This window comes from Cytophaga aurantiaca DSM 3654, from assembly GCF_000379725.1.
GTDB lineage: Bacteria > Bacteroidota > Bacteroidia > Cytophagales > Cytophagaceae > Cytophaga > Cytophaga aurantiaca.
Genome location: NZ_KB903666.1, coordinates 57,672 through 115,342 on the forward strand (window position 1 = coordinate 57,672; position 57,671 = coordinate 115,342).

The following is a 57,671-nucleotide window of genomic DNA, read 5'->3' on the forward strand; positions in this document are numbered from 1 at the left end:
TCCAATGGAAAAACTTGGTGAAACGTTGCAGCAGCGGAAGCGATGGATCACCGGAGCATTCCGCTTGCCTAAGTCACTGGTAATTTTCCTTGCTTTACAATCCATCTTTTTTCCAGTACTGGTACTTGCATTTATATTCTTACCATGGATTTGGGTGCTGATGTTTTGGTTGACAATAATTAATTTGCACCATTCATTTATTGATGTTGTTGCTTATAAAATGCAGGTAGGGCGTTTACGAAGAAACGTACTATTATTTGAACTGAACAGATATTTCTTTCCGTTGCTATTGTTTCTGTATAGCCTGCTGCCATTGGGCGTAGAATGGAAAGGAAGAACATATAAAGGAAAAGAAATACAACCGTAATAATTATGAATTATAAATTATGAATGTATAACTTCTCTATACTATGACTTGTGGCACAGGCCACGAAGACGAATTAATTCATAATTTATAACTCATAATTCATAATTATCAACATGGGCATTATAGAGACACATATTCATTTATATTCGGAAGAATACAAAGCAGATCGAAATGCATTGATCCAGCAGGCGATTGATATTGGTGTTGAAGCGTTTTACATGCCGAATGTAGACATTCATTCCATTGAACCGATGTATGCGGTTGAGAAAGAATTTCCTGCACATTGTTTTGCCATGATGGGCTTGCATCCCTGTTATGTAAAAGAAGATTATAAAGAACAGCTGGCGGTTATTGAGCAGCATCTGGCAAGCCGTAAATTTATTGCTTTGGGTGAAGTTGGTATTGATCTGTATTGGGACAAAAGTTTTTTAACGCAGCAGCAGGATGCCTTGAACATACAGGCAGAGTGGGCACTAAAATATAATTTACCTATTGTGATACACAGTCGTGAAGCAAATGCAGAATCGCTGGAAGTACTGAAGCCATATATGCATCGAGGTTTGCGTGGTGTGTTCCATTGCTTTTCGGGTTCACTGGCTGAAGTTACGGTGTTGAAGACTTATGGCTGGATGATTGGTATTGGTGGAGTAGTAACGTATAAAAAAGCAGGACTGGATACTTTGATCGAAGAGATCGGGTTGGGACAGGTGGTACTTGAAACAGATGGTCCGTATCTGGCGCCGGTGCCGCACAGAGGCAAGCGCAACGAGCCTGCATACATTGATCTGGTTGCACAAAAAATAGGTGACGTGCTGCAGATGTCGAAAGAGAAGGTGGTGGAACAGACCACGGCTAACAGTCGACTGTTATTTGGTAGATAGTTTCCAGTTGCTAGGTACTAGTTTCTAGATAAAAGTACAGAGTACTTAGTACAAAGACAACGGAATTTAGTAGTTAGTAAGCATTTAGTAATCAGAAATGTATCTGTTTAGTTGAATAGAAATCCTGTTATCCGTTTTAATCCTTTAATCCTGTTTTGTTTTTGCCCTAATAAAAGCGTTTATTTGTAACCCGATTCAGAATATAGTAGCATTTCTTTTTTGTTATTTGTCTTTTGAGATTTGGAATTTGAATCATAGAGAGGTGTCCGAGTGGTTGAAGGAGCACGCCTGGAAAGCGTGTGTACGGGTAACCGTACCGAGGGTTCGAATCCCTTCCTCTCTACGTCTTAAAAAGCTCTTCCAAATCGGAAGGGCTTTTTTGTTTTATAGAGAATCAATAGTCAGTGTCCGCGGCGGCGGGCTAAATACCAGACAAGGCGGAGACCTAATTGAATATTTTTTTGATTTTATTTTTCACAAAAAAATATTATTTATATAATTTCGCAAAATCACAAACAACAGGTTTTACATAAATCAACAGATGACTAAAAAGATGTTTAAGTCATGGCTATAACCTATTGATTTATTAAATCTGAAATTAAAAACACAAAGAACCTACATTAGTTTACGTTAATTTAAATGAGTTATGGCATTTATTGATGAAGTACTGCAAAGACCCTCCTACGGTTGGGCGGATGAAAATGGTAATCTTGTAAAGCCGACAGGCAAGCAATTGTTTACTGAACTTTGTTCCAGAATTAATATTTTTAAATCACGAAAGAACTGGATTGCATTAGCAGGATGGTTTTGGGTACTATGTTTATTACCCTTTGTGTATTTATTTCTGACAAAATATTTTCAATGGAAGCTATTATTGCTCTGCATCTTCTACAGCATGGTAGTAATGGGCACTCATGGTACAATTTGGTATCACCGATATGGTACACATCGTGCTTTTGTTTTTCGTAATTCGTTCTGGCGTTTCATTACACAAAACTTAGTAGTTAAATTAATACCTGAAGAGATATACATTGTTTCACATCATGTACATCATTCTAAATCTGATGCGCCTGGAGATCCTTATAATGCATCCGCAGGCTTCTTATATTGTTTTTTAGCCGACACGAACCACCAGCTCATTTCAAAAGATCTCGATGAAAAGAATTATGCACGTGCAGCGGTTCTTGTAAAACATACAGGAATAAAAATCAATTCTTATGATCAATATCAAATATGGGGTTCAATTGCTGATCCATTCCGTACAGCTGCGCTTTGGATAGCAAACTGGACATTCTGGTACGGAGCATTTTATCTGATAGGAGGACATGCCCTAGCCTGTACACTTTTTACTGGAGCATTGATATGGGTGATAGGTGTGCGCACGTTTAACTATAATGGACATGGCAAAGGAGAAGAGAGACATAGAGAAGGCTTGGATTTTAATCGCAAAGACATGTCAGTAAACCAGTATCGACCGGGATTACTTGCAGGAGAGTGGCATAATAATCACCATATGTATCCTGGTAGCGCACGCTCCGGATTTCTGCCTTATCAACTCGACTTTGCATGGTATTATATTTATTTGTTATATAAGGTTGGCGCTGTAACTTCTTATCATGATTCTAAAAAACAGTTTTATGAGTACCATTATACTCCTTATATAAAGGCCAAGAAGGATTCAATTAGAGAACTTGTTGATTAATTGATCATGAAATGTCAATTCACAATTGATTGAAATTTTAACAGGTTTATTAATAAAAAGTTCGAAATTCGGCTCCTCCTCTCTACAAAGCCCTTGAGCAATCAAGGGCTTTTATTTTTTATTCCATGTTTGCGCCAGAAAATTTCAATCCCATTTATTCCCGAATACAACGTACAGAATATCCCTTATGATTATAAGGCCCATAAAAACTTACAAATACTGAAAGCTCATCAGAATCGCGAAGAAGTGCATATTCATGTTGTTTATAATTATCGTCAGGATAACTCCACCAGACAGTCCATGATCCCAGATTTGAAAAGTGACTATTTAGCATCCCTGCCGGAGAAGCACTAAAGCCACTTTCATTCGTATTGTCCTTTTCCTTTTCCTTTCCCCAGAGTTCTGGTATTTTCATTTTTTTTCCGGATTCTCTTCTTCCAAGATATTCGTATAATGTTTGCCATTCTTCATTGGAAGGAATTTTCCAACCTTCCGGTGCTAAGTGTCTTGGATCTGTTACCGCATATAAGTTATAGAGTTTGCCAAAAAGTCTTTCATTTTCAGGGTTGTTGTTGTAATAACACCAGGCAGGCTGTTTGTTTTTGATTGCTTTATTCCATTCATCTAGTGTCTTTGCTTCTGGTATGGAATCTCCATTTCTAAATACAGCTACATCAAGATTCGATTTTGTCCAGACTTGTGTTCCTATCGTCACTTCATCTTTGTTGGAACAGGAAAAAAAGATAACTAAAGTAAGTGCGGTTAATTTAAAAATCGCTTTCATTTTTTTATTTCTGTAAATGTTAATATGAAATTGTTTTAGCAATATAATTAAATGTTGATTAATTACCCTCACTAGTATAAGTACCAGACTTTGGCAACGAAGGGGATTGCTTAATTCTATCCTTGATGAATTTTTATTCGCTTCGTAATAGTCTGATATTTTTTAGATACTGTTATCTAATCTGTCCTGAAGTAATTTTACGATCAAAAAACTCAAACAAGGCTGTGTTTAAAACCAGCATCAGCATTCCGTAAAAGATATCCTCTACAGGTATTGTTCCAAGACGGATTCCAAGATTCTGTGTATTGTCGTACCATACGATCGGTGCGTCAAGGCCTGTACCTGTAAGGATTCCGTTGACAATGAAAAATGGCAATAATATAATCAGGTATGAGAAATAAAAATTCGGTATCCACCGGAAATTAAATACAAATGTAAGCAGTACAAGAGTTATGGCCAGTAAAATACATGTAAGGCTGGTGTATATGTTCGTAAGATGCAGTGCACCTACAAATAAAAGCACTATGGCCATGATAATTGTTATTTCTTCATAGGGAATCTTATTCCTGTCAGGATAAAATAACTTGAGGCAATGATAGGTATATATACTGGAGAAAGGGATGCAGATAAAGAATAAAATTTCTTCGATAGGCAAATTGCCAATATAGATTCCTGTTAAATACGTAGGATTAAACCCCCATACACCAAGGTGTGTATAGTACATATCCCATATGATAAACAAGGTACATACAATCAGATTAGATAATCCAAAGGCAGCCCATTTTGTGTAGAATCCAAATTTAGAATGAAAGCTAAAGATCAACGGGATGATCAACGAACCCAGGTCAATTGCCAGATACGTATAATTAGTGTCCATTTTTCCTTGCTTCTTTGAAATATTTAAAAGGAACCAATAGCATACCGAAGCATTCTCCGTCTTCTTTACCTAAATGTTTGTGATGTATTTTATGTGCTTTTCTGATTGCTCTGAAATAAACAGAATCTGCATTTCGTAAAACTTTAATACGCTGGTGTATGAACAGATCATGAATAAAGAAATAGGCAGCACCATAAGTGGTAATGCCTACTGCAATCCAGAAGGGCAGCGAAAAATCTTTAATACCAATAATGAATAAAATGATTGCAGGTGTAGCAAAAATAAGAAAGAAGAAATCATTGTGTTCAACCGGTGTTTCCGGGTTAGGCTGGTGATGGTCCTTATGCAGTTTCCAGAGCAGTCCGTGCATAATGTATTTGTGTGCAAGCCAGGCAACAAATTCCATTGTTAAAAATGTTACGATGATTACTGCCGTACTAGCGATCCAATTATCCATATGTAGTTGAAGATCTAATTAAATAAATTTTTTTCCTGTTCCGTACACAAGCCGGATTGTAGCATAAAATCCTTAATTCGTTTTTTTAAATCTGCATCATTCACCAAGGAGTATTTTTGTAGAATAAATGTTTTATCTGTAGTAATCTGATTGCTGTAGCCTAAGAATGAAGGTGCACTTGTTTGTACACAAATTCTTAGATATCGAAGTTCAATGTTGTTTGGTTCAATGTTGATTGAATTTTCAAGTAATACTTTTCCTTTATTGAAATAGCTGAGCTTAGTATATGGATTATATACGTATTTTGCTTCAATCATGTGGGAAACTGCAATATATCCTTTAATACTTTCAGTTGGATTTTGAATCGATGTTACTGTAGTTTTAAACGTTTCGGAATCTTCTTTTGATAATGAAGCTTTGTAATACAAATTCCGGATGGTAATCATATTCCATTCTTCACCCTGTGTACATACAGGTAATAGAAAGAGTAGAACATAAGGAATAATGCGCATTATAATATGTTCAATTGATTTCGCAAATAACATTGAAAGAGTAATCCAAATTTATTGAGATTGGGTATACGAATGCGTTCTTTTAAAATACGCTCAGCCGGAACAGATTTTATTTTATTGAATAAATGCTGGTAATAAATATATGCAAGATATACGCCAAGTCTTGCTTCTGACGGAAGCTCCTTAATGCCGATAAGTGCATGCTGGAAATCTTTTTCAATATCCGATTCAATACTTTTTTTAATTTTCTGATCAAAATTTTTCATGCTTACATCAGGAAAATACGTTCTGCCTAAAGAATCAAAATCTTCTTTTGCATCCCTGAGGAAATTTACTTTCTGAAAAGCTGAACCTAGACTCATTGCATACGGTTTTTGTTTCTCATACATAGTTGCATCTCCTTTAACAAAAACATGTAGACACATTAGTCCTACTACTTCTGCAGAACCTACAATGTATTCTTTATACGATTCCTGATCATGAGCAGATTGTTCAAGATCCATTTCCATACTTTTTAAAAACGTATCGATCAGTTCCCATTCAATATTATAATCGTGTACGACCTTTTGAAAAGAATTTAGGATGGGGTTGAGGCTTATTTTATCTTCCAGTGCAGTAACCGTATCGTTTCTAAACTGTTGCATGAGACGTTTTTTATCATATCCATGAAAAGAATCAACAATTTCATCAGCAAACCTCACAAAACCATAGATTGCATAAATAGGGTCGTGAATTTTTTTATGCAGAAAATAGATCCCTAATGAAAAGCTGGTGCTGTATTCTTTTGTCGTTAATTTACTACACTTGGCAGAAACGTTGTCAAATAAGTGCTTCATATATTCACTTTCAGGGTTTTCAATAATTCATTTGCAGCTACCTGTCCCGATACAATAGATGGTGGTACACCCGGCCCCGGTACGGTTAGCTGTCCGCAATAATAAAAATTTGGAATGTTCTTGTTTTTTATTTTGGGCTTAAGGTTCGCTGTCTGCATGAGTGTGTTGGCTAGTCCGTAGGCATTTCCCTTGTACGAATTATAGTCTTCTATAAAATCGTTCACACAATAACTTTTTACATACTCAATATTTTCGCGAACGGAAACGCCTGTATACTTTTCCAATCGTGTTAATAACAGATCGTAATACGAATCTCGTATTGATTTTTCATCTGCAATGCCAGGTGCTATGGGCATCAGGATGAAGAGATTTTCTTTATCCTTTGGTGCTACAGAAGGATCTGTTTTGGAAGGGCAGCAAACATAGAAGAGGGGATTGCTGGGCCATTTCGGATCTTCATAAATTTCAATTGCATGCTTAGGGAAATCCGCATCAAAAAAAAGATTGTGATGTTCCAGTTTATCCAACTTTTTATTTACACCGATGTAAAAGATCAGCGAAGACGGTGCAAATACTTTTTTGTCCCAATAATTTTCTGAATAATTCCGATCGTTGGATTGTAATAGTTTGCTCTCAACATGATGATAGTCGGCAGATGCGATCAAGCCATCTACGTTTATTGTCCGACTGGTTGTGCTTAAGCTAATCTTTGAATCATGTAACTTTTTTATTCCTGTTATACCTTCAGAAAGATTAAATTCTACGCCATGTTCACGTGATATTTGAACCATGGCATCGATTACTTTTTTAAAGCCACCCATTGGATAATACGTACCTTGCTTCAAGCCTGCATAATTCATAAGGCTGTATAGAGCAGGAGTATTTTTAGGCATGGCTCCTAAAAATAATACCGGAAATTCCATTAACGCAATCAGCTTTTCATTTTTAAAATAGCTGCGTACATGTTTACTGAATGAAGAAAAAACCTGCAGACGGAACACACCGCTGATTGTATCTGCATTTATCAGTTCCAATAAAGATAGGCCAGGTTGATAGATGAGCTTTTTTACACCCACATCATATTTGTATTGCGCTTCACGCATGAATGCGACAAGTTTATCCGCTGAGCCGGTTTCTATTTGTTCAAAGAGTTCTAATAATTCTTCCCAGTCAGCGGGAATTTTTAATGTGTCTCCATCTGAAGTAATGATCTGAAAACCCGGGTCCAGTTTTTTCAATTCATAAAAGTCGCTGCTGGTATGACCAAACTGATTGTAAAAGCGTTCGAATACATCCGGCATCCAATACCAGCTTGGGCCCATGTCAAAGGTGAAGCCATTTGCTTCAAATTGGCGCATACGTCCTCCGAGCTGATCGTTTTTTTCAAACACCACAACTTTTTGTCCCTTCAGCGCTAACACAGAAGCAGCACTTAAGCCACTCACTCCGGATCCTATGATTCCAATTGTTTTCAATAGTGTATGTTGATTTTAAAAATTAGTTATTTAATAGTTGAATGAATGTATTCATGTCAGAGATCTGCACATGATCTTTGGGCAATTTTATTTCTTCGAATAAATAGGATGCACCGCAGACATATTTTTTTATTCCCGGAAAATCCTTTTTCATATTGTTGATGAATGTTTGCAGCCATTCAGCAGAGTGGTAGCGCACGATAAAGTATTGCAGGCATTCCGGTTCTACATCTTTTATTACGGCTTTTAAATTGTAATACGGTACACGTTGACCCAGATAAATCACGCGTCTGTTGGATGAACGTATCAAAAAGTTAGCAATAAGCAACCCTATTTCATGATCTTCTTCTTCAGGCAAAAAAAGCAACCAGGTTTCGGCCGTTGAAGGCGGTATAGGTAGCTGTTCAATGGCATGATGTAGTTTCTGTTTTAAGATGTTTGAAATAAAATGTTCCTGTGCTGGTATAATTTCACTCTTGCCCCACAATATACCTATTTTAACAAGTATTGGATAAATAACTTTCTGATAGCAAACAACCAATCCATATTTTTGAGTTGCTTGTTTAAACACCTTGTTAAATTCATGTTCATTGTAATCGATTCCGGCTGCAATTAATTTATGTATGTATACTGAGATTTTAGAATCTTCATCTTCAGCATGCTGAATAGAGCGCTCGAGCAACTCGTTTATTTCTGAATCTGTAAGCTGAATTATTCTGGAGATTTTAATTCCCAGTTTAATGAGCGTAGAAACGTTTAATAAGCGCCGAACCTGATCGTCGTTGTAACTGCGTATGTTTCCATCGGATCTTAGCGGAGTAAGAAGATTGTAGCGCTGCTCCCAAATACGGATCGTATGGGCTTTAATTCCGCTTAATTTTTCCAGATCTGAAATAGAATACTGAGACATATTTTGTTTAATTGATGTTGAAAATAGTTAAACAAAATAGGAAAAGCAAATTTATCATAATAGAAGGTTATTATGTGTGTAAGTTTCTATTATGAGAAGGGGAAATGGGTAATTGAAGAATGAAAATTGCATCTTTTACAGAGGTTGTTGAATGCAAAACAGTTACTTCAGAAAGAGATAAATCAACCGGGATATATAACCTTTGAATTCAATTTCATAACTTGAAAAGTTGTGTTAGAAAACGAATAAAGGCAATTTGTAGAAATCGCTAATTTAAATAAACCTAATTTACCTATATCATGCAAAAGCAACTTGCGCTTATTATTATCCATTTTTTGATTTTTATATCTGTTTTTACATTATTCAAAAACGAAAAAATATACCATGCTACTTTGGGTAAAGTATCCATGACCTATGAAAGATCAGGAACCTGGGAGAATCCAGAGATCAAGCTGGTAAAAAAGCCTTTTATTGCTATTACCAATGAGAATCTTGAACAATGGGATGCCTCCATTTATAAGTGCATCGAAGAATATAGTTATTCTTTGGAAGGTGACTGCTATAACAAAGTTAAATTTGCCTTCTTCCCTCTATTTCCTTTACTATGGAAAACGACTCATTTGAGTACCATTGGAGTTTGTATGTTAAATTATTTACTTTTTGCAGTAAGTATTTTAATTCTCATTAATATTCTAACTCATTCTCTGCCTACCCGTGAAAAAATAATACTTCAGTTGATATGCTTCACGATACCGTCTATCGTTATTTATTATATTCCTTATTCAGAAGCCATCTTTATGATGACAATGACACTTGTTGTCTTTGGAATTCTCCGGAATAAATACGGGTTATATTTTATTGGGTGTTTCCTTGCAGCTACTTCGAGGCCTGCTACGGGGTTTATTGTTTTTGCAATTTTACTAACGGAATTATATTTATTTTATAATTATAAAGACTTACGCACGCTCATTAAAAATGTAGCTATGAGAGTAAGCCCCTTTTTGTTAGGATATTTCTGTGTGTTATCAATGGAATATTTTTATACAGGTTCTTGGGATGCTATTGCTGAAGCCCGAAAATACTGGAGTGAAGAATCGCTAGGATTTCGTTTGCCTGAACAGATTAGCGATTGGTCAGTAGAAGGCTTTGGAATGTCGTCTTTTGTTTTATTTTTTGTTATTGTTCCCTCTTTTATTTTCCTGATACGTTTATTGTTAAAACCGCCTATTAAAAATGTATCATCGGGATATACTGCAGAACCAAAAGATTATCTTGTCATGGTTTCTTTATCCTATGTGTGTTTATTTTTTATATATTTTCTCTTTTTTCGAGGGGGAAGTATGAACAGTTTTACCAGATACATAATAAATTCACCTTTGTTTTATTCTCTGTTGATCATATTGTTTGAAAAAAAGATCAAATCTTCATGGGGAGTTCTGAATAATAGCCTATTCTTTTTTATCTCATTGATTTTGCTTTGTACCTTTTTGTCCTTTGTGGAATATGGAGGTGGACGTTTTCGTTTTGAATATGCCGGAATGTATATTTTTATTTTGCTGGCTTTTTATTTCAGCTATAACAATTATTTCAATTATTATATTCGTACTCTTTGCATTATTGGTCTATGGTTATTGAATATAGTATGGAGCACGTATTTGCTTGATATGTTTATTTGCAATGGATGGATCTATGCTTAATAAATTAATTCTTTTCGAAAACATAGAACAGATTTATCATAACACTACCATTAAACGGATTTCCTAATCTTTCTGTATACGCAATACATAGATGCCACAAACTAGTAAAATAATCAACCTCTGGATCATCATAGGTATTACCATATTAAATGCAGTCGGCATGACCATTGTACTTCCGCTCTTTCCATTTCTGTTAGAAAAATACGTTCCTGCTAAAGATGTTGCTCTTGTAATGAGTGCACTTGTATCTGTATTTGCTGTGAGTACATTCTTTGCAGCTCCTGTATTCGGAGCACTTAGTGATCGTTACGGACGCAAACCGATTTTGATCGTAAGTCTGTTGGGTTCTGTAGTAGGATATATACTGCTTGGAGTGGGCGGGGCACTTTGGATTCTTTTTCTTGGAAGAATCATTGATGGACTTACTGCAGGAAATCAAAGCGCCTTATTTGCATACATTACCGACAGTACAGAACCTGAAGAAAGAGGGAAGTGGTTTGGGTACCTTGGCGGTGCCATTGGTATTGGCTTTATGATCGGACCTGCTATCGGCGGCTTGTTCGGCTCCGAATCCATTACCTTGCCTTTCTTTATTACAGCGGGCATCACGATGGTATCAACCTTGTGTATCGCACAGTTTGTACCTGAATCACTTCCTGTAGAAAAACGTACCACACATCTTACGTTGCAAAACTTCAATACCTTTTCTCACTTCAAAGATGTTTTTTCTTTGAAAGAAGCCCGTGCATTGCTTGTTATGGGTGCGTTCTTCTATATTGGACTTAACATCTGGCAATTCAATGCAAGTATTTTTTTTAAAGATGTATTTCTATGGGGCCCATCCTATATTGGAGGTGTCTTTGTACTGGTTGGTATCTGTGATATTTTATCCCGTGTAGTTTTATTGCCTCAGTTGCTTAAGAAATGGAGTGAACATACCATTGGCATTGTTGGCCTTTGCGGACTTTTCATAGGACTGGGACTTATATTTTTGAGTTCCTATATTCCATCGATGTATCTTATCATTGCAGCAGTTGCATTCATTGTGTTGGGTGAAGGCTTGTTTGATCCTTCCTATAATGCACGTTTATCTATGAGTGTGGATGACACTATGCAGGGGCAGTTGCAAGGAACCAATCAAAGTCTGCAGGCTTTGTATCATGTAATTGTTCCGTTGGGAGCAGCAGCTATATATACATACAGCCACGGTGCTGTATTTGCTGTGGCAGCGGTGTTAATGGTTGGTGGTTTGGTATTATTTGCGAAATTAAAAACGAAGAATGCATAAACGATAAAAGTCCGGAATAGATTTTTATATATTCAACAAACAATACAGATATGGAAGATTCAAAAAAACAATCGGATAAAGCAGGTGATGTAACACCGAAGATCACTGGCATTGGCGGGGTTTTCTTTTTTTCTGATAATCCGAAAGAAATGAAAGAATGGTACGTTAAAAATTTAGGACTTGAAATCAATGAGTGGGGTTCTTCTAGTTTTGAATCCAGAAATATGAATAAGCCGGAAGAAATAGAATCTCTTCAATGGAGTCCATTCAAAAAAGGAGATGAATATTTTTCTCCATCAAAAAAAGAATTTATGATCAATTACCGTGTTCAGAACCTGGAAGGACTTGTAATTAAACTCAAGGGAAATGGGGTAACCGTACTTGATGATATTGTCACATACGACTTTGGAAAGTTTGTACACATCATGGATGCAGAGGGCAATAAAATCGAGCTCTGGGAACCTGCCTGATAGGTGTCTGCAGGACTATTCTTCCTCTACACAAGGTACTTTTTTGTTTACCGGCATGTTTGTTCTGCCCCACAAAGACATTACATCAATAATCGGTAACAGCGTTTGTCCAAACTCGGTAATGCTGTATTCAACCCGCGGCGGTATTTCCGGGTAGATGATGCGTTTCAACACGCCATCCATTTCAAGCTCTCTGAGTTGATTGGTTAAACTTTGTTTACTGATCTCAGGCATGTTTTTAAGAATGGAACTATACCGATTGACATCATTCCGGATATGATAAATAATGCTTGGTTTCCATTTTCCACCAAGAAAATTCATGCAATGTACTACAGGGCAATTCCCCGGATTGAACTCTTTTGTCTTTCTTTTTAACGAATTTTCCAATAGTCTATAATTTTAGCCTATATACAAGTTAATAGTCTATGAACCGTATACTGACAAAGTTAATAGCTTTGTCCATTATTTAAAGATAAGAGGATGAAAAGAATAATTGTGGTGACGACTAAACCGGTAAATAATACTACAGAGGCAGATTTTGAAGCATTAAAAGCGAAAGAAATGGCATTTATAGAGAGCTGGAAAGCTTCAGGAGTTTTAGAGAATTTCTATATAAGAGCTGAAAAAAACGGGGCGGTACTTATTTTTAAAGGTTTAGAGACAGAAGAGGTGATCAAGAATATTGAAGGTTTACCATTCTTTCCCTACATGAAAAAAATCGAATACATGATTTTCGATAAAATATTTTAGATCTATCCTGATAATTCCTATAGTTATTCTAATACTATTCATTTACAATAGGAATTAGGTCAATTAAAAACTGTTTTTCAGTACGACCTCAGAGGGGTCGCACGTTTATAGCACAAATATCATAATAGTTTTTTGCGCACAATACCGAAGGAATTTTATTTGAAAGAATACCTTCGGTATTGTGCGTATTTTGTTTGAATCTGATAATTCTATAAACATATGACCCCGCTGGGGTCAGAGCGTATTATCTACTGCAGTATGTGTTTTGCAAACTAATTTGTATGAAAGCGTCTGACCCCAAAAAAAGGATTCACGATAGATGTGACGAATGCTTCTCATTTTGGAACATAACATATCGTATTGAAGCCCCAAATTCGTTGATCTAAAAGAAAATTTTATTTTTTGTAATACTGTCGCAGTAAAAATATTTCTATAAGATCATCCTAAGGGAAAAGGTAAACCCAATCTTCATTGGTTTTTTTTTACGAGTTACAATTTAGTAGATATCTACAGCTAATTCAATTTTCTATGTACATGTTCATCCGAATTCCATTATATTTAAGGGTGGATTGAAATAGGAATAAAAGACTAATTTTCGAATTCCGCACCATACATAAACCATTTCAAAATGATTTTAAGCAGGTTTTGGCTCGCAATATTTATTTCTTCGGTGTTATTTATTTTGGTCTCATTATTCACCGGATCTTTTTATAGTTTAGAATATACCTTAACCGGAAAAAAAGATGATCCGAAAATCATCTCTGAAAAATATCTTACTCAACTTCCGGTAGCTGTTCAGGATACGTTGAAAGCCAGTCCAACACATGCGGTGGTTATTAACGATACCAGTTATGTGTACGAAAAATCTGTTGTAAAAATATACCACAGCAAACAGCAGGCAGATGGATTGCTTACAACCTGTAAAAATACCATCACCGATATCGTCATTCCCTTGATCGCCTATCTGGCATTCTTCTGCGGACTATTGCAATTGCTTATAGACTCAGGCGCATCCGGTAAACTGGCTACCGTAATCAGTCCGGTGTTTGTAAAGATTTTTCCTGAGATCCCGAAGAATCATCCGTCCATTTCTTATATGACGTTGAATTTTGCAGCAAATTTCCTGGGACTTGATTCTGCTGCTACACCTTTTGGTTTAAAGGCTATGGAGAGTTTGCAGGAACTGAATAAAGACAAAGAAACAGCAAGTAATTCGCAGATCATGTTTATGTGTCTGCATGCAGCCGGACTAACATTGATCCCAACATCCATCATCGGATACAGAGCCGCGCAGAATGCCGCCAACGCTGCAGATGTAATGATTCCGTGTATCATCACTTCCTTTATTGGTACCCTTGCGGCCTTGCTGATTGTGGGGATTCGTCAGAAGATCAATTTCAAAAGTGCTGCACTCATACTTTCTATTGGTACACTGGCAGCTGTAATTGTGAGTTTGTTGCTCTTTATCAATTCACTTGATCTGATCTCGAAAAATCATTTCACCGGAAATTTATCCAACGTACTGATGTTTGGCATCATTCTTTTTATTCTGGTGTATGCCGTTCTAAAAGAAAAAGTATTTGACGCACAGGGAAAAAATGTATTCTCTTCTTTTGTGGAAGGAGCTACATCCGGTGCTAAAACAGGGTTTACGGTGTTTCCATATGTTTTGGGAATGTTGGTTGCAATATCCTTGTTCCGCAACAGCGGCTTATTCGAAATGATCACTTCGAAGATGGCAGATTTCTTTTTGATGTTCAATATTAACCGGTCTATTGTAGATGCACTTCCGGTTGCCTTGCTGAGACCATTCAGTTCGGGCGGTTCCAGAGGCTTTATGATCGATGCAATGAACACGTACGGAGTAGATTCGTTAACGGGTCGTTTGTCCTGCATTTTCCAATGTGCTGCGGAAACTACCTTCTATGTGGTTGCTGTTTATTTCGGAAGCATCAATGTTAAAAATACACGATATGCATTGAGTACCATGCTTTGGGTTGACCTTGTATGCGTACTTGCAGCGATTGGTGTGAGTGTGTTGTTCTTTGGCCTGAGCTAGTTGTCAGTGGACAGTAAACAGTGGTCAGTCAAGTGATATCATGTCATAAATTGTCTGGCTTAAGTGTTTGCTTGTGCCTAATGTTCTAAAGTAAAAGTCCCTCGATAGTTATCGGGGGACTTTTTAAATTGAATTCATAAATTCTTTGTCTTTATCAGTTTCTATGCAGCGGCAAAATTTAATACCGAAAGGGCACCATTCACTATCGTAGTGGCACAATTCAAGATGTGTGATCCCTGAATCCATTGCAATAATTTTTTGCTTTAAAGTGTTTATTAGCAATGTATATTTTAAAGCCGCAGGTAAGTTGTCCGGCAAGTCAATCGATACATTCCAACTTTCTAAGCATTCAAGATATGCATCTGAAACTGTATTGAGTTGCTTTTCGGTTAAACGGTTAGCAGGAGGAAAACATTCTTCCTTCATGCCCAGGATGTCTCCGATTGGTTCTTCTCCCTCGCCATTTAAGTAACGCTCTACTTCTGCAATATAGTCTTCGAAGCTTTCATGTGTTGGGCTTTGGTTTAGTGACTGCTTTTTATTTTGAGCTGCTGTTAGATCTTCGATAAGTTGATTGATGTAGATTTGCATATAGCTAGTGGGTTAGTGAAAAGTGAAAATTATTTTCTTCGTGTCTTTGCGAGTATATTACATTTCTTTAAAAAGTTCATGCAATTTTTTCTGAAGTAGATGTTTATTGGGTAATTGCATTTTATATTCTGCAACCAAAGTAGGAGAAAGGTTTCTACTGAGCGCATACTCTACAACTTCATTGTCCTTGTCTTTACACAATAGCAAACCAATACTTGGGTTTTCATTGTCCTTTTTTACATCTCTGTCTAAGGCTTCTAAATAAAAATTGAGTTGACCTAAATACTCTGGTCTAAATTTGTCGGATTTCAATTCAAAGGCAATCAAACATTGTAAGCCTCGGTGGTAAAATAGCAAGTCAATATAAAAATCACTATTACCTACGTGTAACTTATATTCTTCTGCTACGAATAGAAATTCTTTACCTAGTTCTAATACAAAAGATTTCATCTGATTTATTAGAGCTCTTTGCAGATCACTTTCCTTTAGAGGTTCTTTTAAATCTAAAAATTCGAATATATAATTGTCTTTAAAAATGTTGGCAATTTCAGAGTGACGTTGCTTTAAAGACGGAGAAATCTGTAAGTTTGAAATGGATCGTTCATAAACTCCGCTAGTGATTTGTCGTTCCAATTCACGAACACTGTATTTTTCTTTAATAGCTAAACGAATATAAAATTCCCGTTCTTCATTTGTCTTGCAACGAGAAATAAGGATGAGCTGATGCGTCCAACTTATTTTTGTAAGTAAGCAGTTTTTTTGATTGGACAAATCTAGTTTTAATATAATTGTCCTTATCGATTTATTGTTTTGATTTTCAGTGGTTTGTAATTGTGTCATCAGTGATGACACAATTAGCGATTTAGAATAAATCTCATAAAACTGTTTCATCCGGTAAAGACCGCGTCGATCGAATCCTTTAATTTCAGGATGATTACTTTTGATAAAAGTAGCCAGTTCATTTATTGTATTATCTCCCCAATGCGCTTGTTTAACTTGTATAGAAATAAAGGCACCAATTTTCCAGTATAGATTAATCAACTCGGTATTCACTGCACTGATCGCTTTATTGCGAGAAGACTGAATGAGTTGTATTATTTCAGTGAATTGATTTTGCATGATTGAGATGGAAAAAAAGTTAGTAAATAAAAATGTGCTACAAGTGTAAGCGTTTTTGAGGACGGGAAAAAGAAATAAAGGAGATTGAATGATGTTTTTTTACAAACGATAACTTATCGAGTACTTATTGATGGGAGTTATGTTTTTATATTTGAAAAGAGTTATCTATAGAACAATCTTTTTTCATTAACTTCAATCTTAAATCAAAACGATTTCCATGGAACCCGAAAAAAGAAAAGCAAACCCAACTGATTATTTAGCAAACGAACGTACGTTCCTTGCCTGGGTGCGCACCAGCATTGGTATCATGGCATTTGGTTTTGTGGTGGTGAAGTTTTCGATGTTTGTAAAGCAGCTCTCACTTATGCTGGAGTTGGATAATACGCCGGAAATGGCCGCAACACATGCACATTATTCAGCTATCATCGGGATTGTATTGGTGGTCTTGGGCGTGGTAACAATTATTATGTCGTACTTAAGTTACCGCAATACAGACAAGCAATTGTCGGCAGGTGTGTATCAACATTCTACTTTGTATATAAGTCTGCTTACAGCATTGATATTTTTGTTGAGTGTACTGCTAGTGTTTTATTTGATAAAGACTGCATAGCTGAACTAAATTCCAAAGAACAAATCCAAACTGTTCTTCAAGTGCAAATTCGGTTGTGCCTTATGATTCTTAGAAAGATCGAATACTGGATAAATAAAAAGCTCACTTTATACAGTGAGCTTTTTATTTAAAATATCATAGGGAAGATGTATTAGACCCAACACGTTAAAATGGATGATACAACAAGTAATGAAAGCAAATTGTATCCTGCATCAATGCCAAACAGCACCCACGATCTGTTCTCCCAGGCAGTGGCACCTAGTAAGCCTGGAAAATAAAATCCCAGAAAGGTGAAGATCGCAGAGCTCAGGATATTTGGTACGTTACCCATTTCTTTTATTCCGGGTACAAATTGCCATGCAGCAATATTATGCGCAAGTACCCAGGCAAAAAGAAAATTTCCGATCACCATAAACACCATTCCTTTTATCATGACTTTACTTTCTGCTTTTACGTTTGGATCATAACCCATTTCTTTTCCCCATAATTTCCCAAACAGCACCGTATACCAGATAAAGCCGAGTATGAAGTTTACAAAAACTGCTACAAGAATGGCTGCGATATTAATTTTCAATTCCATAATATTTTTTTTAGTGTAAATTCTCTACTCTTATGGATTTTTGATGACTCCCGTTTGTATGGTTGCTGCTCCATGTGGATGATTTTAAAGAAGTGTTTGAAATACAATATATTTATTTTCATTTAAAAAGAATATTAAATAAGGTATTCCGTGAATTGTAGAGCAACGACTGCTATATCATTGCATTCATAATTTATAACTTATAATTTTAAATTATCTTTAGACGTTCTTCTTCGAGATCTATCTGGTACAATTGTTCCCTGATGATTTCTTCACTGATCTTCGGATCTTTATTGAGTTCCACTAAGTATTGACGCTGACTTTCGAGCATCTCGGCAAAAATGGTTTTTGTTTTTTCATTCATCCAGATATCTTCAGCACTTTTTGTACGTTCTTCCCAAAGTTTCATATACTTTTCCATGCCGGCATGAACGTTCAATTCGTTTTCATATTTATTTTTCATAAACTGATGGATGTGCAATTTTAAGCCAAGTTTCATTTGCTTCCTGTTCTCTTCGTGCGCTTCATTTTCTATAATATGATCAAACAGCTTCGAACGTTTTATGAAATAAGGCAATGTAAGTCCCTGTATTACGAGCGTAAGCAGAATGGCTACAAAGGTGATGAACAGAATCAGATTCCGATGAGGAAACGCCGTACCATTATCCAATGTAATGGGAATTGCTAATGCAGCTGCAAGCGAAACCACACCGCGCATGCCCGACCAGCCCAATATAAGCGGCATCAGCAGCATGTTGGTTCTGCGTCTTGGTGCTACACCTGGTCTGAAAAGAAAGGTTGCGATCATGGCTGCATACGAACTGATGATACGTGCGATGATCAGCACAACAGTGATCAATACACCATAACCGATGGCGGTACTAAGCGGTATACCTTGCATGCGGAGGCCTTCTACAATTTCAGGCAGTTCCAGTCCGATAATGAGAAAGACTACACCATTCAATATAAATACAAAACTTGACCAGACGCTAAACCCCTGTATACGGCTGGCACTGTTCAGGAACGTAAGTTGTCTTGTGGACATATATAAACCTCCGACAACAACAGCCAATACACCTGAACAGTGAAGCTGCTCTGCTGCCCAATACATAAAATACGGTTCGATAAGCGTGAGTGCGATATCTGAAGATGCATCCGTAGGCAAACGTTTGTGTGCTTGTACGAAGGCCCATGCAAGCATCAAACCAACAGCAGCTCCGCCGATCACCATCCATACAAAAGTTGCTGCAGCCTGATACCAGATGAATTGTCCGGTGCCGACTGCAACCAGTGCAAAGCGGAAGATAATAAGCGAGGATGCATCGTTCAACAGGCTTTCACCTTCCAGAATCGCAGATGTAGATCGGGGGATTTTTACAAACTTTGTGATCGCACCGGTACTGATGGCATCCGGTGGTGCAACAATTCCTCCAAGCAGAAATCCTAACGCAATGGTAAAGCCCGGTATAAAATGATTGGCTACAAGTGCTACCGATAGGGCGGTGAAGAAGACAACAAGAAAAGCAAAGCTTCCGATGATGCGCCACCATTTTTTCATTTCTTTGAATGAGATCGACCAGGCTGCCTCAAACAACAAAGGAGGTAAGAAGATGAAAAAGATCAGATCGGGATGAATGCGGACGGCGGGTAACCCTGGAATGAAGCTGATCACCAGACCTGCAATGACCAGTAAAATAGGGTAGGCAATTTTTAATTTATCTGCCCACATTTCCAGCAGTACAACCGCTGCGATCATCGCTAATAAAAAGGGTAAGATACTATGCATGTGATTTTTTATTTCAAGTTACGTATTTTATTTTTTTAGAAATGCATCGATACTGAATGGATATGCATTTTGCACTGCCAATAGAAAAGAGGCTGCACTTCCTACCCAAACCGAATAATCCAGTGTTGCTTTTATGCCAATAGATCCAACCATAGATAATGCAAACACTAGTAACAATGTACCTGTAAGATAAGCCGTGATCTTTGTTTTATATCCGATCAGCAACAGAATACCGAAGATGCCTTCTGCAGCTGTTGCAGCGATTGCTGCTGCTTCGGTTAAAGATGCCGGAAGATAAAAGGTGAGTGTTCCGGTGTATTGTACAAAATTTTGCCAGTTACCCCAGACAGATTGTGTACCCCAATATCCAAAACGGTCGGCCACAGCAGATAACAACGTAAGGGATAATGCAGCTCTAAAAAAAAGAGAAATATATGATTGCTGTTTTGTCATAATGTTTTCAAATTAAATCATTCTATTCATAATTCATAATAGAATGATCATGCAATAACGTATTTCATTCAGTATACATTACGTATCTTTGTGCATAATCATGCAACAGCAACGCAAACTTAATACATGTGTTTTCTGTTCTCCGAATTCAATACCTTATTCATGCGACATACACAAAATAGAAATCTCATTACATTAATTTTAGGAATGCTGGCAACCGTTACGCCTTTTGCCATTGATCTGTATCTTCCTTCTTTCTCTAAAATTGCAACGCACTTAGGAACCACTACTGCAAAGGTTTCGCTTTCTGTTTCCAGTTATTTTATCGGAATGGCGTTGGGACAATTAATATACGGCCCACTGCTGGATCGCTTTGGAAGAAAGACACCCCTTTATATTGGTTTATTTATTTTTATACTGGCAAGCATTGCCTGTACATTTTCTACAAGTGTAGAAGTTCTCATTACGGTTCGATTTATACAGGCATTAGGTGGCAGTGTTGCTGGTGTAGCAGCTATTGCAATGGTAAAAGATTTCTTCCCTCCGGAACAGGGAGCGAAGATTTTTGCGATGTTGATCTTAACGATTGGCTTATCACCGTTGCTTGCACCAACTATTGGCGGCTATGTGGCTACCGTTATGGATTGGAAAGCAGTCTTCTTTCTATTGGCATTGATTGCAGTATTCGCCATAACAATTGTATTTCTGTTTTTACCTGAAGGACAAGAACCGGATAAAACCGTTTCGTTGCGTTTTATGCCAATGATGAAAACCTATTTCTCCATTCTTTCAGATCCACAGTTTTTTACCTATACGCTTTCAGGTTCGTTTGCGTTTGCTACCTTATTCATATATGTAGCAGGTTCTCCGATTGTATTCATGGAACTCTTTCATGTGAGTCCGCAGGTGTATGGTATGATCTTCGCATTTCTTTCCGTAGGCTTTATCGGAGCAAGTCAGTTGAATATATTTCTGGTTAAGAAATTCTCCAGTCATAATATATTTCGCTTTGCATTGATTGTGCAGGTGATCGCAGGTATTGTATTTCTTTTTGCTGCGTGGAGTGGTTGGATGAATTTGTATTCTACGATTGTGATGCTTTTTATTTTCTTAAGCTGCGTAGGGTTGATCAATCCGAATGCATCTGTCTTAGCTCTTGCTCCCTTTACTAAAAATGTAGGCAGTGCAGCTGCTATGATGGGTTGTTCTCAGATCGGTATTGCCGCACTTGCATCTATTGGTGTGGGTATGTTTGATACGGTCAGCATTCTCCCAATGATTGTATTGATGTCTGGTACGGCGGTTATTGCCTTGATTTTATTTATAGTAGGTGAGAAGAAAATGAGTGGGAAGATTGTTATTACGGAGAGTAGTAATACAACTGTGATGCACTAGTATGTAGAAATTTCAAATAGCAAAAGACAAATTTCAAACGGATAAGATCATATGTATCTGGTCTGTTGGTTTGCCGCCGTGAATTTTGAATATGCTATAAATCCTACAATATTTTTTAAAAATCATGTAATGGTTTTGCTGAGTCGTATGTAGATCTTTGTGTGGTAAGATGCTTATCCATTGGGTAAGTATACATTTAAACGATCGTTCACCCAAATCAACTACGGTTATGAAAACCATTCTATTTGTAATCTTTTCTTCCTTTATCTTATTCTTTGCAGGTATAGGAGCGAATGCACAGAATTATAAAGCTCAGCTTCCTGTTCAGATCGACAGTTCAGGAGTCATGAAAAATGAGGCAGGAACCATTTTTGCTACCATTTCAAAAGACAGTATTATTAAAGATCATAAAGGGGAGAAGGTTGCTTTTATTGATCGCAACGGAAATCTTATCGATAAAAATGGAAAAATTTTAGGTAAAACTGCTAAGAACGGAGACTTTCATAATGCGAAAAATGAAGTTGAATATACGGTACAGCCTTCCACAAAAGGTGATACCTATGATGTATACGATAACACAGGGAAACGTGTATTGATTGTTCCTGCAAATTACAAAGCTCAGGCAGGCATTATGGCTTATGTACATAAAAACATGTTGATCAGTAGATAGTCAGTCGTGATCAAACATAGAAAGGCAACGGAGTAATCGGTTGCCTTTTTTTATGTTATCGTAATTAGAATCATCGTATACTCTATATATTCTGAATCTATTCGATTATTATTAAAAACTTAATTTTGCAAATCTGTATTTTTGTTTTGATTCTGGTTATCTTGAATAATCCTATTCTGCAGATCATACTACCTTTCAATTTTAATAAGCACAAACAATTATGGAAACAGTACAAAACGAAGGTGTTATTTTTCCAAAAGGGGAAAAGACGTCAGCAGATTATTTTACCGGAACGGCATGGTTAACGGTGTTGGTTCCAAAGGATGAAACAGGAAACTACACAGTAGGGAATGTAGTATTTGAACCGGGTTGCAGAAACAATTGGCATACACATCCCGCGGGACAAATTCTTTTGGTAACTGAAGGAAATGGCTGGTATCAGGAAAGAAGTAAGACTGCACGTGCTCTTAAAAAAGGAGATGTAGTTGTTATTGCATCTGCCATAGAACACTGGCACGGAGCTACAAAAGACAGTAGGTTCACACACATTGCGATAAGCAATATTACAGAGAAGGGACCTGTTGAATGGCTGACTCCGGTTACAGATGAAGAGTATGATAGCGTGCATTGAAAAATTATGAATTCATTTTTTAGAGAATGTCTCGTTCTGTTGAGATACTTTCCCTTCTTATTACTTAAAACATAAAACTTATTACTTAAAAAAATATGATACAGACCAAAGGTTACGCCGCTCAAAACGAAAAATCAGATCTTGCACCCTGGAATTTTGAACGCAGAGAAGTTGGACCGCACGACGTACAATTTGATATTTCATTTTGTGGTGTATGTCACTCGGATCTACATCAGATTCGCAACGATTGGTTTCCTGGTATCTTCCCGATGGTACCCGGACATGAGATCGTTGGAAAGATTGTAAAAGTTGGTGCACATGTAACGAAATTTAAAGTAGGTGATCTTGCAGGTACGGGCTGTCTGGTTGACTCCTGCAGAACGTGTGACAATTGCAAAGAAGGATTGGAGCAATATTGTTCAACAGGTCCGACAGGAACGTATAATAGTTTGGGACAGGATAAAAAGACACCAACGTATGGTGGGTATTCAAATACCATTGTCGTACACGAAGATTTTGTGTTACACATCAGCGACAAGTTGGATCTTGCAGCAGCAGCACCGTTGTTGTGTGCGGGTATCACTACATATTCTCCATTAAGACACTGGAAAATTGGTAAAGGGCATAAACTTGCTGTGCTGGGTCTTGGAGGTTTAGGTCACATGGCGGTGAAGTTTGGAGTAGCTTTTGGTGCAGAGGTAACTGTATTGAGTACCTCTCCAAATAAAGAGGTAGATGCGAAAAAATTAGGTGCGCATAACTTTGTCGTTACCACTGATCCTACACAAATCAAAGCAGCTAAAGCTTCGTTCGATTTTATTCTGGATACGGTATCGGCGCCGCATGATATCAATATGTATATGTCGTTATTAAGAACCAATGGCGTACATATTTGTGTGGGTGTTCCTCCAACACCTTATCAGATAAATGCATTCAGTATTATCGGAGGAAGAAAGAGCTTAGCAGGTTCGTCTATCGGAGGGTTACCTGAAACGCAGGAGATGCTTGACTTCTGTGCGAAACACAACATCGTTTCGGATATAGAATTGATCGATATTAAAAATATCCATGCTTCGTATGATCGTATGATCAAAGGCGATGTGCGTTATCGATTTGTGATTGATATGGCGACTTTATAAAAGAATTTAACCGCAAAGGGCGCAAATTTTTTTCGCAAAGAACGCAAAGGAAAAATATGGTAGACCGTATTTTATAAAATGACTTATTACGTTCTTTGCGGTTTTATCTTCGCGCCCTTTGCGGTTAATTTTGTTAGTTTTTATTTAAACCATATGAAATTTCGATACCATTCCTACCAATGCAGCAGCAAGGATCACAAAAGGTTCAGGAACTTTGTACTTGAATAAAATGATTGCTGTTACAATTGCAATAAGTACAGTAGGGATATCTGTTAAATTTCTTTTTGCCAGAATCAATACTGCACCAGCTATGGCGCCAATTGCAGCGGCTGTTACTCCATCTACAAATGCTTTTATTGCAGGATGTTTTCCATATTTTTTGAAATAAGGTGCAGGCAAAACGGTGAAAATATAACAGGGTATAAATGTTGCAAGTGCAGCCACGCAGGCACCCGAAACACCGCCAACAAGATAACCGATAAAGCCAACGGTGATAACAACCGGTCCGGGTGTGATCATCGCTACAGCAACTGCATCAACAAATTGCTGTTCGTTTAACCATTGATATTCTTTTACAACACCGCCATATAAAAACGGTACAATCGCAATACCGCTGCCGAATACAAAAGCACCAGCCTTTGTAAAGAACCAGGCAATCTGCCACAGCTTCCCATTTGTGCCTGCTGTTACAGGAACCTGTAGCAATACTGGCCAGAATAACATTTTCAAAGAGGCTTTGTTAAATTTGGGTGGACTTTTTACAAACCAGATCAGAATTCCGGAAGCTAGGATCAGCCAGATGTTTTCTTCTTCTGTAATGAATGTGAAACATAAGAGTACCACAAAGATTCCCCACAACCAATAGTCTTTACCAATGCTCTTTGTTGTAAGTTTATAGCTGCTGATGGCGATGATGCCTATTACTGCAGAACCTACACCATAAAAGATTGCCTGCATCCAGGGCAGTCCGCCAAAGGCTACATACGCCCAGCCGATACATAAGACCATTAAAAAAGAAGGAAGTACAAAGGCGATTCCCACCAGTGTGGCACCGATAATTTTGTAATGCACATAGCCGATGTAAATACTTAGCTGTGCAGCTAACGGGCCAGGAGCAAGCTGCGAAAGCGCCATGCCTTCTTTGTAATCTTCTTCGCTGATCCATTTTTTATTTTCAACCAGGTCGCGGTGGATGTAACCGACCAAAGCAACCGGTCCGCCGAAGCCCCAGGTACCTAGCTTTAAAAAATAAATGATCAGTTCTTTAAGAGAATAGGGAATGGTATTGATACTCATAAGGATTTTAAAATCTATTATATAATAATGAATAAAAAATGAAATTTATTATTTAGGTTTAACATACCAAATGTGTTTAGTATAAATCTTACTCTTTTTCGGGTATCGTACCACTAAAACAATTAAAGATTATAAATGGTATAAAGATTTCTTTATAGATCATCTTTACATCGTTTTCGATAAAATATACAATATGAATGAAACGACATTGGAACTTAGAACAGTAAACGTTACGCGGTATGTTACACCACTGCGTGAAGGTGGTTCTATGCCGGCAATAGTTGAAGCCGATGATGGTTTTTTGTACGTAATTAAATTCCGTGGGGCCGGACAAGGTACGAATGCCTTGATTGCGGATCTGATAGGTGGTGAACTGGCACGTGCCTTAGGTTTGAAAGTTCCGGAGCTCGTATTTATTCATCTGGACGAAGGGTTTGGCAGAAGTGAAGCCGACGAAGAAATTCAGGATCTGTTAAAATTCAGTGTAGGCTTGAATTTGGGTTTACATTATTTATCCGGTGCCATTACCTTTGATTCAACCGTAACAAAACTAGATCCACTGCTGGCTTCAAAGATCCTTTGGCTGGATTGTCTCTTAACCAATATAGATCGTACATGTCGCAATACCAATATGCTGATCTGGAACAAGGAGCTTTGGCTGATTGATCCGGGTGCGTCCTTGTATTTTCATCATAACTGGAGCAATTGGAAAGAGCATATTAAGAGTCCGTTTGCCTTGGTGAAAAATCATGTGTTATTAAAAGATGCAGCGCAATTGAAAGAAGCGGATCTATTCTGCAAAAAGATCTTAACGAAAGAAGTGATTGAATCGATCGTGTCGCTGATTCCAACGGATTGGTTAAAAGATGAACCGTTATTTGAAAGTAAAGAAGAACAACGAAATGCCTATGCGGAGTTTTTGCTTACGCGTATGCAATATTCAGAACTATTTGTAAACGAAGCTCAACATGCACGAGAAGCACTTATTTGATTATGCTGTGATCCGTGTTGTACCTAGGGTAGAGCGCGAAGAATTTGTAAATGTGGGTGTGATTTTATTTTGCAAGGAAGAAAAATTTCTCCGGGTTAAATATATATTGGATGCCAATCGGTTGCTTGCTTTTTCTCCGGAATTGGATCTGGGTGCGATTGAAAATAATTTACAGGCAATGCAGCATATTTGTCTGGGGAATAAAGAAGGAGGCAGCATAGGAGAGTTGGATATTGCATCCCGCTTCCGGTGGATCACTGCAACCCGAAGCACGGTGATTCAGGCATCTAAGGTACATCCCGGATATACGGAGAATGCTGCAGAGACGCTGGAAAAATTATTTATTGAACTGGTTATTTGAAAAATATAAATGCTCTATCCGTAGAGTCAACGCAGCGCTCTACGGATCTTCTTATTAAATAGAGTCTTTGACTCGGTTTATGTCTCTCTAAGTTTTTTAATCGAGTCAAAGACTCTCAATTATTAAACATCCGTAGAGCGCTGCGCTAACTCTACGGATAGCTCACCATACCACTCTCCATGGCCTGTGAGTCACAGGCCATGGAGAGTGGTTAAATAGTTACATATTAATGCGCATGACCTTCTTCACTGGAGTTATTCATTTTTGAAAGTAAGGCATACGTTCCCTTAATAACAACTACTGCATTTTTTGAATCAAAACCAGATGGAAGAATAATTTCTGTATACCCAAGTTGTGTAAGCCCTATATTTACTTCAATTGCTCTGAAAATATATTCTTCTTCATGTTGAATGATTTCGGTCGTATCAACACGTTCTCCTTTAATATTTTCATTGTGAATGTGTTTATGAACAACTTCTTTAATAAAAATATAATTTTTATCACCTACATGTGCAATTGCTTTTTCAGGAACGACTACTTTTTTATTATCATCTCCAATTTCAATGAATGCCTTCAAATACATATTTGGCATGAGTGAGGGATCAGCATCGAAATGTGCGTGTACACGAATTGTTCTATCGGCAGATATTTGATGATTGATTAAGTATACCGTTGCTGTCCGTTCTTTAGAACTTTCGTTCACCAAATAAAACGTTATTTTTTGTCCCACTTTTATTTTAGAAATGTCTTTTTCAAACACCGTTAATTCAGCATGCAAGTGTTCGGTGTTTACGATCTCGCAAATGATATCCTGCGGAGCTACGTATTTTCCAATGTTCACATTTACGGTTGTGACATACCCATTAATAGGTGAGTAGATAGAAACAACACTACGGATATTTGATTTTGTCAATGTAGATGGATTGATATTTAGTATTTTTAGTTCTTCTGTTAATCCGCCAATGGTAGCTTGTAAACTATTGTATTCAGAACTCACCTGTTGAAATGTTTTGGCCGCTGCTACATTTTCACGGGCAAGTTCTTCCTGTCTTTTATATTCAAGTTCCAGGTATTTTAATTTTTGAATATTTTCTAAGTATTGTGTTTGAATTAAAATGAAGCTTGGGTTTTGTAATGTTAACAGTACGTCTCCTTTTTTCACTTTCATGCCTTGAAGTAAATCGGTAGATTTTACAAATCCGCCCATAAGTGCAGATACCGATACCATATTTTGTGGGGGCACGTCAAGCATACCATTTACTTCAATAGTAGCATGCAGATCTTTCATCTCTATTTTACCATATTGTATTTCTGCACTTTTATATTGCGTTTCTGTTAATTCTACAATGCCTTCTTCATCGTGATGTTCTTCTGCTGTAGATTCCGTACTTGTACTTTTGCACGAAGCAAGGATAGAACAGATAAGTAAGGTATAAGCTATGTTATATAATGTTGCTTTCATATTATTCGTTGTTACCAATTAAGAATTCAATTGTAATAATGGATTGATTGTATTGCTGCAGCACAGCAAGATAATTTGTCTGGACTGCCAGTGTTCTACTTAAGCCTTGGGATAACTCTATGTATCCAATGTTTCCGCTGTAATAGTTTTTTAATGCGTTCTGCATAATGATATCAGCTATAGGCAATGCATTTTTTTCATAATACTCCAGACTGTTCCTGTATTTCAAATAGGTTTGAAATGCCTGATTGTATTGGCCTTCAAGATTTTTTTGATAAAGATCGTATTCACTTTGCGCCATGTTTATGAATGTTTCACTTGCTTTTATTTTTGAAAGCTGAGGTTTTATCCAAAGTGGGAACGAGACACCTACGGAGACACCTTGAAAACGTGTGCTGGCATCTGCAGATGCCGAAGGATTACGGTAATCGGGAGAGCCATAAAGCGATTGATTGAAATAACCAATATTTAAATCGGGTAGCAACTGCGCCTGTTCAAGCTTTTTACTTGCTTCGCTGACTTTAATCTGCTGACCGAAATAACGAAGTGCGGGATTATTTTGTATCGCTGCTGAGTCACTTGTAAGTGTTAGTGATCTTTTATCTATAAGGAATCCTTTGCTTGTAATACTCTCGCTGGTATTCAGCAACGTTTGCAATTGATTTTCATAAATGCGTATATCGGCATTGTTCTGTTCGATCAAGGCGCGTATTTCATACAACTGACTTTCAGCTGTTGCTTTTTCCAAAACATTTGTTTCACCTGTTTTTAAACGCAGCTCTGCAGATTTTAATACAAGTACATACACGCTATCCTGCTTTTTCAGAAATACATCTTTTGCCTTTGCATATTGAAGTGCATAATAGGAGGATTTGATCTGCATGCGTAATTCATTTTCCGTTGCCTGCTTCGTAAGTTCAGCTCGCTTTATGGTTTCGTTATAATACTGTGCCTGGCGGTGTATGTTTGTTGGAAATGGAATGCTTTGTGTAATGGTAAAGTTATTATCGTTGTAATAACTGTTGTACTGTCCATACATCAAGCTTGCATTTGTTTTTCCAATGGAACTTGCGGTACCTTTTAGATTTGTATTGTAATCAATACCATACTGTGCCGCCTTGATGGCATTGTTGTTTTCTATTCCCATAGTTATTGCTTCTTCCAGACTCAGTTCTCTGCCTTGTTGTGCTTTTGAAGAGAGGGGCATGGCAAGCATGACCATAAATGGAAGCAATGCCATTACTGCTTTGGGAGTTTTAAATTTGAACCCATTTTCAGAGAGCATGTATAAAATTGGCAATACCAATAATGTTAGGAGTGTTGCTGATAAGAGTCCACCAATAACAACGGTTGCCAATGGCTTTTGTACCTCAGCACCGGAACCATGTGATAATGCCATCGGTAAAAAACCGAGTGATGCAACGGTAGCTGTCATGAGTACAGGTCTAAGCCGTGTTTCTGTTCCTTTCATAATAATGTCTTTAAGATTTGTAAGACCACTCTTTTTTAAACTATTGAATTCACCAATTAATACAATACCGTTTAATACAGCTACACCAAATAAAGCAATAAATCCAACACCTGCTGAAATACTGAATGGCATATCGCGCAACCATAAAGCTATGATACCGCCTATTGCAGATAAAGGAATTGCAGTAAATATTAATATACTTTGTTTGATTGAATTGAAGGTGAAGTAAAGTAAGATGAAAATCAATATCATTGCGATGGGTACTGCAACAGACAAACGTGCTTTTGCTTCAACCAGATTTTTAAACTGACCGCCATAGGTTACATAGTAGCCAGTTGGTAAAATTAATTGCGCATCAACTTTTGATTGAATTTCAGTAACAATACTTTCTACATCGCGGCCTCGTACGTTGAAGGCTACTGTAATTCTTCGTTTGGTGTCATCCCGTTGAATTTGATTCGGACCGTTTTTGAATTCTATAGTTGCAACCTGACTAAGTGGTATTTGCTTTCCCTTTGAAGTAGTAACAAATACATTTTGTATATCCTGTATAGATTGTCTGCTGTTTTCATTTAAGCGCACAACCAGATCAAATCGTTTTTCGCCTTCAAAGATTAAACCAGCTGTTTGACCTGCAAACGCTGAACTTACAACCGTATTCATTTCTTCTACATTCAATCCGAATTGAGCAACTTTATCTCTATCAAAGGCAATAACAATTTGTGGTAAACCTGTTACTTCTTCGATGTATAAATCCTTTACACCATCTACAGACTGAGTGATTGTTCCCAATTGTTTGGATAGCCGTGTAAGTTCATCCAAATCTTCTCCATAAATTTTTATGGCAACATCCTGTTTGGCACCTGTCATCAGTTCGTTGAAACGCATTTGTATGGGTTGTTGAAAACCAAAACTCACACCCGGAATTGCTTCTAAAGCCTGTTGCATTTTATTTGCGAGTTCATCTTTATTTGAAGCCTTCGTCCATTGATCTTTATCTTTTAATATTACCATTAAGTCACAGGCTTCAATTGGCATCGGATCTGTTGGGATTTCTCCTGATCCGATCTTGGCTACAACCTGCTGTACTTCATTGGGAAATTGCTGCGTTAATATTGCGCCTGCTTTCAATGAAGCATTTACAGTTTCCATCATAGAACTACCTGTGAGTACACGCGTTTCAACAGCAAAGTCGCCTTCATCTAAGGATGGTATAAACTCTCCCCCCATATTGATGAATAGAAAAAAACTCACTATAAATAAGGAAACTGAAATTACAAGCACTGCTAATTTTCTTTTGATTGCAAAGTTCAGGGCCGGTGAATAGATCTTGTAACAGAAATCCATTAAGCGGTCGGAAATATTTTTTTTATGAAAAGGATTTTTACTTAGGAACAATGCCGATATCATTGGCACATAGGTAAGCGATAAAATGAATGCTCCCAGTATAGCAAATACAACTGTTTGCGCCATTGGTTTAAACATTTTTCCTTCAACGCCTACTAATGCAAGAATAGGAAGGTATACGATTAGAATAATAATTTCTCCAAATGCAGCAGAGTTCCGGATCTTCGAAGCAGACTCATATACTTCGTCATCCAATTCTGTCTGAGAAAGTTTGTGCGTATACTTTTTCCCAACGATATGGTGCAACGTTGCTTCAACTATAATGACAGCTCCGTCTACTATTAAGCCGAAGTCGATTGCTCCCAATGACATTAAGTTTCCGGACACACCGAATAAATTCATCATGGAGATTGCAAACAGCATCGCCAATGGTATGACAGATGCCACGACCAAACCTGCACGTAAATTCCCAAGAAATACAACCAATACAAAAATTACGATGAGCGCACCTTCAATTAAGTTTTTAGAAACAGTCGTTATAGCTCGATTAACTAAATGTGTGCGGTCTAAAAATGCTTCCAGTTCAACACCTTCAGGTAGGGTTTTCTTTATTTGTTCAATACGCTCCTTTACATTTGTAATAACTTCGTTTGAATTTTCGCCTTTGAGCATCATAACTACTGCACCTACCACTTCGCCTTCATTGTTACGCGTCATAGCACCGTAACGCACCGCATGTCCGTATGTTACGGTTGCTACATTTTTAATCAGGACAGGTGTTCCGTTGCTGGTATTTTTGACAACTATTTTTTCGATATCCGCAATGCTTGTAGCCAATCCCTCTGTTCGTATAAACCAGGCATTTGGTTGTTTATCAATATATGCACCACCGGTATTCTGATTGTTTTTTTCGATCGCTGTAAATACCTCTGCAATACTAATATTCATACTTCGAAGCATGTCGGGATTGATAGCAATTTCATATTGCTTTACATAGCCACCCATACTGCTGATATCGGCAACACCTTTTGTCCCCAGCAATTGACGGCGTACGATCCAGTCCTGAATGGTACGTAATTCCATTGCATCGTATTTATCTTCATAGCCTTTTTTAGGGTGGAGCACATATTGGTAAATTTCTCCTAAGCCAGAACTTACGGGTCCCATTGAAGGAATTCCCACACCTTTCGGTATTTGGCTTAGGGCTACTTGTAGTCGCTCATTCACTTGCTGGCGTGCCCAGTAAATATCTGTTTCGTCTGTAAAAACTACAGTAACAACCGACAAACCAAAGCGTGAAATGGAACGCACTTCAATTAATCCAGGTATGTTGGCCATGGTAATTTCAACAGGGAAGGTTATGAGACGTTCTACCTCTTGAGCCGCTAGCGACGGACTTGTTGTGATTACCTGTACCTGATTGTTTGTAATGTCAGGTACAGCATCGATTGGCAGCTTTGTTGCAGACCATACACCCCAGAAGATTAAGGCAATGGTGAAAACTCCAATAATTAGTTTATTCTTTATTGAGAAATAAATAATCTTATCAAGCATGATTTTATTATTAATAAGTTGAATGGCGCAGACATGAATATGTATTGCGCCGATAAGCTGATTCTTTCAATATGCCAATTAAACAAACATTCCTGATAATCATGAACTAACATGATTTATCTTGAATCGTACATAGTAGACACAATATGCACGACAATGTTGAGTTTAATACAATTTGGGTATTAACAAGAATGTGAAAGGAAGAGGGGAATTAAATTTTAGGCGGTTGCCAAAAAGTGTAATAGTACGTAGATATGAATTCGGAATTGTAGGTAGAAGCTAAAACAGGAGTAGTTGCTTTTTTAGTTCGTATAAAAAATAATTTTGGACTTGAGAATATTACTCCGGAAACACCGCAGCATGCACAAACACAGAAAGGCGAACAGGAGTCCGCTTCATCTTCACGATGATTATGCTGATGTGTGGCTGTTTGTTCTTTCGTATGTATATCTTTTTCGCATGTAACAGCATCCGTGCATGGCATCATGGACAACACGATAATGTAGATACTGAATATGGCTATGAAAATTCTCACTATACAAATATAGAATTAATTGCGGCTCCTGCAAATATATGAACTTGTTTTTAAAGTATCAAACCGTTGGATATGAATAAATTATATAATAGTCTTTAATATTCGATCAACATTTTTTTATAAAATATTCATTCTGCTGTTTACTTTTTGCGGACTGGTTCGTAGCATATTCGGAAAATCAAATTCGTATGAATGGCATTCGGGTGTGTCATTTATACTGAATATACTGATATTGTTGAACATACATCCTAGACAATCATCTAACTAATTTTCCATACTGTTTGGTAAAGGCATGCGTTTAACGTATGCCTTTTTTATTAGTAGACAGTAAATAGTGGTCAGTTGTCAATAGAAAATTTTATTATGCATTAAATTTCCATATTACTTTCTATTCCTCATTTCTCTTCTATTTTTTCTAGCTTTGTAGCTTATCAGTACCATTCGTTCATGGAGCATTTATCTACCAAACAAATTTCCAATACATTTACAGAAACCTTTCCCGGTGATCTGTCGATGAATAATACAAGACGACAAACGCCTGGTGTTTTGTATTGTAGTGTATTGCCGACTCCTGTAGCACAACCCGTATTGATTTCATGGTCAGATGAGATGGCCGAAGTATTGGAGCTTAGTAAACCTTCGCCGGAAGATATTTTGATCTTAGGCGGGAATGCAATAAATCCAATGATGAAGCCGTATGCTTCCTGTTATGCAGGTCATCAGTTTGGTAACTGGGCCGGACAGTTAGGAGACGGTCGTGCAATATCATTGGGTTTTTGTAGTGGTAAAGACGGTGTGGATTATGAACTGCAATTAAAAGGAGCGGGGCCAACTCCGTATTCCCGAAATGCAGATGGTAGAGCCGTGTTGCGTTCTTCGGTTCGCGAATATATAATGAGTGAGGCCATGCATTATCTGGGAGTGCCGACAACACGTGCCTTAAGCCTTGTAGCTACAAGTGATCCGGTGCTGAGGGATATGTTTTATAATGGACATGCTGAATACGAACCCGGTGCAATTGTATTGCGTGTTGCTCCGTCCTTTATACGATTCGGTAATTTTGAAATACTTGCAGAACGCGGTAATGGTTTATTGAGCAAGCAATTATGTGATTGGGTTATTGCTCGCTATTATCCTGAAATTGATATAGAGCACGAAGATCGTGTAGTACATTTATTTCAGGCAGTTGCAGAACGCACAGCAGATACGATTGTAGAATGGTTGCGTGTAGGATTTGTACATGGTGTTATGAATACCGATAACATGTCGATCCTTGGATTGACAATTGATTATGGACCGTATTCATTTGTTGATGACTACGATCTCAGCTTTACGCCGAATACAACCGACTTGCCTGGCAGGAGATATGCCTTCGGAAATCAGGCATCTGTTGCATACTGGAATTTAAGCCGCCTGGCAAATGCCTTGGCTTTCTTAGTTCCTGAAACAGATAAACTGGTTGCGGTATTGAAAAACTATCAGGATGTATACGAAAGAAAGTATTATGTGATGATGGCAAAGAAATTAGGCATTGATGAACTTCGTGAAGAAGATCGTTTGCTGATTGATTCGTTTGAAGAAATGTTGCAAACACTTAAACCGGATATGACCTTGTTCTATCAATTGTTGATTGATCTGCCTGATGCGATCGGATCGTCAGCAGATGTAAAGAACTTCTTTCAGGAAACGTTTTATACTGAACCCGATGAAACGATATTGTATGCGTCAATGTTAACCTATCGTGCACGGATTGAAACAAATAGTTGTTCTGTTGAAACATCAAAGCAGATGATGCGTGCCGCGAATCCACGTTTCATCGTTCGTAATTACATGCTGCATGAAGCAATAGAAAAACTTGAAAAAGGAGATGATAGCTTATTGAAAAAGCTAGAAGAATATATGAAAGATCCTTATTCAAAAAAAGGAGATGAATATTTTGTAAAGCGCCCTGCCTGGGCTGAACAGAAGGCGGGCTGCTCTATGTTATCCTGCAGTTCTTAATAAAAGGAATATGAAAACAGGGCCGCGTTATATAGGGAGTGTAAATTATGCTTCTATCGTTGCACACATAGAAAAATTAAGCATTACAGATTTATATAAAATTAAAATGAATCCGGTCGATTTTGAAAAGCTTGTATCAGAATACCAAGAGCTTTTTAAAAAAGATTTTACATCTGTAATGCATATTGCAGGTATTCCTGTAGAACAATTTCCAACTACGCCTCTAAACCGAATCTGTGTAGTTGATAATACAGATGAAGATTCTTGTTCTATTTAATATTGTACAGCATAAAAAAAAGTGCTTAGCGATCGATCGCTAAGCACTTTTTTTATGCTGTATTTTTTATTGTTTTATTATCTTTCGAATCGCTTTATAATCATCCCATGTTACGATCAATTGATACATGCCTGATGCAAAAGGCATTTCAAGATCAATAGGCGTTCCTGAATACGTAATCGTTTTATTAAGAACAATGTTTCCGATTGCATCAATAAGTATATAAGAAACTTCTGTTGACGTTGATTCAGTCAGTTCTATTGTGATCTTATCAGAACAAGGAATAGGATACACTTTAATGATATTTTCTGTAGATGGAACCAGAATCGCAGTTGGTGTACCTACAGTTACAGCTAGTGTAATTGTGGAAGTTTGTCCAGCAGGATTTGTTTCAACCAGTTTTACATTGCCGCTAGTTGTGCCAAAATGTACAACAATTGAATTTGTACCTTGTCCGCTTGTAATAGTGGCTCCAGCCGGAACAGACCAAGTGTACGTCATGCCTGGTTTATTCGTTACAGAATAAGTGACTCCAGTTTGATTTGAAGTAACAGAAGTTGGTCCTGAAACATTGGAGTCAAATGCAGGGCTTGCATTTACTGTCATTGTAATCGAATTAGAAGTTGCTTGAGTTGTAGTTACGCAACTTGCATTTGATGTCATTGTTACACTTATTACATTACCATTTGTTAATGTGGTTGTAGTATAGGTTGAATTTGTTGCTCCCGAAATTGCTGTTCCTCCTTTTTTCCATTGGAAGGTGGGAGTAGAACCTCCATTAGAATACGTAGCGGTGAATGTAACCGATTGTCCACTATAGATGGTTGTTGCAGAAGAACCAGCCGTTACGGATGGAGTAACCTTTGCATTTACAGTAACACTTTTTGACGCAATTGTTCCGCTTCCGCATGCATTTATAGGAGTTACCGTTACTGTTCCACTAGCTGTTCCCATTGTAACAGTAATGCTATTGGTACCAGAACCTGCAGTAATGCTTGCTCCTGTTGGTATAGTCCATGTATAGCTGGTTGCATTACTTACCGCAGCTATGCTATAGGTCACAGATGTTGTACCCGCACAAACCGATGTTGATCCTGTAATTGCTCCAGCTGCTGATGGCAATGTACAAGAAGAACCTAATAAAATAGCTGTTCCAGCATAGGACGGATTTGTCCAAGCTTGATCTGCACTTGCAAACCACGACATTTTCCCATCTCGTGTACCGCCATCGTCATCGTCATCAACTTCTACATCAAAGCCAACCAATTGATTGATAGAAGGAGTGTTGTTTAGTGTAGACCATGGAATTCTGATTTCAGTAATGTAGCCACCTGTCTTCGTTACATGAGCAAATGTAATTCCTGTTACAGATTTGTTGTTTGCCTCCGTTACTGTTGCATCGTTCCAACGGAACATGTATTGGAAATAATTGCTGCCCACAGTTGTTGCTTTTGTATTTCCTATATCAAAAAACACTTCGATGTTGTCATCATCGTATTTATTTGTTCCGCTATCATTTATTAATGCATTATCTGTTACATCAACTAAAACATACACATAGGTATTATCCCATAAGGCTTTGAAGGTTCCTGATAAATCTGATGTATTGGAAACTGTTCCGGAAATAACCGTATTTAAATTTCCTGAATTGTTTGTAGTCCAGATAGCATCTATTGTTCCATCAATTGTTGGAACGGTAGTGGTTTGATTTATTGCTTTATATACATTCAATGCTACAGGTGAACTTGTAGCTGTTGCGGAACTTGAATTGTAAGCTATTGCAGTGATAGATAAATTTCCTGAAGTAGGGATTGTCCAGGACAACGTATATGGTGATGTTGTTGAAGAGCCAATCAGTGTTGTACCATAATAGTATTCTACTTTGGAAATTGTACCGCTTGTAGTTGTTGCCGTTGCTTTTAGTGTAACGGCTGTTCCTTCTGTATAATTTCCAGCTGTTGGGGATGTTAAACTTGCTGTTACGGCATTTCCTGTTATGGCACTTGGATTCCAGAAATTACCTGTTTGGACGAATAATGATATTACTCTTAGTGTGTTTCCAAAATATCCAGATCCATCTACAGTGTTTACTGTTTTAGTATACATGCTGTTCATGATTGTTTGGTAGGTAGAGGTCGCCCCACAAATACCAGCTGCAAATGTTGATACAAAAGTTGCATTAACCGTTCCATTTCCTCCTGATTGAGCAACAGGTCCACCTGCATTTCCAGCACCTTTACCATTTATATAAGATGCTATAGGTACACAGAAATTTGTTTGTGCAGTACTGTTGCCTGTCCATAAAACTTCTACTGCCATTCTCCATGGATTGCGGCAGGCATCGTATCCATATTCATTTGATCCATTACAATTATTAGGAGAGCCGTTTTGATCTGACCAGTTACTAACCAATCCCGTTGTTGAATTTCTATTTGCATTTAGTAAAGTATATGCAGCTGTTACTGCACTGTTCCAGGTGCTTGCCTGTGAAGTGACTTGTGTTGCAAATTGTCTGTAATAAGCAGGAGATTGATAGCTTGGGTTTCTACACGTAGAATTCATGCCCCAACCATCGCCATTGATTGCTTGAAAAGATGTTGTTTGGATTTCATATGTTTTAATCGCAGTGATTAACGTGTTCGCTTCAGTACTATATGTATATGGACTTGTAGCTGATGGCCATTGCTTCGATGCTACAATCAATGCCATTGCTGCATCTAAATCTGCATCTGTAGCACCATTAGAGCCTGAAGCTCCTGTACAGCCACCAATCTTCCAATTCATCAAACCATTGTTATTCGAATTGGTTTTATAATATGCCCATAAGCCATCAAACAATGCTTTATCTGCTGCGTAGGCTGCCAATAACATGCCATAGCCAATGCCTTCTGAAACGGTTGAAGAGTTGTCATCAAATAAAACTCTGTACTGTGTCCCGCACGCTCGGACATAGGTTGTTTTCCATGTATTGTAAGCCGTGTAGGCATCTTGCGATTTGCCATATAAATTACTAGCCGGAGTATACGCACCCGTTGGAAGCGTAGCTGGTATGATCCCATACCCATAAGGGTTTGCTGAAGCAGCAATTTTAGAGCCGAACGGCACTGTTGCTGTACTCGGTGTGTTGATCTGAGTATAGGCGAATGGGATAAAAACAAATATAATGACTAGGGTAAGTAACCAATTTTTACTTCTGCAGAGTGTCTTCATAATAATATTAAACGGATTGGTTATGAAAATAGTCTATTTTTTTATTGAAAATGTTATAAAAATAGCTTAAAAATTACATTGTCAATAAATAGACTTACTTCTTGGTTCATTTTCAAATGGTTTGCGAAATGCTCTAACTAGATTTTTAGTAAATATTAAAGCAATCGAAAAAATAAACACCCATTTTATAAATATATTGAGTCATAATAATGGATGTCATTAAACGGTCGTATTATTAATTATTTCTTAAAAGGGAAGTAGACACTTACTCAAACAGATACCCGCTATATGCCAGTCCCTTTGCTACGCTGATAAAGTTATCATCTGATTTGATCGCAATGTGCGGAAATTTAGTTTTGAAAAGCTCCTGAATGGCATATACCAATGAGGTTCCTCCGGTTAAAAATAGGGTGTCAATCGTATTCACTTCGATCGTATTCTTTTCTAAAAACAGATCCAGATACTTTTTTATTTTAGTAATATCCCGTTCTATGATTTTATTGTATTCTTCTAATTCTATTGTTTCTTCTATATCAATACTCAGATTATGATATGCAAACGTTGAACGTTTTTGGTTAGACAATTCAACTTTTGTTTTTTCTATCGATTGAAATACAGAATAACCCAGATTATTTTCTGTTAGGGTAATGAGGTTTTTTATTTTCTCATTCTGTTTGGTGTAGCTGTAATATTGACGTAGGTCATTTTGTACTTTCGATCCATTAAAGAAGTTCATTTTTTCCCAGGAACAGATGTTGCTGAAAAAACTTGGTGGTACATCAACCTGCTTGCCAGGCATGGATTCATATGTTACACCTCTTCCGAAATAAGGCGTTCCTTTATCCCACATAAATGCAGAATCAAAACTATCGCCTCCGATATAAATACCTCCGGTGGCTTTGATATCATTGCGACGATCTTTCTCAAATGTGCGTGAAGGATCAAGTGTAATGTAAGTGAAGTCGGTTGTGCCGCCGCCCAGATCGGCCACAAGAACATTTTCTTTTTTTGAAATATTCTTTTCGTATGCAAAGGCTGCACCAATCGGTTCAAATTGAAAACGTATGTTTGTTAAGCCGGCTTGCTGCGCTGCACTTAAAAGGCGTTTCTGCGCAAGGTCGTCGTTGATGCTGCTGTCGTCATCAAAGTATACAGGTCTTCCAATCACGGCTTTGTTGCAATCGTAGCCAATGATGGCATCTGCTTTTTGTTTTAATTCCTTTAAGATTAAAGTAATTAAACCTGAGGCGTTAAAGGATTTAGTATGAATGCGGGTCTCCACAAAACTGCTTCTTGGCAATACACGTTTTATGGATTTCATAAACCGACCTTTCATGCCATCTTTGATATAACGATGAATAGCGTTGTCTCCTACAGAGTATTCAAGAGGTTTTGCAGGATCAAACGTATCTGGAAAATAAAGAATGGAAGGAATCGTAATTGTTTCAATGATCTCTTTTTTTTCTTCGTCGTATATGGATAATACTGAATTCGTAGTTCCAAAATCTATTCCGTAAAGATGCTTATTCATGACGTATTGTAGTGACAGCATTGAGGCTCAATGGCCCCGAATCATTTTTTTGTATCAACAAAGATACAGATAACATATTATATTATAATGAACCTATCAAAATCCATTTTATTAAACAATTGTTGTTAACTTCTGGTACGCTGGGCTTTTAGCAGGTACAATTATATGTATCGTGCATGCTATTTGGTTTTATTTTGTTATTTTAGTTTAAAGCAAACAAGGCTTTCAATTCAGTATGAAAATTAAGTTGATTATTTTTTCAGGATGTTTTTTATTGTTCATGAATATCCGATGTAATGCCCAAGGTGTTACGTTAGATGCAAATAAAAAAATTGAAGCTTCCGTACTTGGCGGATGGTTTTTTACCGGAAATAATTCCTATCCTAAAATTAAAAATGCTCCGCTTTATAGTTTGTCTGCAGCATATTGTAAAAATCCTCAGCTTATGTATGAGTTAAACATCAATTCCTGTTTTTCAAAGATGCTGTATAATTCGTCTCAAGGAAATGGCGATACTTCCGTACGCTATACACAGACATACATCATGCTGGGAATTGTGCGGATGTTTAAAACAGAAATACCGAATTTTATGCCGTATATGTCCGCAAATATTGGTGTTTCTTCGATGTCTGTACATGCACCTGGTGCTGTATCACAGATGAAGTTGGCTGCAGGCGTCCTGGGAGGGATTAAAGTAGCTCTTAACAAGCGTTTGGGATTAAAATTTCAGGTTCGGGTTCAGGCGCCGTTAAATGGATTGGGTCTATCCGTTGGAATTAGTACAGGCGGTCCGGGAGTTGGTATTGGTAGTTATTCCAGTGCAGTACAATTTGATGTTTCCACAGGCTTATTTTTTCGTTTATAAAAAAGTTTAATTCATATCTTTACGAATATGTTTGCAGAAGTTCATAAGCCTGAAAAATTATCCGGAGAAGAATTGGATCATTATCTAAGTGAAGGATGGTTTAGAAATGGGCAACGTATTTTTACTACAAATTTTTTAAATTTTAACAATCAGTTATATAGCGCTATCTGGTTGCGCATTCAGTTGAAAAACAGCAATGAAGATTCTGCGTTTAAAAAGCTCTCTAAGCTCAATAATCGATTCACTATTACCATTCAGCCTGCAAGTATTACTTCTGAAAAGGAAGCTCTTTTTCAGGAATACCGGTCGGGTATGTCCTTTGTTGCTTCACAAACCTTACACACCTTACTGTTTGGCGATTCGGCCTTCGATATCTTTAATACCTATGAAGTATTGCTGCATGATCAGAATGTATTGATTGGTGCTGGTTATTTTGATATCGGAAATAACTCTGCAGCCGGGATTATTTCATTTTATGATCTTGCCTATAAAAAACACAGCTTAGGAAAATATTTAATTTTATTGAAAGTAAATTATTGTAAAGAATTAGAACTTGATTTTTTTTATCCGGGTTATTTTGCACCCAATTATGCAGCCTTCGATTATAAATTGTCGATCGGGAAGAAGAACCTATCTTTTCTGCAATTAAGCTCCCAAAGCTGGTTGCCGATTGATCTTTTTGATTCAGCGAATGATCCATATCAACTTATGATCGGTAAATTGAAAGAAGCACAGAAGCTTTTGATGTTATCCGGAGTCTCTTGCAAATTATATAATTACACATTTTTTGAAGCGAACATTATACCGAATCTGATAGGGTTGAATTTGTTTGATTTTCCGGTTTTTGTAACCTGTTTTGATGAAGTAGAAGATGTTGTAAATCCGATGATTGTGTACGATATACCCAATCAGTGTTTTCATTTAGTGGTTTGCAAAAGTGTATGGAAAGCAGATCAATCCTTGGAAGAAGAAGGATTTTATTCGACACATTTATTGAAAATGAAAAAGCATATTTGTTCCGTTGAAAATGCAGAAGAAATAGTGAAAATAATTTCAAATGTTACCACTGCAAATTCCAATTTGAATACGTGATAGGTATTTGAATTAGATTCAGTATTTTTGATGGATCTTATATCTACATGCACAGCACTCAACAATTGCAATCCGGTGAATTAGCCGGAGCGAAGCACATAAAAATCTCTGAGAACTTAACAGATATTCCTCAAGCGCTTTATCAATATGCCGATACGCTTGAAGTACTGGATTTGTCTGGTAATGAATTAACTGCACTGCCCAACGATTTTGCTCGCTTTAAAAACTTACGCACCTTATTTTTGTCGAATAATAAATTTGAAGTTTTTCCGGAAGTATTAAGTCATCTGACACATCTTGATATTGTTGGGTTTAAAGCAAATCAGATAAAAGAAATTCCGGAACATGCACTTCCGGTTTCATTGCGCTGGCTGATCCTGACAGATAATAAGATTACCGCACTTCCACATTCTATTGGCTTGTGCATCAACTTACAGAAAGTAATGCTGGCCGGAAATCAATTGGATAAGTTGCCGGATGAAATGGCTTCATGTACACGCATCGAGCTGCTACGGATTTCTGCGAACAAACTTCAATCTATACCAGCCTGGCTATTTTCGTTGCCTAAATTAGCATGGCTGGCCTTTGCAGGAAATCCCTGTTCATTCAGAACGGCAGAGTCTGCTATCGAGGTAGATGTACTCTCCTGGAATTTGATTGAGATACAGCAGCAACTCGGCGAAGGTGCCTCAGGTAATATTTATAAAGCTGTACGCAAAGATTCTGCTTCGGATATTGCAGTTAAAATTTTTAAAGGTGCCGTTACTAGCGATGGGTTACCTGTTGATGAAATGAGGGCCTGTATACAGGCAGGTATCCATGAGAATATGGTATCTGTAAAAGCTGTAATCACCGATCATCCGGATCATAAAGAAGGTCTGGTAATGGATCTGATTTCTTCTGATTATAACAATTTAGGTTTTCCTCCAAGCCATGTGACCTGTACACGCGATGTATTTTCAACGGATCAGGTGTTTACTCTGGCAGAAGTTATTCGTATTTCTCGCGGTATTGCTTCGGTTGCTGTTCAGCTGCATGAAAAAGGTATTATGCATGGAGATCTATATGCCCATAATATTTTGGTGAATAAAAACGGACATCCGCTGTTTGGAGATTTTGGCGCGGCTACGATTTTCTCACCCAATGATCCGGCCTTGGCAAAACGTTTGGAACAGATAGAAGTAAGGGCTTATGGCTGTTTGGTAGAGGATTTGCTGAATCTCCTTGCAATGGATCAGCTAGCTGAGGCAGCATACATAACTGAGATCAAAAATCAGTGTATGAATGAGGATATTGAATCTCGACCAACGTTTAAAAGCATTTTGGAAAGATTACAAATATAATTCAATAAATAGAAGGATTATTATTTGTTTAATTATATACAAACAATTAATTTAGAATGTATTGCTAGGTATATAGCAAAAAAGTATAAAATAAACGAAACATGAAAAAAGTAATCTTTTCAGTAATATTTTTGGCAAGTCAAGCTTCATTTGCGCAGGAGTCAAGTGAGTTATATCTTCATCAAAATCTAGGAGAGAACATCAATTCCAAAGCTACAGAATTAACACCCCGTATTTCTGCCGATGGTAAAATGATGTTTTATGTAAGAGACGGCCATCCGGATAATAAAAATCCTCAGGATATCTGGCACTCAGAAAAAGATAGTCTTGGCAACTGGAGCCCTGCAGTACGTGCGGATGATAAGATCAATCAATTACCTGCAAACTGTGTATGGTCTGTAAACGCCGATGGTAAATCTCTTATGATCCGTGGTGCTTACGATAAAGGAAAATACATCGGTAAAGGTTTTTCGCTGACACGTATGACAAAAGATGGCTGGACAGATCCTCAGATGCTTGTAATTAAAGATTTGGCTAAGGTTAACTTAGGGGTGAATGACGGTGCGTATTTATCTATTGATGGTAACGCAATCATTTTTACTATGTGTGATAAAAAGAAATGTACGCTATACGATCTGTTTGTGAGTACAAAACTTCCGGATGGTACATTCACAAAACCTGTAAAATTAAGTACAACTGTTAACACAACGGATTTCAATGAGTTTGCACCTTTCCTGGCTGCAGATAACAAAACATTGTACTTCTCAAGCGATCGTCCGGGTGGTGCAGGTTTAACGGATGTATACAAGACAGAGCGTTTAACAGATACTTCATGGTTGGCTTGGAGCGCTCCTTTAAACTTAGGACCTCATGTAAATACTGCCTCTAAAGATGCCTATTATGTTACCGATGCAAAAGGTGAATATGCATATATGGTTTCTGATTTGAATTCATACGGTAGTGCAGATATTATTTCATTCAAATTGAAAGAAGAAAATAAACCAAAGCCGGTTGCTTTGTACGATGGTAAAATCTACAATGCTAAAACAAAAGAATTGATCCTGGATGCTACCATTGAATATAAAATCTATCCGGATAATTCTGAAGAAGGTGTGGCACATACAGATCACGAAACAGGTCAATACAAGATCATCTTGCCATTTGGTCACAGTTATTCAATTGACGTTTTTGCTCCGGGTTTTGTATTGGATTACGATACAATCTCTGTATCGAATAAAAATGAATACATTGAAATTACGCGTGATTATTACCTTACACCAATTGAAGTAGGACAAAGCATTAAATTAAATCACATTTACTTTGAAACGAGTAAATACGACTTGTTATCTGAATCGTATTATGAATTGGATAAGGTTGTAAAATTACTGCATGAAAATCCAACGATGCAAATTGAAATTGACGGACATACGGACAATCAAGGGAATGCGGATAAAAATCTTATTCTTTCCCAAAACCGTGCAAAAGCCGTTATGGATTATATTGTTTCAAAGGGGATTGCTGCTGATAGAATTACATATAAAGGCTTTGGCATGACCAAACATATAGTTGATAACGATACGCCTGAACACCGTAAGTTGAACAGAAGAGTTGAATTTACAATTATCAAGATGTAAGTTTAATTTAATATGATATTCAACGGGTTTCATCTGTACAGATGAAACCCGTTTTTTTTTGCTTTTATACTTCGTTATATCGGATAAAAAATTCTTATCTTTGTATTGCAAGCTTGTATACATTGTCAATGGCCGACATATACGCATGGATTTAACAAAAAATCGTTTATCTGTACTGTCAAAAGTCACATAACATTTTTTCCAAAAATAATTGTGCGTGCGCCGACAGTGAATTCACAAGCTTGCTTTTTTTTATATCTCTCGCTTATTTTTTTCGTATAGATAATTCATTATGATCATAACACAGATAGAACTTTATAAGTCGCCGATTAAACTTAAAGAACCGTTCAAAATTTCTTTAGGTGTATTGACACATGCGAATAATGTGATCGTCCGTATTCATACAGATAGCGGATTAGTTGGTAGTGGCGAATGCAGTCCGTTTATGACCATTCATGGAGAAAGCATGGATACCGCGTTTATAGTCGGGCAGTATTTAGCGAAGCAGCTGATTGGTACATTGTGCCTCGATATAGAAGCGAATGTTGCTTCGATGGATAAAGTAATTTACGGCAATGCCTGTATTAAAAGTGCATTCAATATTGCTTTATATGATCTGGCATCTCAGCATGCAAAACTTCCGCTGTATGCTTTTTTAGGTGGCACAAATGATAAGATCATTCAGACAGATTATACCATTAGTATTGATGAGCCTTCAAAGATGGCGAGCGATGCAGTGAAAATTAAAAAGAATGGTTTCGAAATTATTAAAGTTAAACTGGGAGGCACCAAGGAACAGGATGTAGAACGCATTCGGATGATTCGTGAAGCTGTAGGTTATGATATTCAGATCCGTGTCGATGCAAATCAGGCCTGGAAGACAGCTGCTGCTTTGGATACCTTAAAGGCGCTTGCACCATATAAGATACAGCATTGCGAAGAACCGATCAACAGAGCACTTGTTGAATTTTTACCGGAGATAAAAGCAAAAAGTCCAATCCCGATCATGGCTGATGAATCCTGCTGCAATCATTTAGATGCACAGCGATTGATCCAGTTAAAAGCTTGCGATTCGTTTAATATTAAGCTGAGTAAATCGGCAGGAATTACAAATGCATTGAAAATTATAGCGCTTGCAGAACAGGTTGAAATGCCGGTTCAGATAGGAGGTTTTTTAGAATCACGCCTCGGCTTTACCGCTGCGGCACATCTAGCATTGGTAAGTAATTCAGTTTGTTATTATGATTTTGATACGCCACTTATGTTTGATGAAGATCCGGTGCTTAACGGGATCGTGTATCAGTCAAGGGGAGTAGTTTCACTTAAAGATCACATCGGATTGGGTGCATCCTTCGATCCTGCTTATTTAGATTCATTAAAGGTGCTTCTGATAAATTAATATTTACCTTTGATCATTCTTGTCAGAGCATTTAGTGTGTACTGTGACGAAGGACGAATTATCTGCTTAAACTATTAAATTCTAACTATTCAATTATGTCTAAAACAAAAATTACAATTAATAATAATGGCTCAGTTAAGCTGGATGGCGAGTTTGAAATTGTAGATATGGCAGGCAATGCATACGATTTGCAAGGCCGAACGGTTGTTTCTTTATGTCGTTGTGGTTTGTCAGCAAATAAACCTTTTTGCGATGGGTCACACAGAGAAAATTTCACACATGAAGCAATAGCATTTGCTTTACCCCCTAAGAAAATATAATATCTCAGAAGTATTATAAAAAAAAGATCCCGCTTAAACGGGATCTTTTTTTATCTATTCAATATATATATGTGATTATTGAACTACTAATTTTTTAGAAAGGATTTGTGTTACTGTCTGAATACTTACAATGTATAATCCTGAAGCCAGGTCGCTCACCTGCATCTCTTGCGCATATAAACTGTTGTCGTAGTAGCGTACTCTATTTCCGGTTACATCCGTAACAGTTACTGTAACCACTTCATTTTCGGCAAATGAAGAAGCAATCGTGAAGCTGCCGTCTTTACTTGGATTAGGGAATACGATCCAGTCTGATTGACTATCAAATTCAACAGCAGCTATAGATGAATACGAGAAAGATCCATCTAAATCAACTTGTTTTAATCTGTAGTATGAAGTACCAGGATATGGACTATAATCGTATTGGTCATATGTAAGCAATGAACTGCTGTTTCTGTTTCCTCTTACAGTAGTGACTGTTTCAAAATGCACACCATCTGTTGAACGTTCGATTACATAATAATCATTGTTTTTTTCTTCAATTGTTTGCCATGCAATTTTTACGCTGCCGTTATCTTTAGTAGCAGTGAATGAAAGTAATTTAATAGGTAAAGGTGCACATGGGTTCGTACAACCGGAATAGCCTAAGTAGGTTGATGGTCCTAGCATTAACTTGCTTTGGTCAAACTGAACACTTGTGCTTCCAAATACAGCACCTGTTGTAAAGGTACTTCCAATTAAATCAAAAGTAGTAGCGTTGATTTTAGTAACTTGCCAGTATCCATTTAAGTTTGTCACGCCGGTAGCTCCAATGATATTGATGTATTGTAAGTTACTCAAGCCTGAACCACAAGAGAAGTTGCCTGTAATACGGTAGGCATTACTACCATTATTTGAAACGGATGTTAATGTTGTTATACATCCACCACCATTCATTGGAGCAGCACCACAAAAATTCAAATTCATATTACTTAAAAACGGATTGTTGATTGCACTACTACTTGCAGTAGTCGAACCCATAATGGAAGCACAACCTGATACTAAATTTATTGGTGTACCATTCCATGTAGTAATGTTGGTAGCAATGTTTAATAAACTATGGTTGTCCATGTTTATAGTACCGTTGTTTTTATATAAGCTATTCACATTAACAGTGCTATTTGCATTGATATTTAATGTGCCTCCATCAAGTCTCAATTCATTTGCAAAATTCATCGTACCATTATTATTGGATGTGCCACCCGCTAAATAGTATTGACCGGAGAAGTTCATCGTACCATTATTGGTAATAGAAGGTTTATTTGCCGTTCCTCCTGTAGTGAAGTTCATTGTAGAGCCGGCAGCATTGTTGATTAATGTACCTGCATCTGCAATCATGCTTGGAGTCCAGTTAAATGTACCACCACCGGAATTGTTTAATATAGTACCTGCTTTAATCGTAGGAGAAGCAGATACGGTTAATGTACCTCCAATATTATTAATGGTGATTGGCTGATTGAATTGTGTCATTGACAATGCAGGTACCGTACCATAGTTATTAAACGTTTTGGTATTCGTATTGTCCATATTATTGAAACTCACATTTGCTGTTGTAGAGTAATTATTAATAATGGCTCCATTACGCAAATCCATCGTATAATTAGCGGTTCCATAATAATTTAATGTTGCTTTGTCATTGATTTGTCTGGTGCCACTAATTGTACCACAAACATTCAAGGTTGCAGAGGTAGTGGGCAAAATGTCTCTTGTTAACGTACCGCCGGAGGAAACATTGATCGTACCTGTGGACATAGTAACTGCACTATTTAAATTACCACCTGATTGAACAAGAACGGTACCTCCGTTAATAGTTATTGTACCTGAACTATAATTGGAACTGATACATAGTACATCAGAAGCGTTAACAGTATAATTTGTACCGGAAACAGCAGTTTGTGTACATGCGGGAGCGGGGCATTGGGCATTCGACTTCCTATTTATATAAATAGTGAAAATGAACAGTAAAGTGATTGTAATGAACTTTTTCATCGTTGTAGTACAATAAAACTTTAAGGGATTTTATTTAGTTTTATTTATCTTATGTTAACGTGAAATTAATTAAATAGGTTGTTTATTAGATAAAATTGTATTATCGTAAGTGAAAAATACCGTTTATTGTACTGAAAAATCAATATCTAGATTCGTGGATAGTGTTTTTTGAATAATTTACTGTGAATGTGGATAATGTATTTTAAAACAGGCAGAATTGAACCTCTAAAAATTGCTGAAAAGAGGAAGCTATATGAATGAAAAATTGTTGCGATTCAGATGAAATCTTCTGAAAAATGAAAGCGGTCAGGACTACATTTTCCTGACCGCTTTTGCTTTTTCGTTTTGGATAAGTGTGCTATGTTTTAAACACGGCTTATCAAATTTCCTCATACAAACTATAAAGTGTATTTTAGTACTGCTTAATATGATTTTCATGAAACGTAAGTCTAAGATATTATTTATACATAAGGTTTCTTCAACAGAACATTATTTGCTGCTTGGGAAAAGAGTATCAAACAACGAGGCCTTCTGGTGGATTCCGGGCGGTTCGGTTGAACCAGGCGAAACCGATTTTGAAGCAGGATTGCGTGAGCTTGGGGAAGAACTTTTTTTAACAGCGGATTATTTGCAGATCCTGAATAGGTACACGCATGCGGATATACTTCCCGATACACTCGAGTATGTAACACCTCAGGCACAAAACATTATTTTTTTAGTACCGATCATTCAAACAGATACGATTCCTTTGCCGGCAATTAAAGATGAATTTGAAGAGCTGGCATGGCAGAGGTTAAATGCCTTGCCTCAAAATATGTCGAGAGAATTTTCATACATACAGTCTCAATTAGAATCAACGATTCGATTGATATAATTTTTATGTATAAATTCCGTTTAAAGAATGAATGATAAGCATTGCAGCATAGATTTGAATATATGATTGAGATTCGGAAAGTAGGGCTTTTATGTATGACAATGCTGTTCGTTTGTTTGTCGGCATTTTCACAAATAGATACCGTCCGAATTCGGGTAATTGGACTTACCTGTTCAAGCTGCTCCAAGTCTGTAGAAGAAAAACTTATTAAAGTTTCTTTTGTGAAATCTGTGAATATGAATCTGAATCGGAATGAAGCTACAATACTGGTTGATTTTTCAAAAAAAGTAAATTGGAATGTATTAGCTAGAGCTGTGTATGATGCCGGTTTTTCAGTAGGTTCATTTTTTGTTCCTTCGTGTAAAAGTGCTGCATATAAAATGAATCAGCTTACCTGCGACGATAATTATTTCTTCGTTGGTGATGCAGCCATGGCTGCGCTCGATAAACCATATTATACCTTAGTCGGAAAATATTTTATGGATAAAAAATCGTACAGAGAATGGCAGCAGAAATTTTTGCTGCAAGGTTATACAGATCCGGCAGCGGTTGCATATTACTATTATTACTGATGCTTAAAAATCACCTGCTGATAGCTGTATTTTTTTTAATGAGCACCTGTTTCTCATTCAGTCAGGAATTATTCCCTCATGCTGAACCCGCATCAAATGTACCTAAGGGAATTGTTGGTGTTCGGATGTTCTATGAACGTTATAAAGAACAATCTTCCAATAGAATTAAAGAAGACTATCATGCACGCATTATGTATGGGATCACTTCTAAGTGGACGATCATGTCAACAGTCAGTGTTTCAAACCATCATTACAAAGCCTTTCCAACGGATGTGCTGCCATATTTTTTTAATCACCATTTGAAAACGTATCCACCGGCAGGTTTCGCTTTTGAAGGAATAAATCTGTATTCTAAATACCGTTTTTTTACACGAGATAGATATCACCAGCATCTACGGATGGCTGTGTTTGCTGAAGGCTGTAAATCTTTTGTGGCACACGATGATGCAGAACCAACATTAATGACAGACAATTCAGGGTATGGAGGAGGGCTTATTACAACGTATTTGTATGAGAAGTTTGCAGTCTCATTAACCGCAGGATTTATTAAACCACTTGTATACAAACAGGACGACATAGATATAAAATTTCAATCCGGAAATGCGTCGTACCTTGAACTTTCAACCGGATACAGACTTTGGCCGATCCATTATAATTCGTATTCAGATCTGAATGTCAATATTTATTCTGAATTCAAATTTAAACAATATGGCGCGGCGTATGTAGAGCAATATGGTGCTGAAATTGATTTTGCTCAGTATGCAGCAAGCAATCCCTACACAGCGAAGGCTTTGGCTGCGGGATCATATATAGATGGACATTTTGCTCTTCAGTTCATAAGCAACTCTAATAGCCGTCTGGATATCGGAGTAACGCTTGCACTGAAAAACCGTTCGTATACGTATTGGTCGCCTATGTATACTCTGCAGTACCAAACCTATATTTATACGGGGAAAAAAAAGAAATTGAAACAACCGCCTACTTCTTTGTAGGAAAGAGTACTTACGCCATCAAGTCCTCTTCTTTTTTAAGCTGAAGATCTAAATAAAATGTTCCGAAAGGCAATAGCGAAGCGGCAAAGGCCCATGCTGCCCGCAATGGAGTCCACTTCAGAGAATAGAGTCCTAAACCAATGCAGGTTATAAATAGAAGAAATAATACTCCGTGCGCCATTCCCAGATATTTAATTCCAAGATGTACATCCATAGAAGTTGTTCTCTTAAGGACGGCTAGTATTAATAAAATCAAATAAGAAATACCTTCTGCAACAGCTACATATCGGATGAATTTTGAAAGGCTTTTTAAGGATTTAGGAGTTGTTTCTTGCATCGGAGATTAGAATTAAAGATTACCATGTAAAGGTATTTGTATTTTTTAGATTGTTTGCATTTTGCAGCAAAACTTTGATTTCAGCTGGTTTTTTATTCGAGGAATCAAATGTGTATATTGCTTATTCATGACGGGTAATTCCTCGTATCGAGATCTCATTCAATCTTATGTCTGGTAAATTAGTTTTAAAGAAAACAGGAAAAATAGCGGGTATACTTTTAATCGTGTTGGTTATTGTTTGCGGACTATTTTTATGGATGGTTTCTTTAAAAGAGCCCGATATTTTAGATCAGGAAGCATACGTAAAATTAAAACGGGATTCTATTGCCAATGGATGGAAGTCCGGTAATAATTGGATTCATAAAAATGAGTATGGTCTGTATGAAATGTATCTTGAAGGAAAACCTTACGAACGCGGATACATGCATGGATTATTGGCGCAGGAATTGGTTGTAAGACAAGAGGATCATTTTGTAGATCGCTTGAATATGCTTATTCCATCCAGACTGTATCAGATTTTTTTAAAGCAGATCGTAGTATGGCTCAATAAAGATCTGGATGAAAATATCTCCGATGAATACAAACAGGAGATCTATGGTGTTTCTCAATTCGCTTCTTCAAAGTATGATTACATAGCACCCAAATATCAGCGCATATTAAATTACCACGGAGCGCACGACATCGGGCATGCTATGCAGAACATGAACCTGGTTGCCTGCTCATCTTTTGGTGCATGGAATGGATATACTGCAGACAGCAGTTTATTGATCGCACGTAATTTTGATTTTTATGCGGGAGATGATTTTGCACAGGAAAAAATTATTTTGTTTGTAAAACCCGATAGCGGTTATAAACTGATGATGGTTACCTGGGGTGGATTTACCGGCATTACTTCCGGTATGAATGAACACGGCCTGACAGTTACATTAAATGCTGCACCGTCTAAACTGCCTTCCAGTTCGGCAACACCAATCACCTTAATTTCCAGACAGATTCTTCAGTATGCAAAAAATATTGATGAAGCATTTGCAATTGCAGCGAAATCAAAATCGTTTGTTTCGGAATCGTTTTTAATCGGTTCAGCGCTGGATCATAAAGCAGTACTGATAGAGAAGACACCGGATACAACGATTCTTTATACAAGTCCGAAAGATGAAATACTAAGTACCAATCATTTTCAGAGTCCGTATTTTATGAACGACCCTGTAAATGTAAAACACAAAGAAGAAAGCGCAACGGTGTTTCGCTATAACCGATTGCAGCAATTGTTAAGTCGTGAGAAGGTACATACGCCTGCTTCAAGCGTTGTAATATTGAGAAACAGACTTGGATGGAATGATACTAATATTGGTTTGTCGAATGAAAATACCGTGAATCAATTGGTCGCACATCATTCCGTTATATTTCTTCCGGAGAAAAAAGGTGTATGGGTATCTTCAAACCCTTATCAAATGGGCACATACGTGTATTATGATCTGAATAAGATCTTTGGAACGGATTACGATGTTACGAAGCAAACCCATGTATACGAGGCCAGTCAGACCATTGCAGCAGATTCGTTTTTGACGACACCTGCGTATGCAGATTATGTGTTTTATAAAGTGATCTTACAGAAGATGCAGCGTTCGTCTTTTGAAGCAGCATTAACTGTTACGGAGATTCTAAAATTTGAAGCCTCAAACCCTGAATATTTTGATACGCATGTGCATATTGCGCAGTATTATATGGCTCGGAAGGCATATATACAGGCATTGCCTTATTTGAAAAAGGCTCAATCTAAAACGATTCCCAGAAAGGAAGATCGGGATAAAATTGTTAACTTAATTGAAATCTGCAACGCCGAATTATGACCGTAGGAATTGGAGTGGATATTGTTGATATAGATCGTATAAAAGAACGGATCGAAGCAGGTACAGGCTTTCGCGATTTGGTTTTTTCTACAGATGAAATTGCCTATTGTGAAAAGAAAACAAATCCATACGAGTCTTATTCAGCACGTTTTGCCGCAAAGGAAGCCTTTTTAAAAGCAGCAGGCATCGGCATTGATTTCAGTATGGATTTGAAAGAGATCGCTGTTGCGAATAATGAAAAAGGGAAACCTTATTTTATATTGACAGAACCTGTTGAACGTTTCTTACTTCATCAACTGGGCTTCATACCGGAGACACAACTTAGCTTATCGCATAGCAAACAACAGGCGATTGCTTTCGTACTATTTAATAAAAAATAAATGAATACTTCTTTCGATACAGAAGAGCAGATCTATCAAAAACAATATGCTGCATTAAAACTGCAACTGGCATATTTAGCTGAACACTCGCCGTATTATCGTCGTGTTTTTAAGCTAGCCTCTGTTGATGTTGCTTCTGTTCGTTCGATTGCTGATCTGTCTAAGCTTCCGTTTACAACAAAAGAAGAGTTGAATCAGTTTTATTCTGAAATGCTGTGCATAAGCGAAGATGCAATTGCTGATTCGGTAGTAACCTCAGGAACCTTAGGTGAACCGATTCCATTTCATTTGTCTGAGAATGATTTGCAGCGATTGGCACACAATGAATTTTTATCGCTTTCTATTGCCGGTATAACTGCACAGGATAAAGTGCAGTTATCTGCTACAATGGATAAGTTGTTTATGGCTGGAATTGCCTATTATATGGGCCTGCGCAAGATCGGAGCAGGAGTGATCCGTGTTGGTCCAGGTGCACCTGAATTGCAATGGTCAACCATTAAACGTTTCTCTCCAACTGTGTTTATCGGAGTACCCTCGTTTATTTTAAAACTATTGGATTATGCAGATGCGCATGGAATAGATCCTGCAAAGACATCTGTTAAAAAAATTATCTGCATTGGTGAAGCCATTCGCAACGAAGACTTCTCGTACAACAATCTTGGCAAACGTATCATTCAGCGTTGGCCTGTAGCATTGCATTCAACCTATGCGTCTACTGAAATGAGTACCGCATTTACCGAATGTGAAGCGGGTAATGGCGGACATCAATTATCGGATCTGATCATTACTGAATGCGTAGATGAAAACGATCAGCCGGTTTCGGAAGGTGAAATAGGAGAGCTTGTCATTACAACACTTGGCGTAGAGTCTATGCCATTGCTGCGTTTCAGAACTGGTGATCTGTGTCGTCTGTATACAAGTCCCTGCAGTTGCGGTCGTAAAACGGTACGTGTCGGTCCTATTGTTGGTCGTAAAAAGCAGATGATAAAATTTAAAGGCACTACGCTGTATCCGCCTGCATTGAATGAGATCTTAAATGAAATACCCTGCATCAGATCGTATTATACTGAAGTGTATAGAAACGAGTTGGGCTTGGATATGATTCGCGTACATGCTGCATGCATCAATGATAATGAGGAGAATGATAAGATCATCAAGGATCATTTTAAAGCGAAGATCCGGGTTACACCGGAGGTGATGTATGAAAAGTTTGAAAATATAGAAAAAGTCCGTAATAGTCTGAACTTCAGAAAGCCCGTAGACTTTATGGATAATCGGAAATAAGCTATTACATTTAGTTATAGTGTCTTGCGTCGGATCATAGCTCTATCCGCAACATTGAACAAATTGTATTTTTTGAACATTGTTTGTAAACATATACATGAAAAGTCCATTCAAAGTCTTAATTTTGTAAATTAAGTATACTGAATCGATTGGAATGGCAACTATTGGAGACCAAACATTAACATTAAGTCAAATAAGAGGTTTTTTATATTCGGATGAGCATCTTGAGATTAGCGAAAAAGCAATTGCTCGCGTCAAAAAGAATCATCAGTTTTTGGTTGAATTTTCAACAGATAAAATCATTTACGGAATCAATACCGGATTTGGTCCAATGGCTCAATACAGAGTCAGTGATGAAGAAAGAAAAAATTTGCAATACAATCTTATTCGCAGTCACTGTTCAGGCGCAGGCAACGTCTTAGATCCGATCTATGTTAAAGCAGCAATGATTGTTCGCTTAAACAGTTTTTTAATCGGTAAGTCCGGCGTGCACGAAAGTCTGATCTTCTTATTACGTGATCTGATCAATAACAACATTACTCCTGTTGTATATGAACATGGTGGCGTAGGGGCAAGCGGTGATCTTGTTCAGCTTGCACACTTAGGCCTATGCTTGATCGGTGAAGGAGATGTACACTATGAGGGTACGATCTGCAGCGCTGCAGAAGCATTTTCTAAAGCGAATATTAAACCCATCGCGATTCAGTTGCGTGAAGGTTTGGCTGTGATGAATGGTACATCGTTCATGACAGGGATCGGTGCAGTAAATTTAATTCAGGCAAACAATCTTGTTGAATGGTCTATCAATGCAGCTTCTCTGATCAATGAATTGATTGCATCGTACGATGATTATTTTTCTGCAGAATTGAATGAAGTAAAATTGCATTCCGGTCAACGCAATGTTGCGGCCGGTATACGAAAGAGGTTGGAAGGCAGTACGCTGATCAAATCAAGAGCAGTGCACTTATATAAAAAAGTGGATGAAATGTATTTTGAAGATAAAGTTCAGGAATACTATTCGATCCGTTGTGTACCACAAATCATTGGTCCAGTTTTAGACACGGTTACATATGCAATACAGGTCATTGAAAACGAAGTGAACTCTGTAAATGATAATCCGGTTGTAGATGAGGAAACAAATAATATTTACCATGGTGGTAATTTCCATGGTGATTATGTTTCTCTTGAAATGGATAAGGTGAAAATTGCTGTTACAAAATTGGCAATGCTTGCAGAGCGTCAGATAAATTATTTGATGAACAGCAAGCTTAATAATATGCTTCCGCCTTTCTTAAATAAAGGAGTGCTGGGCTTGAATTTTGGCTTGCAAGGCATACAGTTTACAGCAACCTCAACGGTTGCAGAGTCTCAGGCCTTGTCGAATTCCATGTATGTACACAGTATTCCGAACAACAACGATAATCAGGATATTGTTAGCATGGGTACAAACTCCGCTTTGATCTGTGCGAAAGTTATTGAGAATGCCTATCAGGTAATGGCAATTGAATTGATGTCATTGACACAGGCAATAGATATTCTACAATTATCAGAACGTTTATCTGCATACAATACAAATGTACTGGCTGTAATCCACACAGCATTTGTGCCGTTTACAGATGATCAACCAAAATACAAAGAAATTCAGCAGCTATTAGCTGCAATCCGGATTTCACAATCCTCTAACTAACGGTATATGTCTGCTAAACTTAAATACGCTTTAGTAACAGGTGCAGCAAGAGGCATTGGTAAAGCAATTGCAATAAAGCTTGCAGCCGATGGGTATCATGTATTGATCAATTACAGATCAAATGACGCCGAAGCTGAAAAAACAAAAGCTGTTATTGTTGAGCAAGGAGGGAATGCAACCTTGATGAAGTTTGATGTATCGGACCGCACGGAAGTAACTACCATGTTGGGTGGATGGTTAGAGCAGCATCAGGACGATGCAGTGATAGAAGTATTGATCAACAATGCAGGCATACGCAACGATAAGTTGTTGTTGTGGATGGAGCCGAAGGATTGGGATGGAGTGATGGATGTAAACCTTACAGGGTTTTATAATGTTACAAAAGCCATCATCAATCAAATGTTGTTGAACCGTTACGGTCGCATTATAAGTGTCGTTTCTCTATCAGGCCTTAAAGGTGTAGCCGGACAAATGAATTACTCAGCAGCAAAGGCTGGTGTCATTGGTGCAACAAAAGCCTTGGCTCAGGAAGTAGGCAAACGTGGTATCACAGTAAATGCGGTTGCTCCCGGTTATATCAAAACAGATATGACTCAGGATATAGATGAACAAGAGCTGAAGGCGCAGATTCCTGCAAACCGATTCGGTGACTCCGAAGAAGTTGCAGAACTTGTATCCTTTCTGGCTTCTAAGAAGGCTTCGTACATCAGTGCGGAAGTAATTTCTATCAACGGAGGTTTATATTCATAACCGTAGATATAAACCTGTATATATAATCACAATGTAATTCAGTTTCAATCAGAATTACATGCATTAAATTTCAAAACTACATGGCAGCTTGGGATGGTAAATCGAAAGGTTCAAAATCTGGCTACTCATTCTTTGTATTTATACTAAGAACGTTTGGCGTCTGGCCGACCTATGTCGTTTTATATCCCG

The 57,671-nt window shown here is 37.5% G+C and carries 53 protein-coding genes and 1 tRNA gene (2 of these 54 cut by a window edge); 33 read left to right on the forward strand and 21 right to left on the reverse strand.

Translation table 11 applies throughout. The features are described from left to right. The 4 genes from A3EE_RS0119225 to A3EE_RS0119240 all read left to right on the forward strand — a co-directional run. Nucleotides 1-367, forward strand: the end of a protein-coding gene (locus A3EE_RS0119225; RefSeq protein WP_018345078.1) for a glycosyltransferase. The gene continues 755 nt to the left of window position 1, outside the view; only the last 367 of its 1,122 coding nucleotides appear in the window; its start codon lies off the left edge, out of view; the stop codon is at nt 365-367. Between the two features lie 113 nt (nt 368-480). Then, nucleotides 481-1,248, forward strand: coding sequence for a TatD family hydrolase (locus tag A3EE_RS0119230; RefSeq protein ID WP_018345079.1), 768 nt, complete (start codon nt 481-483; stop codon nt 1,246-1,248). 256 nt (nt 1,249-1,504) lie between these two features. Then, a tRNA-Ser gene (locus A3EE_RS0119235) sits at nt 1,505-1,591 on the forward strand. Between the two features lie 303 nt (nt 1,592-1,894). Further along, on the forward strand, nt 1,895-2,950 hold the full coding sequence (locus A3EE_RS0119240) for a fatty acid desaturase (RefSeq protein WP_018345080.1): 1,056 nt from the start codon (nt 1,895-1,897) through the stop codon (nt 2,948-2,950). Nucleotides 2,951-3,104: 154 nt separating this feature from the next. On the opposite strand, the gene A3EE_RS20975 is transcribed toward A3EE_RS0119240, so the two are convergent. The 7 genes from A3EE_RS20975 to A3EE_RS0119275 form a co-directional block, all read right to left on the reverse strand. Further along, on the reverse strand, nt 3,105-3,734 hold the full coding sequence (locus A3EE_RS20975) for a fibrobacter succinogenes major paralogous domain-containing protein (protein WP_018345081.1): 630 nt from the start codon (nt 3,732-3,734) through the stop codon (nt 3,105-3,107). Nucleotides 3,735-3,906: 172 nt separating this feature from the next. Then, nucleotides 3,907-4,611, reverse strand: a complete 705-nt coding sequence (locus tag A3EE_RS0119250; RefSeq protein ID WP_018345082.1) for a lycopene cyclase domain-containing protein — start codon at nt 4,609-4,611, stop codon at nt 3,907-3,909. After that, nucleotides 4,601-5,068 carry a sterol desaturase family protein gene (locus A3EE_RS0119255; RefSeq protein WP_018345083.1) on the reverse strand — a complete coding sequence of 156 codons (468 nt, stop codon included), beginning with the start codon at nt 5,066-5,068 and terminating at the stop codon, nt 4,601-4,603. Before A3EE_RS0119255 ends, A3EE_RS0119250 begins: the two co-directional genes overlap by 11 nt. Nucleotides 5,069-5,082: 14 nt before the next feature. After that, nucleotides 5,083-5,580: a hypothetical protein gene (locus A3EE_RS0119260; protein ID WP_245553874.1), complete on the reverse strand. Its 498-nt coding sequence runs from the start codon at nt 5,578-5,580 to the stop codon at nt 5,083-5,085. After that, nucleotides 5,580-6,416, reverse strand: a complete 837-nt coding sequence (locus A3EE_RS0119265; RefSeq protein WP_018345085.1) for a phytoene/squalene synthase family protein — start codon at nt 6,414-6,416, stop codon at nt 5,580-5,582. Before A3EE_RS0119265 ends, A3EE_RS0119260 begins: the two co-directional genes overlap by 1 nt. Next, a complete protein-coding gene (locus tag A3EE_RS0119270) occupies nt 6,413-7,891 on the reverse strand; it encodes a phytoene desaturase family protein (protein WP_018345086.1) in 1,479 nt (492 codons plus the stop codon). Before A3EE_RS0119270 ends, A3EE_RS0119265 begins: the two co-directional genes overlap by 4 nt. A 22-nt stretch (nt 7,892-7,913) precedes the next feature. Continuing rightward, nucleotides 7,914-8,801 (reverse strand): MerR family transcriptional regulator, encoded by an 888-nt coding sequence (locus A3EE_RS0119275; RefSeq protein WP_018345087.1) that lies wholly within the window; start codon nt 8,799-8,801, stop codon nt 7,914-7,916. A 299-nt stretch (nt 8,802-9,100) separates the two neighbouring features. Between A3EE_RS0119275 and A3EE_RS0119280 the strand changes: the two genes are divergently transcribed. The 3 genes from A3EE_RS0119280 to A3EE_RS0119290 all read left to right on the forward strand — a co-directional run bounded on the left by A3EE_RS0119280 (nt 9,101) and on the right by A3EE_RS0119290 (nt 12,256). Next, nucleotides 9,101-10,498, forward strand: coding sequence for a hypothetical protein (locus A3EE_RS0119280; RefSeq protein ID WP_018345088.1), 1,398 nt, complete (start codon nt 9,101-9,103; stop codon nt 10,496-10,498). Nucleotides 10,499-10,589: 91 nt separating this feature from the next. Beyond that, nucleotides 10,590-11,786, forward strand: a complete 1,197-nt coding sequence (locus A3EE_RS0119285) for a tetracycline resistance MFS efflux pump (protein WP_018345089.1) — start codon at nt 10,590-10,592, stop codon at nt 11,784-11,786. Nucleotides 11,787-11,836: 50 nt separating this feature from the next. Continuing rightward, nucleotides 11,837-12,256: a VOC family protein gene (locus tag A3EE_RS0119290; RefSeq protein WP_018345090.1), complete on the forward strand. Its 420-nt coding sequence runs from the start codon at nt 11,837-11,839 to the stop codon at nt 12,254-12,256. Nucleotides 12,257-12,271: 15 nt separating this feature from the next. Here the strand turns inward: A3EE_RS0119290 and A3EE_RS0119295 are convergent, their stop codons facing one another. Continuing rightward, nucleotides 12,272-12,643, reverse strand: coding sequence for a winged helix-turn-helix transcriptional regulator (locus tag A3EE_RS0119295; protein ID WP_018345091.1), 372 nt, complete (start codon nt 12,641-12,643; stop codon nt 12,272-12,274). A gap of 93 nt (nt 12,644-12,736) precedes the next feature. Between A3EE_RS0119295 and A3EE_RS0119300 the strand changes: the two genes are divergently transcribed. Together A3EE_RS0119300 and A3EE_RS0119305 are read left to right on the forward strand one after the other, a co-directional pair. After that, nucleotides 12,737-13,006: a muconolactone Delta-isomerase family protein gene (locus tag A3EE_RS0119300; protein WP_018345092.1), complete on the forward strand. Its 270-nt coding sequence runs from the start codon at nt 12,737-12,739 to the stop codon at nt 13,004-13,006. A gap of 628 nt (nt 13,007-13,634) precedes the next feature. Continuing rightward, a complete protein-coding gene (locus tag A3EE_RS0119305) occupies nt 13,635-15,065 on the forward strand; it encodes a nucleoside recognition domain-containing protein (RefSeq protein WP_018345093.1) in 1,431 nt (476 codons plus the stop codon). Between the two features lie 123 nt (nt 15,066-15,188). On the opposite strand, the gene A3EE_RS0119310 is transcribed toward A3EE_RS0119305, so the two are convergent. Together A3EE_RS0119310 and A3EE_RS0119315 are read right to left on the reverse strand one after the other, a co-directional pair. After that, entirely contained in the window at nt 15,189-15,656 is a 468-nt protein-coding gene (locus A3EE_RS0119310) for a hypothetical protein (RefSeq protein WP_018345094.1), read from the reverse strand. Nucleotides 15,657-15,713: 57 nt separating this feature from the next. Further along, on the reverse strand, nt 15,714-16,775 hold the full coding sequence (locus A3EE_RS0119315) for a PDDEXK nuclease domain-containing protein (protein WP_018345095.1): 1,062 nt from the start codon (nt 16,773-16,775) through the stop codon (nt 15,714-15,716). Nucleotides 16,776-16,992: 217 nt separating this feature from the next. On the opposite strand from A3EE_RS0119315, the gene A3EE_RS0119320 reads away from it, so the two are divergent. Beyond that, nucleotides 16,993-17,385 (forward strand): YidH family protein, encoded by a 393-nt coding sequence (locus A3EE_RS0119320; RefSeq protein WP_018345096.1) that lies wholly within the window; start codon nt 16,993-16,995, stop codon nt 17,383-17,385. A gap of 151 nt (nt 17,386-17,536) precedes the next feature. Here the strand turns inward: A3EE_RS0119320 and A3EE_RS0119325 are convergent, their stop codons facing one another. From A3EE_RS0119325 to A3EE_RS0119335, 3 genes are all read right to left on the reverse strand, one after another. Next, nucleotides 17,537-17,965, reverse strand: coding sequence for a DUF1761 domain-containing protein (locus A3EE_RS0119325; protein WP_018345097.1), 429 nt, complete (start codon nt 17,963-17,965; stop codon nt 17,537-17,539). Nucleotides 17,966-18,173: 208 nt separating this feature from the next. Then, entirely contained in the window at nt 18,174-19,751 is a 1,578-nt protein-coding gene (locus A3EE_RS0119330) for a Na+/H+ antiporter (RefSeq protein ID WP_026209876.1), read from the reverse strand. A gap of 27 nt (nt 19,752-19,778) precedes the next feature. Beyond that, the gene (locus A3EE_RS0119335; protein WP_018345099.1) at nt 19,779-20,204 is read right to left on the reverse strand and encodes a DoxX family membrane protein; all 426 of its coding nucleotides are present in this window, start codon (nt 20,202-20,204) and stop codon (nt 19,779-19,781) included. Between the two features lie 162 nt (nt 20,205-20,366). Between A3EE_RS0119335 and A3EE_RS0119340 the strand changes: the two genes are divergently transcribed. From A3EE_RS0119340 to A3EE_RS0119355, 4 genes are all read left to right on the forward strand, one after another. Next, the gene (locus A3EE_RS0119340; protein WP_026209877.1) at nt 20,367-21,599 is read left to right on the forward strand and encodes a multidrug effflux MFS transporter; all 1,233 of its coding nucleotides are present in this window, start codon (nt 20,367-20,369) and stop codon (nt 21,597-21,599) included. Nucleotides 21,600-21,828: 229 nt separating this feature from the next. After that, nucleotides 21,829-22,269, forward strand: coding sequence for a 5-fold beta-flower protein (locus A3EE_RS0119345; protein WP_018345101.1), 441 nt, complete (start codon nt 21,829-21,831; stop codon nt 22,267-22,269). 220 nt (nt 22,270-22,489) lie between these two features. Next, entirely contained in the window at nt 22,490-22,900 is a 411-nt protein-coding gene (locus A3EE_RS0119350) for a (R)-mandelonitrile lyase (protein WP_018345102.1), read from the forward strand. Between the two features lie 95 nt (nt 22,901-22,995). After that, on the forward strand, nt 22,996-24,039 hold the full coding sequence (locus A3EE_RS0119355) for an NAD(P)-dependent alcohol dehydrogenase (protein ID WP_018345103.1): 1,044 nt from the start codon (nt 22,996-22,998) through the stop codon (nt 24,037-24,039). Nucleotides 24,040-24,183: 144 nt separating this feature from the next. Here A3EE_RS0119355 and A3EE_RS0119360 read toward each other — a convergent pair whose 3' ends face one another. After that, nucleotides 24,184-25,335 carry a chromate transporter gene (locus A3EE_RS0119360; protein WP_018345104.1) on the reverse strand — a complete coding sequence of 384 codons (1,152 nt, stop codon included), beginning with the start codon at nt 25,333-25,335 and terminating at the stop codon, nt 24,184-24,186. A gap of 193 nt (nt 25,336-25,528) precedes the next feature. Here A3EE_RS0119360 and A3EE_RS0119365 point away from each other — a divergent pair, with 193 nt between their 5' ends. Together A3EE_RS0119365 and A3EE_RS0119370 are read left to right on the forward strand one after the other, a co-directional pair. Further along, on the forward strand, nt 25,529-26,326 hold the full coding sequence (locus A3EE_RS0119365; protein WP_018345105.1) for a HipA family kinase: 798 nt from the start codon (nt 25,529-25,531) through the stop codon (nt 26,324-26,326). Continuing rightward, the gene (locus A3EE_RS0119370; RefSeq protein ID WP_018345106.1) at nt 26,304-26,687 is read left to right on the forward strand and encodes a DUF3037 domain-containing protein; all 384 of its coding nucleotides are present in this window, start codon (nt 26,304-26,306) and stop codon (nt 26,685-26,687) included. The genes A3EE_RS0119365 and A3EE_RS0119370 overlap by 23 nt, the downstream gene beginning before the upstream one ends. A 226-nt stretch (nt 26,688-26,913) precedes the next feature. Here the strand turns inward: A3EE_RS0119370 and A3EE_RS0119375 are convergent, their stop codons facing one another. The 3 genes from A3EE_RS0119375 to A3EE_RS21550 form a co-directional block, all read right to left on the reverse strand. Beyond that, nucleotides 26,914-28,149 (reverse strand): efflux RND transporter periplasmic adaptor subunit, encoded by a 1,236-nt coding sequence (locus A3EE_RS0119375; protein WP_018345107.1) that lies wholly within the window; start codon nt 28,147-28,149, stop codon nt 26,914-26,916. A 1-nt stretch (nt 28,150) separates the two neighbouring features. Continuing rightward, entirely contained in the window at nt 28,151-32,521 is a 4,371-nt protein-coding gene (locus tag A3EE_RS0119380; RefSeq protein ID WP_018345108.1) for a CusA/CzcA family heavy metal efflux RND transporter, read from the reverse strand. 211 nt (nt 32,522-32,732) lie between these two features. After that, nucleotides 32,733-33,056 carry a DUF6660 family protein gene (locus A3EE_RS21550; RefSeq protein WP_157447121.1) on the reverse strand — a complete coding sequence of 108 codons (324 nt, stop codon included), beginning with the start codon at nt 33,054-33,056 and terminating at the stop codon, nt 32,733-32,735. A gap of 447 nt (nt 33,057-33,503) precedes the next feature. Here A3EE_RS21550 and A3EE_RS0119390 point away from each other — a divergent pair, with 447 nt between their 5' ends. Together A3EE_RS0119390 and A3EE_RS0119395 are read left to right on the forward strand one after the other, a co-directional pair. Next, on the forward strand, nt 33,504-35,057 hold the full coding sequence (locus A3EE_RS0119390; RefSeq protein WP_018345110.1) for a protein adenylyltransferase SelO: 1,554 nt from the start codon (nt 33,504-33,506) through the stop codon (nt 35,055-35,057). Nucleotides 35,058-35,067: 10 nt separating this feature from the next. Beyond that, complete coding sequence (locus tag A3EE_RS0119395; RefSeq protein WP_018345111.1) at nt 35,068-35,334, forward strand: hypothetical protein; 267 nt, start codon at nt 35,068-35,070, stop codon at nt 35,332-35,334. A 66-nt stretch (nt 35,335-35,400) separates the two neighbouring features. Here the strand turns inward: A3EE_RS0119395 and A3EE_RS21555 are convergent, their stop codons facing one another. After that, the gene (locus tag A3EE_RS21555; RefSeq protein WP_018345112.1) at nt 35,401-38,544 is read right to left on the reverse strand and encodes a glycosyl hydrolase family 8; all 3,144 of its coding nucleotides are present in this window, start codon (nt 38,542-38,544) and stop codon (nt 35,401-35,403) included. 265 nt (nt 38,545-38,809) lie between these two features. After that, complete coding sequence (locus A3EE_RS0119405) at nt 38,810-40,075, reverse strand: Hsp70 family protein (protein WP_018345113.1); 1,266 nt, start codon at nt 40,073-40,075, stop codon at nt 38,810-38,812. Nucleotides 40,076-40,355: 280 nt separating this feature from the next. On the opposite strand from A3EE_RS0119405, the gene A3EE_RS0119410 reads away from it, so the two are divergent. The 6 genes from A3EE_RS0119410 to A3EE_RS0119435 all read left to right on the forward strand — a co-directional run bounded on the left by A3EE_RS0119410 (nt 40,356) and on the right by A3EE_RS0119435 (nt 46,728). After that, nucleotides 40,356-40,940: a hypothetical protein gene (locus tag A3EE_RS0119410; protein WP_157447122.1), complete on the forward strand. Its 585-nt coding sequence runs from the start codon at nt 40,356-40,358 to the stop codon at nt 40,938-40,940. Nucleotides 40,941-40,967: 27 nt separating this feature from the next. Continuing rightward, the gene (locus A3EE_RS0119415; RefSeq protein WP_018345115.1) at nt 40,968-42,032 is read left to right on the forward strand and encodes a hypothetical protein; all 1,065 of its coding nucleotides are present in this window, start codon (nt 40,968-40,970) and stop codon (nt 42,030-42,032) included. A gap of 47 nt (nt 42,033-42,079) precedes the next feature. Beyond that, nucleotides 42,080-43,375, forward strand: coding sequence for a leucine-rich repeat-containing protein kinase family protein (locus tag A3EE_RS0119420; RefSeq protein WP_018345116.1), 1,296 nt, complete (start codon nt 42,080-42,082; stop codon nt 43,373-43,375). 101 nt (nt 43,376-43,476) lie between these two features. Then, a complete protein-coding gene (locus A3EE_RS0119425; RefSeq protein WP_018345117.1) occupies nt 43,477-45,009 on the forward strand; it encodes an OmpA family protein in 1,533 nt (510 codons plus the stop codon). A 292-nt stretch (nt 45,010-45,301) separates the two neighbouring features. Further along, on the forward strand, nt 45,302-46,408 hold the full coding sequence (locus A3EE_RS0119430; protein WP_018345118.1) for a dipeptide epimerase: 1,107 nt from the start codon (nt 45,302-45,304) through the stop codon (nt 46,406-46,408). Between the two features lie 95 nt (nt 46,409-46,503). Next, entirely contained in the window at nt 46,504-46,728 is a 225-nt protein-coding gene (locus A3EE_RS0119435) for a CDGSH iron-sulfur domain-containing protein (RefSeq protein WP_018345119.1), read from the forward strand. A gap of 75 nt (nt 46,729-46,803) precedes the next feature. Here A3EE_RS0119435 and A3EE_RS21560 read toward each other — a convergent pair whose 3' ends face one another. Beyond that, nucleotides 46,804-48,756, reverse strand: a complete 1,953-nt coding sequence (locus tag A3EE_RS21560) for a T9SS type A sorting domain-containing protein (RefSeq protein WP_018345120.1) — start codon at nt 48,754-48,756, stop codon at nt 46,804-46,806. A gap of 436 nt (nt 48,757-49,192) precedes the next feature. On the opposite strand from A3EE_RS21560, the gene A3EE_RS0119445 reads away from it, so the two are divergent. The 3 genes from A3EE_RS0119445 (at nt 49,193) to A3EE_RS0119455 (ending at nt 51,194) form a co-directional block, all read left to right on the forward strand. Beyond that, complete coding sequence (locus A3EE_RS0119445; RefSeq protein ID WP_245553875.1) at nt 49,193-49,630, forward strand: NUDIX hydrolase; 438 nt, start codon at nt 49,193-49,195, stop codon at nt 49,628-49,630. A gap of 62 nt (nt 49,631-49,692) precedes the next feature. Further along, a complete protein-coding gene (locus A3EE_RS0119450) occupies nt 49,693-50,202 on the forward strand; it encodes a heavy-metal-associated domain-containing protein (RefSeq protein WP_157447123.1) in 510 nt (169 codons plus the stop codon). Beyond that, a complete protein-coding gene (locus A3EE_RS0119455) occupies nt 50,133-51,194 on the forward strand; it encodes a hypothetical protein (protein ID WP_245553876.1) in 1,062 nt (353 codons plus the stop codon). Before A3EE_RS0119450 ends, A3EE_RS0119455 begins: the two co-directional genes overlap by 70 nt. Nucleotides 51,195-51,204: 10 nt before the next feature. Here the strand turns inward: A3EE_RS0119455 and A3EE_RS0119460 are convergent, their stop codons facing one another. Continuing rightward, nucleotides 51,205-51,531 carry a DUF3817 domain-containing protein gene (locus A3EE_RS0119460; protein WP_018345124.1) on the reverse strand — a complete coding sequence of 109 codons (327 nt, stop codon included), beginning with the start codon at nt 51,529-51,531 and terminating at the stop codon, nt 51,205-51,207. Between the two features lie 167 nt (nt 51,532-51,698). On the opposite strand from A3EE_RS0119460, the gene A3EE_RS0119470 reads away from it, so the two are divergent. From A3EE_RS0119470 to A3EE_RS0119495, 6 genes are all read left to right on the forward strand, one after another. Further along, nucleotides 51,699-53,381, forward strand: a complete 1,683-nt coding sequence (locus tag A3EE_RS0119470; protein WP_026209880.1) for a C45 family autoproteolytic acyltransferase/hydrolase — start codon at nt 51,699-51,701, stop codon at nt 53,379-53,381. Beyond that, nucleotides 53,378-53,761, forward strand: a complete 384-nt coding sequence (gene acpS / locus A3EE_RS0119475; protein WP_018345127.1) for a holo-ACP synthase — start codon at nt 53,378-53,380, stop codon at nt 53,759-53,761. Before A3EE_RS0119470 ends, acpS begins: the two co-directional genes overlap by 4 nt. Continuing rightward, entirely contained in the window at nt 53,762-55,045 is a 1,284-nt protein-coding gene (flxY, locus tag A3EE_RS0119480) for a flexirubin biosynthesis putative acyl-CoA ligase FlxY (protein ID WP_018345128.1), read from the forward strand. It abuts the gene before it with no gap. Between the two features lie 154 nt (nt 55,046-55,199). Beyond that, a complete protein-coding gene (flxA, locus tag A3EE_RS0119485) occupies nt 55,200-56,732 on the forward strand; it encodes a flexirubin biosynthesis tyrosine ammonia-lyase FlxA (protein WP_018345129.1) in 1,533 nt (510 codons plus the stop codon). A gap of 6 nt (nt 56,733-56,738) precedes the next feature. Further along, the gene (flxB, locus tag A3EE_RS0119490; RefSeq protein ID WP_018345130.1) at nt 56,739-57,482 is read left to right on the forward strand and encodes a flexirubin biosynthesis SDR family reductase FlxB; all 744 of its coding nucleotides are present in this window, start codon (nt 56,739-56,741) and stop codon (nt 57,480-57,482) included. Nucleotides 57,483-57,562: 80 nt separating this feature from the next. After that, on the forward strand, nt 57,563-57,671 hold the start of the coding sequence (locus A3EE_RS0119495) for a lysophospholipid acyltransferase family protein (protein WP_018345131.1). 788 nt of this gene lie beyond the right edge of the window; only the first 109 of its 897 coding nucleotides appear in the window; its start codon is at nt 57,563-57,565; the stop codon falls past the right edge of the window.

Bases quoted from the DNA above. Each gene is read 5' to 3' on its own strand.
- A3EE_RS0119230 (WP_018345079.1), top strand. From the start codon at position 481: ATGGGCATTATAGAGACACATATTCATTTATATTCGGAAGAATACAAA.
- A3EE_RS0119240 (WP_018345080.1), top strand. From the start codon at position 1,895: ATGGCATTTATTGATGAAGTACTGCAAAGACCCTCCTACGGTTGGGCG.
- A3EE_RS20975 (WP_018345081.1), bottom strand. From the start codon at position 3,734: ATGAAAGCGATTTTTAAATTAACCGCACTTACTTTAGTTATCTTTTTT.
- A3EE_RS0119250 (WP_018345082.1), bottom strand. From the start codon at position 4,611: ATGGACACTAATTATACGTATCTGGCAATTGACCTGGGTTCGTTGATC.
- A3EE_RS0119255 (WP_018345083.1), bottom strand. From the start codon at position 5,068: ATGGATAATTGGATCGCTAGTACGGCAGTAATCATCGTAACATTTTTA.
- A3EE_RS0119260 (WP_245553874.1), bottom strand. From the start codon at position 5,580: ATGCGCATTATTCCTTATGTTCTACTCTTTCTATTACCTGTATGTACA.
- A3EE_RS0119265 (WP_018345085.1), bottom strand. From the start codon at position 6,416: ATGAAGCACTTATTTGACAACGTTTCTGCCAAGTGTAGTAAATTAACG.
- A3EE_RS0119275 (WP_018345087.1), bottom strand. From the start codon at position 8,801: ATGTCTCAGTATTCTATTTCAGATCTGGAAAAATTAAGCGGAATTAAA.
- A3EE_RS0119280 (WP_018345088.1), top strand. From the start codon at position 9,101: ATGCAAAAGCAACTTGCGCTTATTATTATCCATTTTTTGATTTTTATA.
- A3EE_RS0119285 (WP_018345089.1), top strand. From the start codon at position 10,590: ATGCCACAAACTAGTAAAATAATCAACCTCTGGATCATCATAGGTATT.
- A3EE_RS0119290 (WP_018345090.1), top strand. From the start codon at position 11,837: ATGGAAGATTCAAAAAAACAATCGGATAAAGCAGGTGATGTAACACCG.
- A3EE_RS0119300 (WP_018345092.1), top strand. From the start codon at position 12,737: ATGAAAAGAATAATTGTGGTGACGACTAAACCGGTAAATAATACTACA.
- A3EE_RS0119305 (WP_018345093.1), top strand. From the start codon at position 13,635: ATGATTTTAAGCAGGTTTTGGCTCGCAATATTTATTTCTTCGGTGTTA.
- A3EE_RS0119310 (WP_018345094.1), bottom strand. From the start codon at position 15,656: ATGCAAATCTACATCAATCAACTTATCGAAGATCTAACAGCAGCTCAA.
- A3EE_RS0119315 (WP_018345095.1), bottom strand. From the start codon at position 16,775: ATGCAAAATCAATTCACTGAAATAATACAACTCATTCAGTCTTCTCGC.
- A3EE_RS0119320 (WP_018345096.1), top strand. From the start codon at position 16,993: ATGGAACCCGAAAAAAGAAAAGCAAACCCAACTGATTATTTAGCAAAC.
- A3EE_RS0119325 (WP_018345097.1), bottom strand. From the start codon at position 17,965: ATGGAATTGAAAATTAATATCGCAGCCATTCTTGTAGCAGTTTTTGTA.
- A3EE_RS0119330 (WP_026209876.1), bottom strand. From the start codon at position 19,751: ATGCATAGTATCTTACCCTTTTTATTAGCGATGATCGCAGCGGTTGTA.
- A3EE_RS0119335 (WP_018345099.1), bottom strand. From the start codon at position 20,204: ATGACAAAACAGCAATCATATATTTCTCTTTTTTTTAGAGCTGCATTA.
- A3EE_RS0119340 (WP_026209877.1), top strand. From the start codon at position 20,367: ATGCGACATACACAAAATAGAAATCTCATTACATTAATTTTAGGAATG.
- A3EE_RS0119345 (WP_018345101.1), top strand. From the start codon at position 21,829: ATGAAAACCATTCTATTTGTAATCTTTTCTTCCTTTATCTTATTCTTT.
- A3EE_RS0119350 (WP_018345102.1), top strand. From the start codon at position 22,490: ATGGAAACAGTACAAAACGAAGGTGTTATTTTTCCAAAAGGGGAAAAG.
- A3EE_RS0119355 (WP_018345103.1), top strand. From the start codon at position 22,996: ATGATACAGACCAAAGGTTACGCCGCTCAAAACGAAAAATCAGATCTT.
- A3EE_RS0119360 (WP_018345104.1), bottom strand. From the start codon at position 25,335: ATGAGTATCAATACCATTCCCTATTCTCTTAAAGAACTGATCATTTAT.
- A3EE_RS0119365 (WP_018345105.1), top strand. From the start codon at position 25,529: ATGAATGAAACGACATTGGAACTTAGAACAGTAAACGTTACGCGGTAT.
- A3EE_RS0119370 (WP_018345106.1), top strand. From the start codon at position 26,304: ATGCACGAGAAGCACTTATTTGATTATGCTGTGATCCGTGTTGTACCT.
- A3EE_RS0119375 (WP_018345107.1), bottom strand. From the start codon at position 28,149: ATGAAAGCAACATTATATAACATAGCTTATACCTTACTTATCTGTTCT.
- A3EE_RS0119380 (WP_018345108.1), bottom strand. From the start codon at position 32,521: ATGCTTGATAAGATTATTTATTTCTCAATAAAGAATAAACTAATTATT.
- A3EE_RS0119390 (WP_018345110.1), top strand. From the start codon at position 33,504: ATGGAGCATTTATCTACCAAACAAATTTCCAATACATTTACAGAAACC.
- A3EE_RS0119395 (WP_018345111.1), top strand. From the start codon at position 35,068: ATGAAAACAGGGCCGCGTTATATAGGGAGTGTAAATTATGCTTCTATC.
- A3EE_RS21555 (WP_018345112.1), bottom strand. From the start codon at position 38,544: ATGAAGACACTCTGCAGAAGTAAAAATTGGTTACTTACCCTAGTCATT.
- A3EE_RS0119405 (WP_018345113.1), bottom strand. From the start codon at position 40,075: ATGAATAAGCATCTTTACGGAATAGATTTTGGAACTACGAATTCAGTA.
- A3EE_RS0119410 (WP_157447122.1), top strand. From the start codon at position 40,356: ATGAATATCCGATGTAATGCCCAAGGTGTTACGTTAGATGCAAATAAA.
- A3EE_RS0119415 (WP_018345115.1), top strand. From the start codon at position 40,968: ATGTTTGCAGAAGTTCATAAGCCTGAAAAATTATCCGGAGAAGAATTG.
- A3EE_RS0119420 (WP_018345116.1), top strand. From the start codon at position 42,080: ATGCACAGCACTCAACAATTGCAATCCGGTGAATTAGCCGGAGCGAAG.
- A3EE_RS0119425 (WP_018345117.1), top strand. From the start codon at position 43,477: ATGAAAAAAGTAATCTTTTCAGTAATATTTTTGGCAAGTCAAGCTTCA.
- A3EE_RS0119430 (WP_018345118.1), top strand. From the start codon at position 45,302: ATGATCATAACACAGATAGAACTTTATAAGTCGCCGATTAAACTTAAA.
- A3EE_RS0119435 (WP_018345119.1), top strand. From the start codon at position 46,504: ATGTCTAAAACAAAAATTACAATTAATAATAATGGCTCAGTTAAGCTG.
- A3EE_RS21560 (WP_018345120.1), bottom strand. From the start codon at position 48,756: ATGAAAAAGTTCATTACAATCACTTTACTGTTCATTTTCACTATTTAT.
- A3EE_RS0119445 (WP_245553875.1), top strand. From the start codon at position 49,193: ATGAAACGTAAGTCTAAGATATTATTTATACATAAGGTTTCTTCAACA.
- A3EE_RS0119450 (WP_157447123.1), top strand. From the start codon at position 49,693: ATGATTGAGATTCGGAAAGTAGGGCTTTTATGTATGACAATGCTGTTC.
- A3EE_RS0119455 (WP_245553876.1), top strand. From the start codon at position 50,133: ATGGCAGCAGAAATTTTTGCTGCAAGGTTATACAGATCCGGCAGCGGT.
- A3EE_RS0119460 (WP_018345124.1), bottom strand. From the start codon at position 51,531: ATGCAAGAAACAACTCCTAAATCCTTAAAAAGCCTTTCAAAATTCATC.
- A3EE_RS0119470 (WP_026209880.1), top strand. From the start codon at position 51,699: ATGTCTGGTAAATTAGTTTTAAAGAAAACAGGAAAAATAGCGGGTATA.
- acpS (WP_018345127.1), top strand. From the start codon at position 53,378: ATGACCGTAGGAATTGGAGTGGATATTGTTGATATAGATCGTATAAAA.
- flxY (WP_018345128.1), top strand. From the start codon at position 53,762: ATGAATACTTCTTTCGATACAGAAGAGCAGATCTATCAAAAACAATAT.
- flxA (WP_018345129.1), top strand. From the start codon at position 55,200: ATGGCAACTATTGGAGACCAAACATTAACATTAAGTCAAATAAGAGGT.
- flxB (WP_018345130.1), top strand. From the start codon at position 56,739: ATGTCTGCTAAACTTAAATACGCTTTAGTAACAGGTGCAGCAAGAGGC.